This window comes from Brevundimonas sp. AJA228-03, from assembly GCF_017795885.1.
Taxonomy (GTDB): Bacteria; Pseudomonadota; Alphaproteobacteria; order Caulobacterales; family Caulobacteraceae; genus Brevundimonas.
This window is the reverse complement of record NZ_CP059297.1, coordinates 1,355,335-1,412,828: the sequence shown is the minus strand read 5'-3', so window position 1 is coordinate 1,412,828 and position 57,494 is coordinate 1,355,335. Positions and strand designations below refer to the sequence as shown.

At 67.6% G+C, this 57,494-nt stretch carries 45 protein-coding genes, 3 tRNA genes and 3 pseudogenes (2 of these 51 only partly in view); 22 read left to right on the top strand and 29 right to left on the bottom strand.

Annotated elements, in window-relative coordinates; translation table 11 throughout:
• From rnr to HZ989_RS06950, 6 genes are all read left to right on the top strand, one after another.
• Window positions 1-2,323, top strand: the 3' portion of a protein-coding gene (rnr, locus tag HZ989_RS06975) for a ribonuclease R (RefSeq protein ID WP_209322875.1). 20 nt of this gene lie to the left of the window's left edge; only the last 2,323 of its 2,343 coding nucleotides appear in the window; its start codon lies beyond the left edge, outside the window; the stop codon is at window positions 2,321-2,323.
• A gap of 85 nt (window positions 2,324-2,408) precedes the next feature.
• Window positions 2,409-2,825 (top strand): hypothetical protein, encoded by a 417-nt coding sequence (locus HZ989_RS06970; protein ID WP_209322874.1) that lies wholly within the window; start codon window positions 2,409-2,411, stop codon window positions 2,823-2,825.
• 114 nt (window positions 2,826-2,939) lie between these two features.
• Window positions 2,940-3,926, top strand: a complete 987-nt coding sequence (locus HZ989_RS06965) for a DUF4424 family protein (protein WP_209322873.1) — start codon at window positions 2,940-2,942, stop codon at window positions 3,924-3,926.
• The gene (locus tag HZ989_RS06960; protein ID WP_209322872.1) at window positions 3,910-4,650 is read left to right on the top strand and encodes an NUDIX hydrolase; all 741 of its coding nucleotides are present in this window, start codon (window positions 3,910-3,912) and stop codon (window positions 4,648-4,650) included. Before HZ989_RS06965 ends, HZ989_RS06960 begins: the two co-directional genes overlap by 17 nt.
• Entirely contained in the window at window positions 4,643-5,044 is a 402-nt protein-coding gene (locus HZ989_RS06955) for a DUF5990 family protein (RefSeq protein ID WP_209322871.1), read from the top strand. The genes HZ989_RS06960 and HZ989_RS06955 overlap by 8 nt, the downstream gene beginning before the upstream one ends.
• Before the next feature lie 60 nt (window positions 5,045-5,104).
• Window positions 5,105-5,899 (top strand): hypothetical protein, encoded by a 795-nt coding sequence (locus tag HZ989_RS06950; protein ID WP_209322870.1) that lies wholly within the window; start codon window positions 5,105-5,107, stop codon window positions 5,897-5,899.
• 32 nt (window positions 5,900-5,931) lie between these two features.
• Here HZ989_RS06950 and HZ989_RS06945 read toward each other — a convergent pair whose 3' ends face one another.
• The 8 genes and pseudogenes from HZ989_RS06945 to HZ989_RS06910 form a co-directional block, all read right to left on the bottom strand.
• The gene (locus tag HZ989_RS06945) at window positions 5,932-6,096 is read right to left on the bottom strand and encodes a hypothetical protein (RefSeq protein WP_209322869.1); all 165 of its coding nucleotides are present in this window, start codon (window positions 6,094-6,096) and stop codon (window positions 5,932-5,934) included.
• A 179-nt stretch (window positions 6,097-6,275) separates the two neighbouring features.
• A pseudogene (rpoC, locus tag HZ989_RS06940) lies at window positions 6,276-10,464 on the bottom strand (DNA-directed RNA polymerase subunit beta').
• 134 nt (window positions 10,465-10,598) lie between these two features.
• Window positions 10,599-14,715, bottom strand: a pseudogene (gene rpoB, locus HZ989_RS06935) (DNA-directed RNA polymerase subunit beta).
• Between the two features lie 324 nt (window positions 14,716-15,039).
• A complete protein-coding gene (locus HZ989_RS06930) occupies window positions 15,040-15,969 on the bottom strand; it encodes a cupin-like domain-containing protein (RefSeq protein ID WP_209322868.1) in 930 nt (309 codons plus the stop codon).
• 11 nt (window positions 15,970-15,980) lie between these two features.
• Window positions 15,981-17,135, bottom strand: a complete 1,155-nt coding sequence (locus HZ989_RS06925; protein ID WP_209322867.1) for a GNAT family N-acetyltransferase — start codon at window positions 17,133-17,135, stop codon at window positions 15,981-15,983.
• 224 nt (window positions 17,136-17,359) lie between these two features.
• On the bottom strand, window positions 17,360-18,550 hold the full coding sequence (tuf, locus tag HZ989_RS06920) for an elongation factor Tu (RefSeq protein WP_209320532.1): 1,191 nt from the start codon (window positions 18,548-18,550) through the stop codon (window positions 17,360-17,362).
• A gap of 64 nt (window positions 18,551-18,614) precedes the next feature.
• Window positions 18,615-18,688: transfer RNA gene (locus HZ989_RS06915), tRNA-Gly, on the bottom strand.
• 88 nt (window positions 18,689-18,776) lie between these two features.
• Window positions 18,777-18,860 (bottom strand) — tRNA-Tyr (locus HZ989_RS06910).
• Window positions 18,861-19,007: 147 nt separating this feature from the next.
• Between HZ989_RS06910 and rlmB the strand changes: the two genes are divergently transcribed.
• Genes rlmB through HZ989_RS06895 form a run of 3 tightly spaced genes read left to right on the top strand, consistent with a single transcriptional unit; the run spans window position 19,008 to window position 21,251 of the window.
• Window positions 19,008-19,910, top strand: coding sequence for a 23S rRNA (guanosine(2251)-2'-O)-methyltransferase RlmB (gene rlmB, locus HZ989_RS06905; RefSeq protein WP_209322866.1), 903 nt, complete (start codon window positions 19,008-19,010; stop codon window positions 19,908-19,910).
• A 28-nt stretch (window positions 19,911-19,938) separates the two neighbouring features.
• Window positions 19,939-20,745 carry a TerC family protein gene (locus tag HZ989_RS06900; protein WP_209322865.1) on the top strand — a complete coding sequence of 269 codons (807 nt, stop codon included), beginning with the start codon at window positions 19,939-19,941 and terminating at the stop codon, window positions 20,743-20,745.
• A gap of 56 nt (window positions 20,746-20,801) precedes the next feature.
• Entirely contained in the window at window positions 20,802-21,251 is a 450-nt protein-coding gene (locus HZ989_RS06895; RefSeq protein WP_209322864.1) for a hypothetical protein, read from the top strand.
• Window position 21,252: 1 nt separating this feature from the next.
• Here the strand turns inward: HZ989_RS06895 and metG are convergent, their stop codons facing one another.
• A complete protein-coding gene (metG, locus tag HZ989_RS06890; RefSeq protein WP_209322863.1) occupies window positions 21,253-22,956 on the bottom strand; it encodes a methionine--tRNA ligase in 1,704 nt (567 codons plus the stop codon).
• A gap of 91 nt (window positions 22,957-23,047) precedes the next feature.
• On the opposite strand from metG, the gene HZ989_RS06885 reads away from it, so the two are divergent.
• Window positions 23,048-23,416, top strand: a complete 369-nt coding sequence (locus tag HZ989_RS06885; protein ID WP_209322862.1) for a VOC family protein — start codon at window positions 23,048-23,050, stop codon at window positions 23,414-23,416.
• 215 nt (window positions 23,417-23,631) lie between these two features.
• On the opposite strand, the gene HZ989_RS06880 is transcribed toward HZ989_RS06885, so the two are convergent.
• From HZ989_RS06880 to HZ989_RS06860, 5 genes are all read right to left on the bottom strand, one after another.
• The gene (locus HZ989_RS06880) at window positions 23,632-24,972 is read right to left on the bottom strand and encodes an MATE family efflux transporter (RefSeq protein ID WP_209322861.1); all 1,341 of its coding nucleotides are present in this window, start codon (window positions 24,970-24,972) and stop codon (window positions 23,632-23,634) included.
• Window positions 24,973-25,309: 337 nt separating this feature from the next.
• Window positions 25,310-25,708 (bottom strand): DUF1489 family protein, encoded by a 399-nt coding sequence (locus HZ989_RS06875; protein WP_209322860.1) that lies wholly within the window; start codon window positions 25,706-25,708, stop codon window positions 25,310-25,312.
• 973 nt (window positions 25,709-26,681) lie between these two features.
• Window positions 26,682-28,574, bottom strand: coding sequence for a biotin carboxylase N-terminal domain-containing protein (locus HZ989_RS06870; RefSeq protein WP_209322859.1), 1,893 nt, complete (start codon window positions 28,572-28,574; stop codon window positions 26,682-26,684).
• 37 nt (window positions 28,575-28,611) lie between these two features.
• Entirely contained in the window at window positions 28,612-28,974 is a 363-nt protein-coding gene (locus HZ989_RS06865; RefSeq protein WP_209322858.1) for a hypothetical protein, read from the bottom strand.
• A 31-nt stretch (window positions 28,975-29,005) separates the two neighbouring features.
• Window positions 29,006-29,902, bottom strand: a complete 897-nt coding sequence (locus HZ989_RS06860) for an enoyl-CoA hydratase-related protein (RefSeq protein ID WP_209322857.1) — start codon at window positions 29,900-29,902, stop codon at window positions 29,006-29,008.
• Between the two features lie 43 nt (window positions 29,903-29,945).
• On the opposite strand from HZ989_RS06860, the gene HZ989_RS06855 reads away from it, so the two are divergent.
• A complete protein-coding gene (locus HZ989_RS06855) occupies window positions 29,946-30,743 on the top strand; it encodes a Fic family protein (protein ID WP_209322856.1) in 798 nt (265 codons plus the stop codon).
• A gap of 6 nt (window positions 30,744-30,749) precedes the next feature.
• On the opposite strand, the gene HZ989_RS06850 is transcribed toward HZ989_RS06855, so the two are convergent.
• The 4 genes from HZ989_RS06850 to HZ989_RS06835 form a co-directional block, all read right to left on the bottom strand.
• The gene (locus HZ989_RS06850; RefSeq protein WP_209322855.1) at window positions 30,750-32,342 is read right to left on the bottom strand and encodes a carboxyl transferase domain-containing protein; all 1,593 of its coding nucleotides are present in this window, start codon (window positions 32,340-32,342) and stop codon (window positions 30,750-30,752) included.
• Window positions 32,343-32,529: 187 nt separating this feature from the next.
• Complete coding sequence (locus tag HZ989_RS06845) at window positions 32,530-32,949, bottom strand: molecular chaperone DnaJ (RefSeq protein WP_209322854.1); 420 nt, start codon at window positions 32,947-32,949, stop codon at window positions 32,530-32,532.
• A 16-nt stretch (window positions 32,950-32,965) separates the two neighbouring features.
• A complete protein-coding gene (locus HZ989_RS06840) occupies window positions 32,966-33,811 on the bottom strand; it encodes a division plane positioning ATPase MipZ (RefSeq protein WP_209322853.1) in 846 nt (281 codons plus the stop codon).
• Window positions 33,812-33,945: 134 nt separating this feature from the next.
• Window positions 33,946-34,587 carry an SPOR domain-containing protein gene (locus HZ989_RS06835; RefSeq protein ID WP_209322852.1) on the bottom strand — a complete coding sequence of 214 codons (642 nt, stop codon included), beginning with the start codon at window positions 34,585-34,587 and terminating at the stop codon, window positions 33,946-33,948.
• A 102-nt stretch (window positions 34,588-34,689) separates the two neighbouring features.
• On the opposite strand from HZ989_RS06835, the gene panC reads away from it, so the two are divergent.
• On the top strand, window positions 34,690-35,553 hold the full coding sequence (gene panC, locus HZ989_RS06830) for a pantoate--beta-alanine ligase (RefSeq protein WP_209322851.1): 864 nt from the start codon (window positions 34,690-34,692) through the stop codon (window positions 35,551-35,553).
• 137 nt (window positions 35,554-35,690) lie between these two features.
• On the opposite strand, the gene HZ989_RS06825 is transcribed toward panC, so the two are convergent.
• The 6 genes from HZ989_RS06825 to glmU all read right to left on the bottom strand — a co-directional run bounded on the left by HZ989_RS06825 (window position 35,691) and on the right by glmU (window position 42,483).
• Complete coding sequence (locus tag HZ989_RS06825; RefSeq protein ID WP_209322850.1) at window positions 35,691-36,461, bottom strand: chorismate mutase; 771 nt, start codon at window positions 36,459-36,461, stop codon at window positions 35,691-35,693.
• A 282-nt stretch (window positions 36,462-36,743) separates the two neighbouring features.
• Window positions 36,744-37,331: a prephenate dehydratase domain-containing protein gene (locus HZ989_RS06820; RefSeq protein ID WP_209322849.1), complete on the bottom strand. Its 588-nt coding sequence runs from the start codon at window positions 37,329-37,331 to the stop codon at window positions 36,744-36,746.
• A complete protein-coding gene (locus HZ989_RS06815) occupies window positions 37,328-38,698 on the bottom strand; it encodes a class II 3-deoxy-7-phosphoheptulonate synthase (protein WP_209322848.1) in 1,371 nt (456 codons plus the stop codon). The genes HZ989_RS06820 and HZ989_RS06815 overlap by 4 nt, the downstream gene beginning before the upstream one ends.
• Window positions 38,699-38,737: 39 nt before the next feature.
• On the bottom strand, window positions 38,738-40,129 hold the full coding sequence (gene gor / locus HZ989_RS06810) for a glutathione-disulfide reductase (protein WP_209322847.1): 1,392 nt from the start codon (window positions 40,127-40,129) through the stop codon (window positions 38,738-38,740).
• 145 nt (window positions 40,130-40,274) lie between these two features.
• Window positions 40,275-40,898 (bottom strand): ribose 5-phosphate isomerase A, encoded by a 624-nt coding sequence (gene rpiA / locus HZ989_RS06805; protein WP_245162514.1) that lies wholly within the window; start codon window positions 40,896-40,898, stop codon window positions 40,275-40,277.
• Between the two features lie 235 nt (window positions 40,899-41,133).
• Window positions 41,134-42,483 (bottom strand): bifunctional UDP-N-acetylglucosamine diphosphorylase/glucosamine-1-phosphate N-acetyltransferase GlmU, encoded by a 1,350-nt coding sequence (gene glmU, locus HZ989_RS06800; RefSeq protein ID WP_209322845.1) that lies wholly within the window; start codon window positions 42,481-42,483, stop codon window positions 41,134-41,136.
• Window positions 42,484-42,565: 82 nt separating this feature from the next.
• Between glmU and HZ989_RS06795 the strand changes: the two genes are divergently transcribed.
• The 7 genes and pseudogenes from HZ989_RS06795 to HZ989_RS06765 all read left to right on the top strand — a co-directional run bounded on the left by HZ989_RS06795 (window position 42,566) and on the right by HZ989_RS06765 (window position 48,312).
• On the top strand, window positions 42,566-43,282 hold the full coding sequence (locus HZ989_RS06795; RefSeq protein WP_209322844.1) for an HAD-IA family hydrolase: 717 nt from the start codon (window positions 42,566-42,568) through the stop codon (window positions 43,280-43,282).
• 507 nt (window positions 43,283-43,789) lie between these two features.
• Window positions 43,790-45,079 carry a dicarboxylate/amino acid:cation symporter gene (locus HZ989_RS06790; protein WP_209322843.1) on the top strand — a complete coding sequence of 430 codons (1,290 nt, stop codon included), beginning with the start codon at window positions 43,790-43,792 and terminating at the stop codon, window positions 45,077-45,079.
• Between the two features lie 64 nt (window positions 45,080-45,143).
• Window positions 45,144-45,218: transfer RNA gene (locus HZ989_RS06785), tRNA-Val, on the top strand.
• A 558-nt stretch (window positions 45,219-45,776) separates the two neighbouring features.
• Window positions 45,777-46,159 (top strand): annotated as a pseudogene (locus HZ989_RS06780) (IS5 family transposase); the annotation flags it as partial.
• A 169-nt stretch (window positions 46,160-46,328) separates the two neighbouring features.
• Entirely contained in the window at window positions 46,329-46,745 is a 417-nt protein-coding gene (locus tag HZ989_RS06775) for a hypothetical protein (RefSeq protein WP_209322841.1), read from the top strand.
• A 746-nt stretch (window positions 46,746-47,491) separates the two neighbouring features.
• Complete coding sequence (locus tag HZ989_RS06770) at window positions 47,492-47,818, top strand: hypothetical protein (RefSeq protein WP_209322840.1); 327 nt, start codon at window positions 47,492-47,494, stop codon at window positions 47,816-47,818.
• A 134-nt stretch (window positions 47,819-47,952) separates the two neighbouring features.
• The gene (locus tag HZ989_RS06765; RefSeq protein ID WP_209322839.1) at window positions 47,953-48,312 is read left to right on the top strand and encodes a hypothetical protein; all 360 of its coding nucleotides are present in this window, start codon (window positions 47,953-47,955) and stop codon (window positions 48,310-48,312) included.
• A gap of 255 nt (window positions 48,313-48,567) precedes the next feature.
• On the opposite strand, the gene HZ989_RS06760 is transcribed toward HZ989_RS06765, so the two are convergent.
• Window positions 48,568-50,934: a pre-peptidase C-terminal domain-containing protein gene (locus HZ989_RS06760; RefSeq protein WP_209322838.1), complete on the bottom strand. Its 2,367-nt coding sequence runs from the start codon at window positions 50,932-50,934 to the stop codon at window positions 48,568-48,570.
• Window positions 50,935-51,129: 195 nt separating this feature from the next.
• Here HZ989_RS06760 and HZ989_RS06755 point away from each other — a divergent pair, with 195 nt between their 5' ends.
• The gene (locus HZ989_RS06755) at window positions 51,130-53,247 is read left to right on the top strand and encodes a DEAD/DEAH box helicase (protein ID WP_209322837.1); all 2,118 of its coding nucleotides are present in this window, start codon (window positions 51,130-51,132) and stop codon (window positions 53,245-53,247) included.
• A gap of 3 nt (window positions 53,248-53,250) precedes the next feature.
• On the opposite strand, the gene HZ989_RS06750 is transcribed toward HZ989_RS06755, so the two are convergent.
• From HZ989_RS06750 to crcB, 4 genes are all read right to left on the bottom strand, one after another.
• The gene (locus tag HZ989_RS06750) at window positions 53,251-54,009 is read right to left on the bottom strand and encodes an ATP12 family chaperone protein (protein ID WP_209322836.1); all 759 of its coding nucleotides are present in this window, start codon (window positions 54,007-54,009) and stop codon (window positions 53,251-53,253) included.
• A complete protein-coding gene (locus HZ989_RS06745) occupies window positions 54,006-54,680 on the bottom strand; it encodes an HAD-IA family hydrolase (protein WP_209322835.1) in 675 nt (224 codons plus the stop codon). The genes HZ989_RS06750 and HZ989_RS06745 overlap by 4 nt, the downstream gene beginning before the upstream one ends.
• A 139-nt stretch (window positions 54,681-54,819) precedes the next feature.
• Window positions 54,820-55,839, bottom strand: a complete 1,020-nt coding sequence (locus tag HZ989_RS06740; protein ID WP_209323065.1) for an RluA family pseudouridine synthase — start codon at window positions 55,837-55,839, stop codon at window positions 54,820-54,822.
• Window positions 55,840-55,868: 29 nt separating this feature from the next.
• Complete coding sequence (gene crcB / locus HZ989_RS06735) at window positions 55,869-56,264, bottom strand: fluoride efflux transporter CrcB (protein ID WP_209322834.1); 396 nt, start codon at window positions 56,262-56,264, stop codon at window positions 55,869-55,871.
• A 48-nt stretch (window positions 56,265-56,312) separates the two neighbouring features.
• Here crcB and HZ989_RS06730 point away from each other — a divergent pair, with 48 nt between their 5' ends.
• Together HZ989_RS06730 and HZ989_RS06725 are read left to right on the top strand one after the other, a co-directional pair.
• A complete protein-coding gene (locus HZ989_RS06730) occupies window positions 56,313-56,747 on the top strand; it encodes a DUF2214 family protein (RefSeq protein ID WP_209322833.1) in 435 nt (144 codons plus the stop codon).
• A 161-nt stretch (window positions 56,748-56,908) separates the two neighbouring features.
• Window positions 56,909-57,494 carry the 5' portion of a hypothetical protein gene (locus tag HZ989_RS06725; RefSeq protein WP_209322832.1) on the top strand. Its footprint extends 578 nt past the window's final position, so 586 of the gene's 1,164 nt are visible here — the first part of the coding sequence; the start codon lies at window positions 56,909-56,911; its stop codon lies off the right edge, out of view.

Here is a 57,494-nt window from a genome sequence, read left to right as displayed (position 1 = left end):
ACCCGCCGCCGGATTGCCGGACGAGGCCACCCTGCTGGCCTTCCTGCGCGAGGCCGGATCGGCGGAAAAGGGCGATATCGCCCGCCACTTCGGCCTCAAGGGCGAGGATCGTCGGCGTTTGCGCGAAATGATCCGCGGCCTCGAAGCCTCCGGCAAGCTCGGCAAACGCGGCAGGAAGGGCTTTTCCGAAGCCGGCGCCCTGCCCCCCGTCGGCGTCGCCGATGTGGTCGAGAAGGATAATGACGGAGAGCTCTACGTCCGCATGGTCGAGGCCTCGGCCGATGCACCGCGCGCCTTGCTCATCCCTGATAAAGGCAAACCTGGCCCGGCCCCCGGCCTGGGTGATCGCGTGCTGGCCAAGTTCCAGCACGGCCCCAACGGCTGGGAAGCCCGGCTGATCAAGACCCTCGACACCCACAACAACCGCGTCCTCGGTGTGATCCGAAAGTCCAACAAGGAGACCCGGGTCGAGCCGGTCGACCGGCGCTCGAAGGACGTGCTGATCGTGTCGGCGCTTCAGGCCGCCGATCTGCGCGACGGCGATCTGGTCCTGGCCGCCATCGAGAAGTCGGACCAGCGCTATGGCCACAAGCGCGGCAAGATCCTGGAGACCGTGGGCCGCGAGGACGATCCCCGCGCCGCCTCCCTGATCGCCATCCACACCCACGGCGTGCCGATGGGCTTCTCGGAGGCCGTCGAGCAGGAGGCCGAGAACCAGGACCTGCCGACGCTGAAGGGCCGCGACGACCTGCGTGACATCCCCTTCATCACCATCGACCCGGCCGACGCCCGCGACCACGACGACGCCGTCTATGCGCAGCGCGACGAGGACCCGAAGAACGAGGGCGGCTGGATCGTCTGGGTCGCCATCGCCGACGTCGCCGCCTACGTCCGGCCCAACACCAGTCTGGACCGCGAGGCGCGCGCCAAGGGCAATTCGACCTATTTCCCCGACCGCGTCGAGCCGATGCTGCCCGAGCGGCTGTCGAACGGCCTGTGCAGTCTCAAGGAAGGCGAGAACCGCGCGACCTTGGCCGTGCGCATGGTCTTCGACAAGGACGGCCGCAAACTGGGCCACAAATTCCATCGCGGCCTGATGCGCAGCCACGCCAAGCTTTCCTACGAACAGGCCCAGGCGGCCATCGACGGCGTCGAGAACGGCGGCGGGATCGACGACCCGACCGGCCCGATCATGGACGCGATCCTGTATCCGCTGTGGAACGCTTGGCACACCATGCTGAAGGGCCGACTGAAGCGCGCGCCCCTGCAGATCGACAGTGCCGAACGCCGCATCCGCATGTCACCCGACGGCGGCATCGCCTCCATCGAAAAGCGCGTCAGTCTGGAGGCCCACCGCCTGATCGAGGAAATGATGGTCCAGGCCAATGTCTGCGCCGCCGAGACGCTGGAGGGCAGGAAGACGCCCCTGATCTTCCGCGTCCACGATACGCCCAGCCAGGAAAAGGTCTTCAACCTGGCCGACTTCCTGTCGACGCTGGGCAAACCCTGGAACAAGGGCGAGGCCCCGACCACCAAACGCTTCAACAGGCTGCTGGACGAGACCCGCGACGGCCCCCATGCCGAGGTGGTCAATGAGGTCGTCCTGCGCTCCCAGATGCAGGCGATCTACAGCCCGGACAACGTCGGCCATTTCGGCCTGAACCTGGATCGCTACGCCCACTTCACCTCGCCGATCCGGCGCTACTCCGATCTGATCGTGCACCGGGGGTTGATCCGCGCACTGAACCTCGGCCCTGACGGCCTGACCGATCGCGAGATCGCCGAACTGCCCGCCATCGCCGATCAGGTGACCCTGACCGAGCGCCGCTCCATGGCCGCCGAGCGCGACGCCATGGACCGCTACATCGCCGCCTTTCTGGAGGATCGCGTCGGCGCGACCTTCACCGGCCGCATCACCGGCGTGACCCGCTTTGGCCTGTTCATTCGTCTGGACGAGACGGGCGCCGACGGCCTCGTGCCCGTCAGCTCGCTGGGCAACGAATACTTCACCCACGACGACCGCGCCCATGCCCTGGTCGGCGAACGGTCGGGCCAGCGCTACACCCTGGGCCGCAGCGTCGAGGTCAGGCTGAAGGAGGCCACCCCGATCACCGGCGGCCTGGTGTTCGAGATGCTCAGTGACCCCGAACCCCGCGACCCCAACGCCCCCGCCCCGCGTCTGGGCCTGCGCGGCCGGGGTCCGGGTACAGGCGGCAACGGCCCGCCCAAGCGGGGCACGGGTCGTCCCGGCGGTCCCAAACCCCCGCGCGGAGGCCGCCCGTCCGGCGGCCTCAAGGGCGTGAGAAAGGGCAAGCGGCGGTAGGGCCGCGCCCCACCGGCCAATCGGCCGCCTTTCGGGATCCGCCCGGTCTGCTATGACCCGCCGGGTCTTCAAAGGAGTGATCGGCATGCCTCGTCTGGTTCTGGCTCTATCTGCGGTCTCGGCCTTCACCCTTTCCGCCTGTGGCGAGGTGGATGTCGGGAAGGCCGGTCGCAACGCCGCCATGGCCGCGCTGGAGGCGAGCCATCCCGAGATCGTGCAGGGCGTTCAGGCGGCCCGGACGCTGAAGCTGGCGGCCGCCACCTGCGGCTGGGAGGACGTCGATGCGGCGGGTCTGGCGCAGGCGGCCGTGGCCGGGATCGAGGAGGCCCCCCTCCGCGCCGCCGCCGAAAGTCTGGTCGAGGATCTGATCGTCGCGCCCGGCGCGGCCACAGCCGGGGCCCCAAACCCTGCCGCCAGCAACTGCTCGCCCGAAGCCCGACAGGCCCTCGAAGCCCAGATCGCCGCCATTGCCCAGGGCGAGACCGAAGCGGAAGGCGGCTGAGCAACGCCGCTGTGGCGGTCTGAACGCGGTCCGCAAGGACGAGCAGCGTTGACGTCCTGTCCCGTTGAGCCTCCTCGATGCCTCGGATAACATGTTCGCGCAGGAGGAACCGGGATGATCCGAAAAATTGCTCTGTCGACCTTCGTCGTCCTGTGTCTCGCCGGGCCGGCCGCCGCCAATGACAGCGTCGCCTCGATGGGGACCGGCGGCCTCGTCCTGCAACGCACCGACGGCATCGTCATGCAGTCCGAGGATCTGTTCGTCTCGTCCCGGGAGATCCGGGTGAAATACCGGTTCTTCAACCGCACGGACCAGGACATCACCACAATCGTCGCCTTTCCCCTGCCCGACCTCGTCGGCGGCAGTGAGGCCCCCATCGCCCTGTCCGACCCGGGCACCCTGGCCTTCACCACCACTGTGGCGGGACAGCGGGTGGCCACCGAAATCGAGCAGAAGGCCATGCTGGGCGAAGCCGATCGCACCGGCCTGCTGCGAGAGCTGTCCCTGCCCCTGTCGCCCTACGACCGGGACATCCGCGACGCCATCGCCGCCCTGCCCGGACCCCGGATCGAGCAGCTGGTCCAGATGGGCATAATCGAGGACCGGAGCTATGACGACGGCACCGGCCGGGTCGCGGACTACGTGCCGCTATGGACGTTGAAGACCACCCACTATCGGACCCAGGTCTTTCCGGCCGGTCAAGCGGTCGACGTGGACCACCGCTACGCCCCCGCCGTCGGCGGATCGGCATTCAGCCTCTTTGGCGATCCCGAGACGGCGGACAGCGACTACGCCGCCGAGCACGCCACGCACTATTGCGCCGACGCCGCCTTCCAGGCCGGCGCAGCACGCCTGCGCCGCCAGGGCCAGTACCTGACCGAGACCTGGATCGACTATGTCCTGACCACGGGGGCCAACTGGGCCGAGCCGATCGGGGAGTTTCGCCTGGTCGTCGACAAGGGCGAAGCCGGCAATCTCGTCAGCTTCTGCGGCGAGAACGTGCGCCGCATCAGCGAGACGCAGTTCGAGATGCGCCGGACCAACTTCATCCCCACGCGGGACCTGTCGGTGGTAATCGTGTCCGGTGTCTCCCCCGAGTAACCCCTTTGACGCCCGTCAGGACCTTGCCGACGCGCCGCGCCCGGCCGGTCCGCGGCAGCGGCCGAAGGACGCCGCGACCCTGATCCTGGTCCGCTCCGGCACCCGCCCCCAGGTGCTGATGGGGCGTCGCGCGCCGGGGCATGTGTTCATGGCCTCCAAATGGGTGTTTCCCGGCGGCCGGATCGACCGGTCGGACTTCGCCGCCGCCTCGGCCACCGAGCCCTCGGCCGCCACCCGCGCCCGTCTGGAGACCGAACTGGCCCCGCACCGCGCCCGCGCCCTGTGCCTGACCGCCGTGCGCGAGACGTTCGAGGAGACCGGCCTGATCCTCGGCCGCCCGGCCCCGTCCGCCTCCGTCGCGGGACCGTGGCGCGCGTTCCGGGCCGTCGGGGCCCTGCCCGACCTCGCCGCCCTGAACTATGTCGCGCGCGCCATCACCCCGCCGGGTCGCACGCGCCGGTTCGACGCCCGGTTCTTCATGGCGGACGCCTCGGCCCTTCTGGCCCCCGAACCAACGGCCGGCTCCGGCGAGCTGGACGAGATCGCCTGGCTCCCGCTGGAAGAAGCCCGCGCCCTCGACCTGCCCGCCATCACCCGCTTCGTCCTGGCCGAGGTGGCCGGGCGGTTCATCATCCCGGACGGCGCAGAACGACGAGCCGGGAAGGACCGCCCCATCCCGTTCGTGCGAATGGTGCGCGGCAGCCATCTGGTGACCCATGACTGAGACCCTGACCCTGCGCCTGACGATCGCCGATCCCTTGCCCGGTCTGCATTACTGGCGACAGGATGCGAAGAACGCGCCCCACGACATCCGTCTGTCGACCGAGGCCCCCCTGACCTTCGACATGCCGGTCGATCTGCGCCCCGACGGCCGGCTGGGCGGAACCTTCGTGCGACGCGAGGGCAAGGACCGCCGCTTCGTCTACATCGCCATCGGCGGCGCCATGCCCGGCCTGCCCGTCGTCAGCCGCCGCGCCAAGATCGATGTCCACGATATTCCCGCCGACCTGCTGAAACCCGGCGCGGTGATCGGGACCACCCTGCCCGGACGCGCCAGGGACGGCACGCCTGCCTGCGCCACCGTGCGGCCGCTGACGCCCTGGCGGGTGGTCGGCTGACCCTGCCCTGATCCCGCCACGGTCGCCCTTCAGCCTCGGGGCGATCGGCAGGGAGGATGCGTGGTCGACGCCAGTCTGAGCTTCGCCCGACGGCGACCGACCTTCGGGCCCGTGATGCGCCGCCGAATAGGGGCGCTCGCGGCGTCGGTCCTGTTCCACATCGCGATCCTGACGCCCCTGGCGCTGCGGCTCTTCGAGACGCCCCTGGCTCCGCCCGACCTCGCCGACGACATCCCGATCTTCCTCGAGATGGAACCGCGCCCGCTCCTGCCGGGTGAGGTGGCCCGTGTTCCCGCCCCGGGGTCGGCGCGAACGGAGCCCACACCGACCCTGGGCGACATCATGGCCGAGCGGTCGACCGCACCGGCCGCCCCCGGCCCGTCCGAGGCACGGCCCTCGCCCCTCTCGCCCCGGATCGCCGCACAGGCCCCGGCCGACGCCCCCGCAACCGTGGACCCCTGGCAGGTGACGCCCGAGACCATGCGGGCGGCTGTCGCCCGCTCGCTGCGTCTCGGCGCAGCGGGCTGTCGCACCATGGACGGACGGCTGAGCCCGGCGGAACAGCAGCTCTGCGACGAGCGCTTCAACGCGGCCGCCGGTCGGGCCGGGCCGCTCGGGCCACGCACACTGACGGCTTCCGAAGCCCGCCGCGAGGCCCAATTCGCCCGCGACGGGGCGGCCGCCCTGGCCCAGTACGAGGCGCGGCGGGGAGGCCGGCCGGGCGTGGGCATCGTCGGTGCCTCGCCCGAGTGCGTCGGCGGCAACCTGCGCGGGACCTGTGCCGGAGCCTTGCTGCGCCCCGAGTTCCAGCATGAGGAGGAGGCACCATTCGGCGGCACCGCCGGGCCGAAATAGCCCTGGGCTGATCGTCGCCGAGCGACCCCGGCTCACACCGCCCAGCCGTGCTCCGGGCAGAAGGCGTCGTGGGCCGCGGCTCCCAGCTCGATCATCGCAGTCGCGGCCATAAAGTAGATCATCACACACAGGGCAAGGATGGTGACGATCCAGAGGACCGTATCGATGCTGCCGGGCGTTGCTTTGGCTCTGGTCATCTTCGCCTCCTGACGGGGCAAGGATGCCGACAGTATCCGACGACGTCAACGATCGCCTGCAACCTCAAAGTGCAGACCCTGACAGTCGCGGGCCGAAGAAAAGGGGCGGCCCCGTCGCCGGAACCGCCCTTAATCATCTCTGCCTTGTCATCCCGGGCTCGACCCGGGACGGAGAGCGATCACTCGCTCTCGGCCAGCTCCAGTTGCAGTTCGGCCGGCAGGGGCTCGATCGCGGCTTCGCGGGTCGAGGTCAGCTCGGCGTCGCGGGCATTGGCGACCTTCTGCAAGGACCGGAGATAGGCCCCGGTGCCCGCCGGGATCAGGCGGCCGACGATGACGTTCTCCTTCAGCCCTTCCAGCGTGTCCTTCTTGCCGTTGACCGAGGCGTCGGTGAGGACGCGGGTGGTCTCCTGGAAGGACGCCGCCGAGATGAAGCTGCGGGTCTGCAGGCTGGCCTTGGTGATGCCGAGCAGGACGGGCTGGGTGGTGGCGATCCGGCCCCCACGCTTCTCGACCTTCTCGTTCTCCAGCACGGCTTCCGCCACCTCGACCGTGTCGCCACGGATCAGGGTGGTTTCACCCGAGTCGATGATCTCGACCTTCTGCAGCATCTGGCGAACGATCACCTCGATGTGCTTGTCGTTGATCGGCACGCCCTGCAGGCGATAGACCTCCTGCACCTCGTTCACCAGATACTCGGCCAGCGCCTCGACGCCCTGGATGCGCAGCAGATCGTGCGGATCGGGGTTGCCGTCGATGATGTAGTCGCCCTTCTGGATCAGATCGCCGTCGTGGACGGAGATGTGCTTGCCCTTGGGGATCAGGAACTCGACCGCTTCGGGCTGTTCGCCGTCCGCGTTCAGCTCCGGCGTGATCTTGATCCGGCGCTTGTTCTTGTAGTCGCGCCCGAACTCGACCCGGCCGTCCATCTCGGCGATGACCGCGCAATCCTTGGGACGACGGGCCTCGAACAGCTCGGCCACCCGCGGCAGACCGCCGGTGATGTCGCGCGTCTTGGCACCCTCGGTCGGGATACGGGCCAGGATTTCGCCGGGCTTGACCTCGTCGCCATTGGCGACCGACAGGATGGCCCCCACCGGCAGCAGGTACCGGGCGTCGGAGCCCGAGGCCAGTTTGGTGTAGGAGTCGCCCGCCGTGATGCCCATGGCCGGACGCAGGTCCGAACCCCTCGGGCTGGCACGCCAGTCGATGACGACGCGCTGGGCGATGCCCGTCGCCTCGTCGGTCTCCTCGCGGAACGACAGACCCTCGGTCAGATCCTCGAAGCGGACGGTGCCGCCCACTTCGGTGATGATCGGGGTGGTGTAGGGGTCCCACTCGGCCAGACGCTGGTTCTTCTTGACCTCGGTGCCTTCCTTGACGCGCAGACGGCCGCCGTAGGGGATCTTGTAGCTTTCGCGATCCTTGCCATCGACCATGACGGTGACGACGACGTTGCGGCTCATCGACACCAGGTCGCCCTGGGTGCCGGTGACGGTCGGGCCGACGATCTTGATCGTCCCGGCATTGGTCGCCTCGTAGAAGGAGGTTTCCGCCACCTGGGCCGTGCCGCCGATGTGGAAGGTCCGCATCGTCAGCTGCGTGCCCGGCTCGCCGATCGACTGCGCCGCGATGACGCCGACCGCCTCGCCGATGTTGACATTGGTGCCGCGCGCCAGGTCACGGCCGTAGCACATGCCGCAGATGCCGGCTTCGGCCTCGCAGGTCAGGGCCGAACGGACCTTGACCGACTGGACGCCCTCGCGATCGATGACCTCGACCACGTCCTCCACCAGATAGGTGTCGGCCGGGAACAGCACGGTGTCGGTGCCGGGGGCCTTGATGTCCTCGGCGTTGTAGCGGCCCAGGACGCGCTGCCCCAGCGAGACCAGCACGTCGCCGCCCTCGACCACGGCGCGCAGGGTGATGCCCCGCGTGGACCCGCAGTCTTCCTCGGTGACGATCGAATCCTGCGCCACGTCCACCAGACGGCGGGTCAGGTAACCCGAGTTGGCGGTCTTCAGCGCGGTGTCGGCCAGACCCTTGCGGGCGCCGTGGGTCGAGTTGAAGTATTCGAGGACGGTCAGGCCTTCCTTGAAGTTCGACACGATCGGGGTCTCGATGATCTCGCCCGAAGGCTTGGCCATCAGGCCGCGCATCCCGCCGAGCTGCTTCATCTGGGCCTGCGAACCGCGGGCACCGGAGTTGGCCATCATATAGACCGAGTTGATCTCGGCCGTACGACCCGAGGCCAGCACGCGCGGTTGCGCGATCTCACCCATCATCTCGTCGGCGACCCGGTCCGTGGCCTTGGCCCAGGCGTCGACGACCTTGTTGTACTTCTCGCCCTTGGTGATCAGGCCGTCGGCATACTGCTGCTCGTATTCCTCGACCAGGGTGCGGGTGGCGGCGACGATCTCGCCCTTCCTGGCCGGGATCACGATGTCGTCCTTGCCGAACGAGATGCCGGCGCGCGCGGCGGAAGCCCAGGCCCATCATCTGGTCGGCGAAGATCACCGTCGCCTTCTGACCGCAGTGGCGATAGACCACGTCGATCAGATTGCCGATTTCCTTCTTGGTCAGGTTCTTCTCGAGCAGGCGGTAACCGACGTTCGGGTTCTTGGGTAGCAGCGCGCCCAGCTTCATCCGGCCCGGCGTCGTGTCGATCACGCGCGTGATCGCATTGCCGTCCTTGTCTTCCTCGGTCCAGCGCGCCTTGATGCGGGTGTGCAGGGTCACGACACCGGCGTCCAGCGCCGCGTCGATCTCGCCGATGTTGGCGAACAGCTTGCCCTCACCCGGCTCACCGTCCTTGACCAGCGACAGATAGTACAGGCCGAGGACGATATCCTGCGACGGCACGATGATCGGCTTGCCGTTGGCGGGCGACAGGATGTTGTTGGTCGACATCATCAGGACGCGCGCTTCCAGCTGGGCCTCGAGGCTCAGCGGGACGTGCACGGCCATCTGGTCGCCGTCGAAGTCGGCGTTGAACGCGGCGCAGACCAGCGGGTGCAGCTGGATGGCCTTGCCCTCGATCAGCTTGGGCTCGAACGCCTGGATGCCCAGACGGTGCAGCGTCGGCGCGCGGTTCAGCATGACCGGGTGCTCGCGGATCACCTCTTCGAGGATGTCCCACACCTGGGGCTGTTCGCGCTCGACCATGCGCTTGGACTGTTTGACGGTGCCCGACAGGCCCTTGGCGTCCAGGCGCGCATAGATGAACGGCTTGAACAGCTCGAGCGCCATCTTCTTGGGCAGGCCGCACTCGTGCAGCTTCAGATCGGGACCGACCACGATGACCGAACGGCCCGAATAGTCGACGCGCTTGCCCAGAAGGTTCTGGCGGAAGCGGCCCTGCTTGCCCTTCAGCATGTCGGCCAGCGACTTCAGCGGACGCTTGTTGGCCCCCGTGATGACGCGACCGCGACGGCCGTTGTCGAACAGGGCGTCGACGGATTCCTGCAGCATCCGCTTTTCGTTGCGGATGATGATGTCGGGCGCGCGCAGTTCCATCAGCCGCTTCAGGCGGTTGTTGCGGTTGATCACGCGGCGGTACAGGTCGTTCAGGTCGGAGGTCGCGAAACGACCGCCGTCCAGCGGCACCAGCGGACGCAGTTCCGGCGGAATGACCGGCACGACCGTCAGGATCATCCATTCCGGCTTGTTGCCGGATTCCAGGAAGGCCTCGATCAGCTTCAGGCGCTTGGACGCCTTCTTGGCCTTCACTTCCGACGGGCTGTCGGCCAGTTCGCCACGGTGGCGCTCGGCCTCCGCGTGCAGGTCGATGCCCATCAGCAGGTTGCGCACGGCCTCGGCGCCGATCTCGGCGGTGAAGCCGTCATCGCCGAACTCGTCCTGGTAGCGATAGAATTCGTCTTCCGTCAGCAGCTGGTTCTGCTTGAGCGGGGTCAGGCCCGGCTCGGTGACGATGTAGTTCTCGAAATAGAGCACCCGCTCCACGTCCTTAAGCGCCATGTCCAGCATCAGCGAGATGCGCGACGGCAGGGACTTCAGGAACCAGATGTGGGCGACGGGGGACGCCAGTTCGATATGGCCCATCCGCTCGCGCCGGACGCGGGCCAGGGTGACCTCCACGCCGCATTTCTCGCAGATGATGCCCTTGTATTTCATGCGCTTGTACTTGCCGCACAGGCATTCGTAATCCTTGGTCGGGCCAAAGATGCGCGCGCAGAACAGGCCGTCACGCTCGGGCTTGAACGTGCGGTAGTTGATGGTCTCGGGCTTCTTGATCTCGCCGAACGACCACGAGCGGATCTTTTCGGGAGACGCGAGAGCGATCTTGATCTGGTCGAAGGTCGGGGTGACCGGGACCGCGTTGAAGATGTTCAGGACTTCCTGGTTCATCTTGGATTCCTTGCTGCGGACAGAGCCGCGATAAATCTAGTGGCGAGTGGCGAGTGGCTGGTGGCGAGAAGGTCGGCGGTGGCGAGTGACGCGGCGAAATCTCGCCACTCGTCACTCGCCACTCGCCACTCGCGTCAGCTGTTCTCCAGCTCCACATTCAGACCCAGCGAGCGCATTTCCTTGATGAGAACGTTGAAGCTCTCGGGAATGCCCGCCTCGAAGCTGTCGTCGCCCCTGACGATGGCCTCGTAGACCTTCGTCCGTCCGGCCACGTCGTCGGACTTCACCGTCAGCATCTCCTGCAGGGTGTAGGCGGCGCCGTAGGCTTCCAGAGCCCAGACCTCCATCTCCCCGAAGCGCTGACCGCCGAACTGCGCCTTGCCGCCCAGCGGTTGCTGGGTGACGAGCGAATACGGTCCGATCGAACGGGCGTGGATCTTGTCGTCGACCAGGTGGTGCAGCTTCAGCATGTAGATGTAGCCGACCGTGACCGGACGCTTGAACTGCTCGCCGGTCGTGCCGTCATAGACGATCGACTGACCCGAACGCTCAAGCCCGGCCTTCTCCAGCAGATCCTCGATGTCCGAGATATGGGCGCCGTCGAACACCGGGGTGGCGAACGGAACGCCCTTGGACAGGTTCTGCGCCAGCTCGACCAGCTCGTGCTCCTCCTGCGGCAGGGGGGTGTCCTCGCCGTAGATGCCGGTCAGGTGATCGATCAGCGCCTGCTTTTGGCCACCGCCCTGCCAGGCTTCCAGCAGACCCTGGATCTGCTTGCCCAGACCGGCCGAGGCCCAGCCCAGATGGGTTTCGAAGATCTGGCCGATGTTCATGCGCGAGGGCACGCCCAGCGGGTTCAGAACGACGTCGACCGAGGTCCCGTCTTCCAGGTGCGGCATGTCCTCGATCGGCAGGATCTTGGAGATGACGCCCTTGTTGCCGTGGCGACCGGCCATCTTGTCCCCGGGCTGAAGCTTGCGCTTCACGGCCACGAACACCTTGACCATCTTCATCACGCCGGGGGGCAGTTCGTCGCCGCGCTGCAGCTTCTCGACCTTGTCCTCGAAGCGACGGTCGAGCGCCTTGCGGGCGTCCTCGAACGACTTCTTCATCGCCTCCAGCTCGCCCATCGCCTTTTCGTCGTCGAGGGCGATCTGCCACCACAGGCCGCGCGACAGCTCGCCCAGCTTGACATCCGTCACCTCGCCGCGGCCCAGGCCCTTGGGACCCGAGACGGCGATCTTGCCGAGCAGCAGGGGCTTCAGACGGCCATAGGTGTTGCGCTCCAGGATCGCCAGTTCGTCGTCGCGGTCCTTGCCCAGGCGTTCGATCTCGTCGCGCTCGATCGACATGGCGCGTTCGTCCTTGTCGACGCCGTGGCGGTTGAACACGCGCACGTCGACGATCGTGCCGGCCACGCCGGGCGGCAGGCGCAGCGAGGTGTCGCGGACGTCCGAGGCCTTCTCGCCGAAGATGGCGCGCAGCAGCTTCTCTTCCGGGGTCATCGGGCTCTCGCCCTTGGGCGTGACCTTGCCGCACAGGATGTCGCCCGGCTGGACCTCGGCGCCGATGGCCACGATGCCCGCCTCGTCGAGGTTGCGCAGGGCCTCCTCGCCGACATTGGGGATGTCGCGGGTGATTTCCTCGGGGCCCAGCTTCGTATCGCGGGCCATGACCTCGAACTCCTCGAGGTGGATCGAGGTGAAGACGTCGTCGCGCACGATGCGCTCGGAGATCAGGATCGAGTCCTCGAAATTATAGCCGTTCCACGGCATGAAGGCGACCAACGCGTTCCGGCCCAGGGCCAGTTCGCCCAGGTCCGTCGACGGGCCGTCGGCGATCACGTCGCCGGCCTCGATCACGTCGCCCACCTTCACCAGCGGACGCTGGTTGATGCAGGTGTTCTGGTTCGAACGCTGGAACTTCTGGAGCGTATAGATGTCGACGCCCGACGGCCGGGTTCGAGGTCGCCGGTCGCGCGGATCACGATGCGCGTCGCGTCGACCTGGTCGACGACGCCGCCGCGGGCGCCGCGACGGCGCCCGAGTCGCGCGCCACGGTTTCTTCCATGCCCGTGCCGACCAGAGGCGCATCGGACTGGACCAGAGGCACGGCCTGACGCTGCATGTTCGCGCCCATCAGGGCCCGGTTGGCGTCGTCGTTTTCAAGGAAGGGGATCAGGGCCGCGGCGACCGAGACGACCTGTTTCGGCGACACGTCCATCAGCGTGATATGCTCGGCGCGGCCATCAGCAGTTGGAATCGCCGTTGACGGCCGAGACCAGTTCTTCCACGAACGAGCCATCGGCGTTCAGCGCGGCCGTTCGCCTGGGCGATCGTGTATTTCGACTCCTCCATGGCCGAGATGTAGACCACCTCGTCCAGGGCCTTGCCGTCCTTCACGCGCCGGTACGGGCTCTCGATGAAGCCGTATTTGTTGACCCGGGCGTGGGTCGCCAGCGAGTTGATCAGGCCGATGTTCGGGCCTTCCGGCGTCTCGATCGGGCAGATGCGGCCATAGTGGGTCGGGTGCACGTCGCGGACCTCGAAGCCCGCACGCTCGCGCGTCAGACCGCCCGGTCCCAGGGCCGACAGGCGACGCTTGTGGGTGATTTCCGACAGCGGGTTCGTCTGGTCCATGAACTGCGACAGCTGCGACGAGCCGAAGAACTCCCGCACCGAGGCGGCGGCCGGCTTGGCGTTGATCAGGTCGTGCGGCATCACCGTGTCGATATCGACCGACGACATGCGCTCCTTGATCGCGCGCTCCATGCGCAGCAGGCCGACGCGGTACTGGTTTTCCAGCAGTTCGCCGACCGAACGGACCCGGCGGTTGCCCAGGTTGTCGATGTCGTCGATCTCGCCGCGGCCGTCCTTCAGCCCGACCAGGATCTGCAGCACCTTCAGCACATCGTCCTTCTGCAGGACGCGGATTTCGTCGGACACTTCCGGCGTTTCCAGACGCATGTTCATCTTGACCCGGCCGACGGCCGACAGGTCGTAGCGTTCGCCGTCGAAGAACAGCGAGTTGAACATGGCCTCGGCGGCTTCCGGGGTCGGGGGCTCGCCGGGGCGCATCACGCGATAGATGTCGAACAGCGCGTCCTCGCGGCCCGTCGACTTGTCGACCCGCAGGGTGTTGCGCATATAGGCGCCGACCGTGACGTGGTCGATGTCCAGCACGTCGATGGTGGTGAAGCCCTTGCCTTCCAGCAGTTCGATCGTGGGAGCGTCCAGCTCGTCACCGGCCTCGGCATAGATCTCGCCGGTCTCGTAGTTGACGGCGTCGGCGGCCAGGTAGCGGGTCACCAGGGCGTCGGCGGCCAGCGACAGCGACTTGGTCGTGTCCCCCAGCTTCTTGGCGGCGCGGGCGCTGATCTTCTGACCGGCCTGGGCGACGATCTCGCCGGTGTCGGCGTCGACCAGGTCGAACTCGGGCTTCACGCCCCTCCAGCGTTCGGCCTTGTAGGGCGTGACCCAGCCATCGCCGCGCTTCTCATAGGGCACGGTCTCGTAGAAGGTGCGCAGGATCTCCTCGCCGTCCATGCCCAGCGCCATCAGGAAGGTGGTGGCGGGCAGCTTGCGGCGACGGTCGATGCGGACGAACACGATGTCCTTGGCGTCGAACTCGAAGTCCAGCCACGACCCGCGGTACGGGATCACCCGCGCGGCGAACAGCAGCTTGCCCGAAGAATGGGTCTTGCCCTTGTCGTGGTCGAAGAAGACGCCCGGCGAACGGTGCATCTGCGAGACGATCACCCGCTCGGTGCCGTTGACGATGAAGGTGCCGTTCTCGGTCATGAGCGGCATGTCGCCCATGTAGACGTCCTGCTCCTTGATATCGAGGACCGAGCGGGTTTCGGTTTCGCTGTCCACCTCGAACACGATCAGGCGCAGCGTGACCTTCATCGGCGCCGCATAGGTGATGCCGCGCTGACGGCATTCCTCGACGTCGAACTTGGGCATCTTCGAACTCGTAGGACACGAAATCGAGCTCGGCGGTGCCGGCGAAGTCGCGGATCGGGAAGACCGACTTGAACACGGCCTCGATGCCCTGTTCCTTGCGCGCGCCGGGGCGGACCTCGCGCTGCAGGAACTGCTCGTAGGATTCGCGCTGAACCTCGATCAGGTTCGGCATCTGCACCGCCTCGGGGATGCGGCCGAACGATTTGCGGATGCGCTTCTTGCCGGTGAAGGTCGTGGCCGATGCGATCTGACCGTTGATGGTGAGACCGTTCAGGACGTCAGTCATTCTGTTTTCCCATATCGCGCGCCCGGGGGAGACACGCGTGAAATGCAGCAGCCCCGGCAGCGCGATCGCGTGCCGTGACAATCGGTTTCGGCCTCCACCCTCGACACGTTTTCACGGTCAGGAGGCCTGAAATCTGGTAAGCTCCCTGGGGAAGGAGCCACGCCTTCGCTCGGTCGGAGGGCGACGGACCGGGCCTCGGCGCTTTCGCGCGGAATCATGGAGTGATTGCGGAACGCGCACATATACGCGCTTCGCGGGCGAAATAAAGGCCCGTCGCGCGATTTCGTCAGTCCCCGGCGTGTCGACGCCGAAGCCGCCCTCGGATCAGGCGGGCAAGGCCCCTGCCCCGTCGGCGGCGGCGGCGTCCGGGGTGAAGTCCCGCTCGAAATGCTCGATCCGGCTCTTCAGTCCGCCGACGCGGCGCAGCACCAGCGAGGCCGCCCAGCGCGCGGCCAGTTCCGGCGTCGACATGGCGTCGGTGAAACGCGGACGCCCGCCCCGGCTGCGGATCACGGCATTGGTATAGATCGCCCCGTTCCGGAACCGCGTCGGCCAGGTCTGGAAGTCCATCGACAGGCTGACGCAGAATCTGTCCAGGTTCTCGACCCGGTGCGGCGCATAGAGCGGCCAGGTCAGGGCCTCGCCCGGCTCCAGGTCCATGACCTGGGCATCGGCCTCGAAGGCCAGGGTATAGGGCAGGTCCTCGGCCGTCTGGCGGGCCACGACCTGCTCCATCGCCTGCTCCGGCAGATGCGCCTCGTCGCCCGGATAGATGAACAGCCGCTTGCGACCGCGCAGGTGGAACAGCACCACCCCCGACGCGTCGAAATGATAGGGCACCCGGGTGACCGGCGACGAGATGATCAGCTGACCGGCGTTGGTCACCGCCTTCATGCCGGGATAGGTCGCCTGGATTTTCGCGAACTCGCCCATCGCCGCCTGCCACAGGTCGGGACAGCCGGCTTGCGCCTGCCGCAGATTGACCCACAGCCGCCCGGCCTGGATCGCCGCCAGCATCTGGTCGCCCGACAGATGGCCCCGCGTGCCGGTGCGCAGGCTGGCCTGACCTTCATCGTCGTAGTCGTACAGATTGATGTCGAACAGATGCGCCGGATAGCGGTGCAGGATCTCCGCCAGCGCCTCGTCGGTAGCGAACCCCTGCCCGACCAGGGCGTGCGGATGCTTCCTGGCCTCGGCGATCGGTCCGGGATAGCGGGTGCGGCGGGCGGCGCTGGCCACCTGGGTCTGCGTCATCGTCATGTCTTTCAGGCTGTGGCCTGCCGTCCGGTCGCCTTGCGCACCGCGACCCCGGCTGCGGCCACGGCGCCCATGAAGCGGTTGGCGGGCGTGGTCTCGCAGGCCTCGATGGCGGCCCAGCGCCGCCGCACGCTCGTCCTCAGCCGCTCTCCATGCCCGCCCGAGGCGCTGTCCAGCAGGCCCACGGCGACATCCGACAGGCTGGCCCCCAGGCCGGGCTTCAGCACCACGGCCTCGCGTACGCTCTGCGTCGCATTGCAGAAATACTTCTTGTAGCCCTCGCCCCCGAACCCGAAGTCGAACACCCGGAAGCCCCCCGCGCAGGCCAGCTGCATCGTGTCCATGGTCAGCAGGATGCCCGGCGAACACCGCGCCAGGGCGGGCTCATAGGCCGGGAACCAGAAATGATACCGGTCGCCCGCATGCAGCGAGTATTCGACGGCCGTCAGCCGGTCTCCCGCCCACAGCGCCGCCATCGAGGCCCCGAAGTCGGTCCGCGTCTCCGCCATCAGGGCGTGCAGCAGCTCGACCGTCCAGCCGCAGGCGAAGATGTCGTGCCGCCCGGTGCGCGCATACTGGTCCCGCTTCAACCCGATCAGCCGATCCAGCAATGCGGCATTGCGCAGCCCATACTCGACCCGGATCGGACCCAGCTCGGTCTCCAGGCTGCGGCGGGCCCGCTCCTTGTCCTTGAAATACTTGCCCCAGGTCTGGCGCCGCTCGGCGTACCAGCCGTCGTAGGAGGCCTCATCCGCCTCGGGCACGACGGTCATCAGGGTCTCGCGCAGACTTCCGACGCCCGACGGCCCCACCCAGGCCGAGACGTTCAGGCGCGCCGCGCCCAGCAGTTCGGCCACCGCCGCCAGGGTCGGGGCCTCGCCCGGCATGGCGATCACGCCGTGATAGTCGTTCATCGGCGCGCCCAGGGGCTGGATCGCCGATCCGCGCCGCTGGTGCGGGAAATAGCCGACGGTCCGTCCGTCGCGGGTCAGGATCGCCACCGCCGCATCGGGGCTGATCCGCGCGGCGATCTCGGTGAACTCCCAGCGGAAATAGGGGCTGGCCAGGTCGGGATTGGCGTCGGTCATCTGACGCCACAGGGCCACGTCGGCGACGGTCAGCTGGTCCGTCCTGACCACCTCGATCTGTAGCGTTCCGGCCATGCGCGTCTCCTGGACGCCCGCTGCCGCAAGCGCCGTTCCAGCGCAAACCCTAGCGGTTGCGCCGTTTCGGGACGGTTGAGCGGCATGGTGAACGAACCCTTCGCGCCCGGAATGACGATAACAGAAAAAGGCCCCCGGCTTTCGCCGGAGGCCTCTTCAGTTCAGTCGCTCACGCGCTCAAGCAGCGAGCCGCCGCGCGGCGAGCGATAGCGCCACCAACCGGCTCAGGCGATGATCTTGGCCACGACGCCTGCTCCAACCGTGCGGCCGCCTTCGCGGATGGCGAAGCGGAGCTTCTCTTCCATCGCGATCGGGGTGATCAGTTCGACGTTCAGCTCGGCATTGTCGCCGGGCATGATCATCTCCACGCCTTCCTTCAGCTGCACGATGCCGGTCACGTCGGTCGTGCGGAAGTAGAACTGCGGGCGGTAGTTGGTGAAGAACGGCGTGTGACGGCCACCCTCTTCCTTGGTCAGGATATAGGCCTCGGCCAGGAATTTGGTGTGCGGGGTGATCGAGCCCGGCTTGCACAGGACCTGACCGCGCTCGACGTCCTCGCGCTTGGTGCCGCGCAGCAGCACGCCGACGTTGTCGCCCGCCTGACCCTGGTCCAGCAGCTTGCGGAACATTTCCACGCCCGTGCAGGTCGTCTTCTGGACCGGGCGGATGCCGACGATCTCGACTTCCTCACCGACCTTGACGATGCCGCGCTCGACGCGACCCGTGACCACGGTGCCGCGGCCCGAGATCGAGAACACGTCTTCCACCGGCATCAGGAACGGCAGGTCCACCGGACGCTCCGGCTGCGGGATATAGTCGTCGACCGTCTGCATCAGGGCCAGAACCTGCTGCTCGCCGATCTCCGGGTTCACGCCGTCGGTCGCGGCCTTGGCCGAGCCCATGGTGATCGGAATGTCGTCGCCCGGGAACTGGTAGGACGAAAGCAGCTCGCGCACTTCCATCTCGACGAGCTCCAGCAGCTCCTTGTCGTCGACCAGATCGACCTTGTTCATGAACACCACCAGGGCCGGCACGCCGACCTGACGGGCCAGCAGGATGTGCTCGCGGGTCTGCGGCATCGGGCCGTCGGCCGCCGACACCACCAGGATCGCGCCGTCCATCTGGGCGGCACCGGTGATCATGTTCTTCACATAGTCGGCGTGGCCGGGGCAGTCGACGTGGGCATAGTGACGGTTGGCCGTCTCATATTCCACGTGCGCCGTGTTGATCGTGATGCCGCGCGCCTTCTCTTCCGGCGCCGCGTCAATGTCGGCATAGGCCATCGCCTTGGCCCCACCGGCCTTGGCCAGCGTCATCGTGATCGCCGCCGTCAGCGTCGTCTTGCCGTGGTCCACGTGACCGATCGTGCCGATGTTGCAATGCGGCTTGTTACGTTCGAACTTTTCCTTGGCCATGGCCAAACTCCTGATGGCCCTGGCCCGGATGCGGGAATTGGGGCGCTGTGTGCGATCAAAAACCTGGAGCGGGTAGACGGAATCGAACCGACATATTCAGCTTGGAAGGCTGCTGTATTACCATTATACTATACCCGCACGGAAACCACGGCACGTCCTTGTTTTTGCAAGGAAATGTCCGCAGTCGATCCTCCCTGTCGCGCTCGTTCGCCGCCTCGAAACCGCGTGGTGGGGGAAGCAGGACTCGAACCTGCGAAGCTTACGCAGGGGATTTACAGTCCCCCCCCTTTGCCGCTCGGGACATTCCCCCGCGCGCGTTTCGAACCGTCGAACCCTGACCCGAAACCCGTCTTTCGACCGGTGTCGGAACAAAAGGCTTCAAGGTCGCGACACGCCTAGGATAGAGGGAGCGCCAGACCCGAAAGCCCTAGGGCTCCAAATCGGAGGGCGTCTTATAGTGTCGAGAAATCCAGAACGCAACGACCGGAAATCGGGCAAGAAAGGGCCGGTGAAACCGGTCTTCGGTCCCCGCTCCGGCGACGCTTCAGCGGGTCCGAAGCCCGGCGGCTGGAACCCCAACCCGCCCGCCAAAGCCTTCTCGACGGCCGCTCCCCGCACCGGTCGGGGCAAGGTCGACGCCGACGGCTTCCTGTGGGGTCGCCACCCCGTGCTGGCCGCCCTGGCCAACCCGGCGCGCAAGGGCATGGGCCGTCTGCTGGCCACCCCCGACCGCGCCGCCGAGATCGAGCGCGAGGGCACCGCCAACGGCCACAGGATCGAGGTCATGGACGCCCAGACCCTCGAACGCCTGCTGCCCCCCGGCGCGGTGCACCAGGGCATGGCCTTCAAGGTCCAGCCGCTGGACGGCGTCGCCCTGGAAGACCTCGCCGAGCCCGCAGAGGGGATCATCGTCATGCTGGACCAGCTGACCGATCCCCAGAACGTCGGGGCCATCTTCCGCTCGGCCCTCGCGTTCGGCGCGCGCGGCATCGTGGTCCAGGACCGCCACTCGCCCGTGCTGGCGGGTGCGCTCGCCAAGGCCGCCGCCGGCGCCACAGAGCGCCTGCCCTGCGCGCGCGTCACCAACCTGTCCCGCGCCCTCGAACGCCTCGCCGACCTGGGCTGGCGTGCCGTCGGTCTGGACGGCACCTCCGACGAACGGCTCGAGAACGCCCTGGACCACCGCCCGACCGTCCTCGTCATGGGGTCCGAAGGCGACGGCATCCGCCGTCTGGTCGCCGAACACTGCGATGTGCTGGCCCGGATCCCCATGCCCGGCGGGTTCGAGAGCCTGAACGTCTCCAATGCGGCGGCCATCGCGCTTTACGAGGCCACGCGCAAGCAACGCCCGCTTGATTAAGGCCCACGCCCTGCCCTAACAGCGCCCCATGGAATTCCTCAGCTCCCCCGAACTCGCCAGCCAGCTTTCCGCCCTGGGCAAGGTCCTGGCCATCGACCTGGTGCTCGCGGGCGACAATGCCGTGGCCGTCGGTCTGGCCGCCGCCGCCCTGCCGCAGGAGCTGCGTCGCAAGGCGATCCTGATCGGTCTGGCCGCCGCCGTCGTGCTGCGGATCGTCTTCGCCCTGGTCACCGTCCAGCTTCTGGCCATCGTCGGCCTGCTGATCGCGGGCGGCGTGCTGCTGCTGTGGGTCTGCTGGAAGATGTGGCGCGAGCTGCAGGAGGCCGCCACCCACGACCAGGCCGAGGCCCAGGCCGAACTGGAACTCGCCCTCGCCATCGAGCACGGCAAGGGCCCCAGCCCCGAGGAAATGGGCCTGAAGCGCAAGAGCTTCGGCGCCGCCCTGGTCCAGATCCTGATCGCCGACGTCACCATGTCGCTGGACAATGTGCTGGCCGTCGCCGGCGCCGCCCACGACCATCCCTGGATCATGGTCTTCGGCCTGGTGCTGTCGATCGGCCTGATGGGCGTGGCTGCGACCTGGATCGCCAAGCTGCTGAGCAAATACCGCTGGATCGGCTATGTCGGCCTGGTCATCGTGCTCTATGTCGCCATCCACATGATCTGGGACGGCTATCGCTCGACCGTGGTGCGGGCCCTGGCCGTGGAACAGCACAATGCCTCGGCCCCGGCCTTCCTCGATGTCACGGCCGAAGAGGTGCAGAAGTCCTGCCGTCCGGAGAAGGGCGAGAAGCTGACGATCTGTCTGGCCCAGAAGGCGATCGCCAAACCCTGACGCACCCTGACGTCGGGGACTGCCACTTACCCGACGATCCATCCGCGGAGTGACCGATGAGCCTGATGCTGCTGCCCCTCCTGATCGCCGGCCCGATGGCGACCCCGGCCGGGCCGGCTCCCTCGGCCGTTGTCCAGTCGGCCGTTCGCGACATAGGCGTCGGCGATCCGTTGCGCCGTCCGCTCCTCGACACCCTGCGCCCCGCCATCCAGCGCGACCTGGGGGGTCAGGCCGTGCAGTTCATGGTGGACCGGCTGCGGGTCCAGGGCGACTGGGCCTTCTATGCCGGATCGATCCGGCAGCCGAACGGCCGCCCGATCGACTTCGGCAAGACCCGTTATGCCAGCGAGATCGAGGACGGCATCTTCGACGGTCCGGGCACCTATGCCCTGCTGCGCCGCCAGGGCGGCCGCTGGCGCGTCGTGACCTTCGTCATCGGTCCCACCGACGTGGCCTATCTGGCCTGGCCGGACGAGTACCGCGCCCCGGCGGCCTTGTTCGAATAGGTCAGTCCGCCCCGCCGAACCGTTCGCTCCATTCGACGACCTGGACGTCCTCGATCTTGCGGAACAGTACCTCGGCCGAGGCCACCGCCTGACCGCGCGGCAGGCGGTCCAGCAGCCCCTCGCCCACGCCCGGCCACGACAGGTCGGTCTCCCCGACCGTGGCGGCGATCGTCGGGGCGGTGAACGGCATGACCGGCGCGGCCAGACGCGCGAACAGCGCCACCAGATTCAGACCGGTGCGAACCCCGACGGCCGAGCGTTCGACATCCGTCTTGTACGCGGTCCAGGGGGCGGCCTCCTGCAGATATTCGTTGCCCAGCACCCAGACGGCGCGCAGGGCCTGACAGGCCTTTCTGAACTCCATCGCCTCGAAGGCCGCCGTCGCCTCGGCGATGCCCGCCGCCACATCGGCCTCCAGCTTCGCCTCCAGCGGCCCCGGCTCACCGCCGTCCGGCACCACGCCGCCGAACTTCGACTCGGCGAATTTGACGATCCGGTTGACGAAATTGCCCAGCACATCGGCCAGATCCTTGTTCGTCGTCGACTGGAACTGCTCCCAGGTGAAGGCCGCATCCGACCCTTCCGGCCCATAGGCGGTCAGGTGCCAGCGCCAGTAGTCGGCCGGCAGGATCTCCAGCGCCTGGTCCATGAAGACGCCGCGCTTCTGCGAGGTCGAGAACTTGCCGCCGTACCAGTTCAGCCAGTTGAAGGCCTTCAACGTATCGACCGTCTTCCACGGCTCGCCCGATCCCAGGATGGTCGCGGGGAAGGACACCGTGTGGAAGGCGACATTGTCCTTGCCCATGAACTGGACGTAGCGGACGTCGTCCGCCCCCTCGTCCAGCCGCCACCAGTCTCGCCAGGTCCGGCCATTGGCCTGCGCCCACTCCTCGGTCGCGCCGATGTATTCGATGGGCGCGTCGAACCAGACATAGAAGACCTTGCCCTCCATGCCGGGACGCGGCCCCCCGTCGGGCCCCACCACCGGCACGCCCCACTTCAGGTCCCGGGTGATGCCCCGGTCGATCAGCCCTTCGTCCAGATGCTTCAGCGCGATGGATTTCGCCAGGGTCTGCCAGTCGGTCCTCGACTCGATCCAGCCCCGGATCCGGTCCTCGATCTTCGTCTGCAGCAGATACAGGTGGCGGGTGTCGCGCACTTCGAGATTCGTCGAACCCGACACCGCCGAATAGGGCGCGATCAGGTCGGTCGGGTCCAGCAGCCGCCCGCAGTTGTCGCATTGGTCGCCACGCGCCCCGACATGGCCGCAGTGGGGGCAGGTGCCCTCGACATAGCGGTCCGGCAGAAAGCGGGCGTCGTCGATCGAATAGACCATCCGGTCCACCCGCTCCTCGATCAGGCCGTTCGCCTCCAGCACCTGGGCGAAATGCTGCGTCAGCCGCCGGTTGGGTTCGCGCGACGACCGGCCGAACCAGTCGTAGCTCAGGCCGAACGCCTGACCCGCCGCCTTCTGGATCTCGTGCTGTTCGTCGCAATAGGTCTGGACGTCCTGGCCGGCGGCCGCAGCGGCCAGTTCGGCCGGCGTCCCGTGCTCGTCGGTCGCGCAGATGTAGAGGACTTCATGCCCCTGCCCCCGCTTGAACCGCGCGAACACATCGGCCGGCAGCATCGACCCCGCCAGATTCCCCAGGTGCTTGATGCCGTTGATATAGGGCAGCGCCGAGGTGATCAGGATACGGGGCATGGGATTCCGGTCGTTCGAGGAAGCTGCGGGATATAGAGTGACCACGGGGCGGCGTCACCCCGCCGCCACGCCCCCTGAACGGAGGACCATCATGCCGATCATCCCCGTGGTCCGATGCAGCGCCATCCAGCGCTCCCTCGCCTTCTATACCGGCGTGCTGGACTTCCATTGCGTCGGCGTCTGGCCCGGGCCGGCCGACCCGGCCTTTTCCATCCTGACGCGCGACGGGGCCGAGCTGCATCTGTCGAGCCATGCGGGCGACGGCGTCTGTGGCCAGTCGATCACCGTGCTGGTCGAGGATGTGGACACCCTGTTCGCCACCTTCAGGACACGCGGCCTCGACCCCTCGGCCAGGCCGGACTCGCCGATCCATCAGGGGCCGACCGACCAGACCTGGGGCACGCGCGAGTTCTGCGCCGACGATCCCGACGGCAACAGGATCTGCTTCACCCGTCGATAGCGCTGTCCAGGACGCGCTACATTTCGCGACTCCTGATGTACAGGGTGCTTTACACCTTGAACCCCCGCCCAGAGGATCGGGATGCGGGGCAGGGTTCCGAGGGGTCAGGGATTAGGGATTAGTCAGGGTTGGCGGCGAGTGGTGACGCACAGCGCAACCCCACTCCCTAATCCCTGATCCCTGATCCCTGATCCCTAATCCCTAATCCCTAATCCCTAATCTCTAATCCCCAGCCGCCCCGCCACCCGCGCGAACCGCCCGGTCAGCAGGCTGGCCGACACCAGGCTGGCGATGATGACCGCCCAGACCAGGCCGTCGACCCCGATCCGGTGCGCCAGCAACCAGCCCAGCGGCATCATCACGGCCCCGTACGAGAAGAAATGCATAATCGTCGGCCACCAGACGTCGCCCGCCGCGCGATTGGCCTGCGACGCCACCACCTGGATACCGTCGGCGACGAAGAACAGGCTGGCCAGCACCAGAGCCGGCACGGCGATCGCTGCCAGCACCGGATCGCGGTTGTAGGCGGCGATCAGCAGGGGCGCGGTCGGCCACGCCACCAGCGCCACGACCAGGGTCAGCACGGCGATCGTCCCGATCCCCACAAGCCCGTTCCGCAGCACGCCCGGCGCGTCCTTCGCCCCATAGGCCCGCCCGACCAGGACCGCCGTGGCCGCCGACAGCCCCATCGGCACCATGAAGACGATGGCCGAGATGTTCAGCACGATGGCCCAGGCCGCCGTCTCTTCGGTGCCCAGTTGCCCGGCGATGAAGGTCATCAACGCAAAGGCCCCGACCTCGATGAAATAGGACGCGCCCGACCCGGCCCCGATCCTGACCTGTTCGCGCTCGGCCGGCGGGTCCTTCGGGGGCCTGTTGAACACCCCCAGCGCCCGCGCCTCGGGCAGGCGCGCGATATAGATCAGGAGGAACACGGCCAGGGACCCTCGCGCGAAGAACGTCGCCCACGCCGAGGCCTCGGCCCCGAACAGGCCGATCCCGAGCAGGTCGGGCACCAGCAGCAGGTTCAGCGCCAGATTGACGCCATTGGCCACCCACATGGCGATCATCCCGGGCTTGGGCTTGCCCAGGGCCTCCAGAAAGAACTGCGCCGCCACCGAGATCAGATAGGCGGGCATCGACAGGGCGAAGACGATCAGCGCCGGTCGCGCCCCCTCCCCCAGCCCGTCTTCCAGATTGAGCTGGGTCAGCGCCCAGGGACCGAACACGATCAGGGCCAGCATGGAGGCGACGCCGATCTGGGTCGCATAGACCATGCCCCGCCGCAGCACCGCCCCGACCTCATCTCGCCGCCCCTCGCCGAGCAGCCGGGCCGTCATGACCTGGACGCCCAGCAACAGGCCCACGGCCGTCGTGACGATCACCGATGTGGGGGCCCAGGCGAGGGAGTGGTGGGCGAGCTCCGTCGCCGAATACCGGCCGACCACGATCGCATCGGTCAGCCCCATGGTCATGATGCCGATCCGCGCCAGCACCACCGGCCAGGCCAGCGTCAGCAGCTCGCGCGTGGCGGCCCGGGTGGAGGGGGAGAGCATGAGATTAGGGTTTAGGGAGTAGGGAGTAGGGATTAGGGAGTAGGGATTAGGGAGTAGGGATTAGGGAGTAGGGATTAGGGAGTAGGGATTAGGGAGTAGGGATTAGGGAGTAGGGATTAGGGATTAGGGATTAGGGATTAGGGATTAGGGAGTAGGGATTGGGGATTGGGGATTGGGGCGTGCAACCCCGGCCGGAGGGGAGCGCCTCATCTCACATTAGGCCCCGTTCGCTAACCCCAGTCCTCCTAATCCCTAATCCCTAATCCCTACTCCCTAATCCCTAATCCCTAATCCCTACTCCCTAATCCCTACTCCCTAATCCCTACTCCCTATTCCCCTACCACGCCCCCATCTCCCGCAACTGCTTCGCCAAAGCCTCCGGCATATCCCCCGCGTCCAGCGACGACAGGTCCGGCGGTGCGTCCTTCGGTTCCAGATAGCGCCAGCCCTGGAACGGCCGCCGCGCCTGCGGGGCCGTGCGGACCACCTCGGGCGCCAGTCTGATCAGGCACATCGACGCCTTGCCCTCGCCGCGCGTCGAGATGTCCACGATCGGCATCCGGCACGTCACCGAGCCCTTCATCACCCAGTAGATCGACCCCCCGTCCTCGATCTCGGCCGCCCGCTTGGGCGTCATCCGCGTATTGACCGTCAGCCAGTCGCCCTTGCTCGCCCGCCGTTCCAGCGTCTCCACCTTGGCGACACCGACGCAGAGCTTGATCATATGAAGAGGCATGGGTGCGCACTATCATCTCCCTCCCCCGCGGGGGAGGGTGGTCGATGCGAAGCAGCGACCGGGTGGGGCGGGCAAGGTGACGCGGACACCACCTCTCCCTCCCCCTCGGGGGAGGGTGGCTGAGCGGAGCGAAGCCGGGTGGGAAGGGCCAGGCGAAGCGAAGAGCCTCCCTTGTCATCCCGGCCGGAGCGAAGCGATGAGCCTCCCTTGTCATCCCGGCCGGAGCGAAGCGAAGAGCCTCCCTTGTCATCCCGGCCGGAGCGAAGCGAAGAGCCTCCCTTGTCATCCCGGCCGGAGCGGAGCGAAGAGCCTCCCTTGTCATCCCGGCCGGAGCGGAGCGAAGAGCCTCCCTTGTCATCCCGGCCGGAGCGGAGCGAAGAGCCTCCCTTGTCATCCCGGCCGGAGCGGAGCGAAGAGCCTCCCTTGTCATCCCGGCCGGAGCGAAGCGATGAGCCTCCCTTGTCATCCCGGCCGGAGCGAAGCGAAGAGCCTCCCTTGTCATCCCGGCCGGAGCGGAGCGAAGAGCCTCCCTTGTCATCCCGGCCGGAGCGAAGCGATGAGCCTCCCTTGTCATCCCGGCCGGAGCGAAGCGAAGAGCCGGGACGCCAGACCCCGCCACCATCCCTCCCGGAAATCGCGCCAGCGATTGTCCGGGAGACAGTCTGACCGCCCTCCACCGTCTCCCGGACAGCCGCTGCGCGCCTTCCGGGAGGTCGAAGGAGGGCATCTTCCGTCCCGGATAATCGCTGGCGCGATTTCCGGGATGACAAGGTTGAGCGTTGGCTGAATCTAGCGCGCGCCCCCCAAATCTATCGGACTCCATGAGTCCAAAAAAGTGCAAATCAAAACCCGAAAAATCAGTGACTTGCACCCGTTGGACTCGGTTTTTTCGAGTCCAATCGCCTCAGCCTCTGCTCATCACAACGTCCGACAAACATCGCCTTCAAACCACTGTATTTAAACGTTTTCCTTCCTAGGCGCCAGCCTCCACCACCGCCAGCACCGCATCCGCCCCCACCTGGTCCCCGACGGCGAAGGCCACCTCGCCCACCACCCCGTCGAACGGGGCGTTCAGCGCATGCTCCATCTTCATGGCCTCCAGCACGATCACCGGCTGCCCCTTGGTCACCACATCCCCCGCCTTCGCCGGCGTCGCCACGATCTTGCCCGGCATGGGCGCGCGCAGGGACCCGTCGGAGGCGGTGCCGCCTGCTGCGCCCAGCTTTGCAAAACTCGACACTTCGAAGGGCCAGCCATCCTCGAAATAGACAGTCACGCCATGAGCTGGTTCGAGGTGACCGTAGTGCGCAGACACCGCGTCATCGATCTCAAGAACCGTGCGTTCGCCATCGACGAAGACGGTCTGGCGCAAGACGGGCTCTGCGTTCATGCGCAACCCGATTGGCATCTGCCAGCCATCCCAGGGGCTGAAGGAATCGTCGCCGCCCACGTTCTCAAATCGGAGAACACGAGCCGCGCCTTGCAGCGCCTTCTCCGACATTCGCCGGGCCGTCAGCGCCCCCTCCTCCGCCCCGATGAACCCCGTATCCACATCCCCCGCCACGAAGCGCGGATGCTCCAGGCACCGCACCAGGAATCCGGCATTGGTCTTCACCGGCCAGACCTCCACATCGGCGCAAGCATCGGCAAGGGCCTCGGCCGCTTCTTCCCGCGTCTCCGCATGGACGATCAGCTTGGCGATCATGGGGTCGTAGAACTGGCTGACCTCGCCGCCCTGCTCCACGCCCGTGTCGATCCGCACCCCGTCCGGCAGGACGAAATGCTCCAGCTTCCCGATGCTGGGCAGGAAGCCGTTCGCCGGGTCCTCGGCATACAGCCGCGCCTCCATGGCCCAGCCGTGGATCGACAGCTGGTCCTGCCTCAGCGGTACGGGCTCGCCCGCCGCCGCGCGGAACTGCCATTCCACCAGGTCGACGCCGGTGATGGCCTCGGTGACCGGGTGTTCGACCTGCAGCCGGGTGTTCATCTCCATGAACCAGATGCGGTCGGCCCGCAGACCCTCGGTCCCGTCGGCGATGAACTCGATGGTGCCCGCTCCGACATAGTTCACGGCCTTCGCCGCCTTGACCGCCGCCGCCGTCACCGCCGCCCGCGTCGCCGCGTCCATGCCGGGGGCCGGAGCCTCCTCGATCACCTTCTGGTGGCGGCGCTGCAGCGAGCAGTCGCGTTCGAACAGGTGCACGACCTCGCCGTGGCTGTCGCCGAACACCTGAACCTCGATATGCCGCGGCGACAGGATGTATTTCTCGATCAGGACCCGGTCGTCGCCAAAGCTGGAGGCCGCCTCGCGCCGGCACGACCCCAGGGCGTCGAGGAAGGCCTCGCCCGCATCGACCCGCCGCATCCCCTTGCCGCCGCCGCCCGCGACCGCCTTGATCAGCACCGGATAGCCGATGGCGTCGGCCTCGGCCTTCAGCCGCTCGGGCGACTGGTCCTCGCCCATATAGCCGGGCGTCACGGGCACCCCCGCCTCGACCATCAGCGTCTTGGCCGCGTCCTTCAGCCCCATGGCCCGTATGGCCGCCGGTGGCGCCCCGATCCAGACGATCCCCGCCGCCATCACCGCCTCGGCGAAGGCAGCGTTCTCGCTCAGGAAGCCGTAACCGGGATGGATCGCCTCCGCCCCCGTCGCCTTCGCCGCCGCCAGCACCCTGTCGGCATCCAGATAGCTCTCGCGCGCCGCCGCCGGGCCGATCAGCACCGCCTCATCGGCCTCGCGCACATGCAGGGCCTTCGCATCGGCCTCGGAATAGACGGCGATGGTGCGGATCCCCATCCGCTTGGCGGTGCGGAAGACGCGACAGGCGATCTCGCCACGATTGGCGACCAGGACGGAGGTGAACATGGCTCCGGTTTAGAGCGACCCGGGGCAAGGGTCGAGGTCAGAGATCGACGAGGCGCTGCATCAGTTTGCGAGTTCCGATCTCTCCGTCCCAGTATGCGATCAGCGCATCCCGGTTCTTGCTGATCCATTCTGTGACCAGACGCTCGTCGCTGGCGATCAATGCGCCATGGACAAGCCTGGGCTCCGGGCGAATCGCCACGACTGCGAGTTGATCGAGCGTCATCCGGTTGCCGTGGACCGTGCTGACCTTCACCCGCGCGTCGTGCCGCGCATTGCCCTTGGGGCTGACCCAGATGGTCATGGGCAGCCCCGTGTCTTCCGGATACAGGTTCGCTATCTCGAAAAGTTCGTTCTCCTCTTCGAGGGTCCATTCCGGTTCGACGGGCTGGTGCACGTTCATGGCCGCAGCCTAGCGCAAATCCGACCCGAGGTCACTCCGCCCAGCTCGGGCTGCGCTTCTCGAGGAAGGCCCGCACGCCCTCCTGGCCCTCTTTGGACACTCGCGCCCGGGCGATGCGGCGGGCGGTGTCCTCCATCAGGCCGCGATCGACCCTGTGGCCGACCAGGTCGTTGACCAGTCGCTTGGCCTCGCCCATGGCACCCGGCGCATTCTGGCTCAGGCTGTCGGTCAGCATGGACACGAACTCGTCCATCGACCCTTCAGGCAGGACCATGTCGATGATCCCGGCATGGGCCGCATAGTCGGCGTCGAAGATGTTGGCCGTCAGGAACAGCTGCCTCGCCCGTCGCGCCCCGACCGCCTCGATCACATAGGGGGCGATGGTCGCCGGGATCAGGCCCAGCTTGACCTCGGAAAAGGCGAACCGCGTCCCCTCGACCGCCACGGCCATGTCGCAGGCGCAGACGATCCCCGCCCCGCCCCCCATGGCCGCGCCCTCGACCAGGGCGACCGTCAGGGCCGGAATGTCGTGCAGCGCCTTCAGCATCTTCGCCAGCATCAGGGCGTCGTCGCGGTTGTCGCTCTCGGACCAGCCGACAGCGTCCCGCATCCAGCCCAGGTCCGCGCCCGCGCTGAACGTCCCGCCCGCGCCCCGGATGAACACCGCCCGCACCCTGTCGGCCCCGTGCAGGGTCTCGAACGCCTCGTGCAGGGCGGCGATGGTGGCGGCGTCAAAGGCGTTCTTCTTCGCCGGGCGATTGATGGTGATGAAGACCACCCCGTCGGTCGTGGAATCGATCTGCACCAGGTCGTCGTTCGCATCCGGCGCCGGATCGGGCACCAGCGGCTGGGCGATGGCGTTGATCTCCGCCGCCTCGGCATCGGTGATGTCCAGGGCGTTCAGGTCGGATTCGGTGGGGTCGGTCATGCTTGCTTTCCGGGGCTCGGCGGGCGTGATAGCCAAAGCGCCAATGGAGGATCTGGTCGCACGCGTCGAACGGTTGAAACGGGCGCTGGATGCCCTGCGTCCGGTCCCCCTGCCATCTTTGTGGCGCTTGCGTCGCTGGTTCGACGTCGATCTGACCTACACCTCAAACGCCATCGAGGGAAACACGCTGACGGCGGTCGAGACCGAACTGGTCATCGACAAGGGCATCACCATCGCGGGCAAGCCTCTGAAAGACCATCTAGAAGCGTTGGATCACTACGATGCCATAGGCCTCGCCCGGGATCTGGCGCGCGCGGGGCGGTCGCCGATCGAAGCCGACATCCGGGCGCTGCACGCCCTGGTCCTGAGGCGATCACGGCCCGCGGCGGCGGGTCGATATGCCGACCAGGGACGCTTCGTGCGCACCGATGAGCGGCGGCACGCCTTCCCGTCCCCGGCCGAGGTGCCGGCCTTGATGCAGCCCTTCGGTCTCTGGCTCTCCGAAAGCGCCGACAGCCACGACACCGCATTCGAGGCTCATCGGCGGCTGGTTGCGATCCATCCGTTCAACGACGGCAACGGTCGCACGGCGCGTCTGTTGATGAACCTGCTTCTGATCCGCGCGGGTTATCCGCCGATCTCCATCCGACCGGAGGATCGGCTGGCCTACATCGGCTCGCTCGCGGAGGATCAGGCGGGCCGGGGCGACGCCGCCTTCCGCCGCCTCATGCTTGAACGGCTGGAAGCGACGCTGGAAGAGTATCTCGAACTGTTCCGAGAGGCTGCGGATCAGGCCACGGGCGGCGTCACGGAGGATGGCGGGCGGTGGAGCGACGCCTGATCGCCATCACATCCTGAACACGCCGAACGTCGTCTCCTCGATCGGCGCGTTCAGACTGGCCGAGATCGCCAGCCCCAGCACATCCCGCGTCTGGGCCGGATCGATGATGCCGTCGTCCCACAGGCGGGCGGTGGCATGGTACGGATTGCCCTCGTCTTCGTACTTCTGACGCACCGGGGCCTTGAAGGCCTCGGCCTGTTCGGGGGTCCAGGTGTCGGCGTCGCGGTGCACGGTGGCCAGCACGGCGGCCGCCTGCTCGCCGCCCATGACGCTGATCCGGCTGTTGGGCCAGGTGAACAGGAAGCGCGGCGAATAGGCCCGGCCGCACATGCCGTAGTTCCCGGCTCCGAAACTGCCGCCGATCAGGACCGTGAACTTGGGCACATTGGCCGAGGCGACGGCGGTCACCAGCTTGGCCCCGTCCTTGGCGATGCCGCCCGCCTCGTATTTGCCGCCGACCATGAAGCCACTGATGTTCTGCAGGAAGACCAGCGGGATCTTCCGCTTGCAGGCCAGTTCGATGAAGTGGGCCCCCTTCAGCGCGCTCTCACTGAACAGCACGCCGTTGTTGGCCAGGATGGCGACCGGATAGCCCCAGATGCGGGCGAAGCCGCAGACCAGGGTGGAGCCGTACAGGGCCTTGAACTCCTCGAACTCCGAGCCGTCGACCACCCGCGCGATCACCTCACGCACGTCGTAGGGCGCGCGGACGTCGTCGGGGATCAGGCCGTACAGCTCCCCGGCATCGAAGGCCGGGGCGCGCGGCTCGCGCACATCCAGATCGACGCGTTTGACGCTGTTCAGATGGCCGACGATGCCGCGGACGATCTCCAGCGCGTGTTCGTCGTTCTCGGCGACATAGTCGACGACGCCGGACCTGCGCCCATGGGTCTCGGCCCCGCCCAGTTCCTCGGCCGAGATGACCTCGCCGGTCGCGGCCTTCACCAGCGGCGGGCCGGCCAGGAAGATGGTGCCCTGGTTCCGGACGATCACCGTCTCGTCCGACATGGCGGGCACATAGGCCCCGCCCGCCGTGCACGACCCCATCACGCAGGCGATCTGGGGGATGCCCTGCGCGCTCATCCGCGCCTGGTTGAAGAAGATGCGGCCGAAATGGTCGCGGTCCGGAAACACCTCGGCCTGGTGCGGCAGGTTCGCCCCGCCCGAGTCGACCAGATAGACGCAAGGCAGCATGTTCTGCTCGGCGATCTCCTGGGCCCGCAGGTGCTTCTTCACCGTCATGGGGAAATAGGCGCCGCCCTTCACCGTCGGGTCGTTGGCGACGATCATCACCTCGCGGCCCGAGACCCGGCCGATGCCGCAGATCATCCCCGCGCCCGGCGCCTCGTCGCCGTACATGCCGTTGGCGGCCAGCTGGCCGACCTCCAGAAAGGGCGAACCGGGGTCCAGCAGCCGCTCGACCCGGTCCCGCGGCAACAGCTTGCCCCGCGCCACATGCCGCTCGCGACTGGCCTCCGACCCGCCCCGCGCCGCGAGCGCCACCCGCTCGCGCAGCTCGGCGTTCAGGGCCGTGTTATGGGCGTGCAGCGCCTTGAACGACGCGCTGTTCGGATCGATGGCGGAGGTCAGCTTCGGCATGGAGGTGGTTTAGGGGGGAAAGGCGCAGGCGTGAACCCTCTCCCTCCCCCTCGGGGGAGGGTGGTCGGAGCGGAGCGGAGACCGGGTGGGGACGGCAAGGCAATACAAGGCAAATCGGATTCTGGCTCGCCTGCCGCTCCCACCCGGCCGCTTCGCGGCCCCCCTCCCCCGAGGGGGAGGGAGAGGGCTATTTCCGCAACAGCCGATCCCGCGCGGCGTTCAGCTTCGCCGCCAGCCCTTCCGTCCCGCCCTGATCGGGATGCGCCCGCCCCATCAGGCGACGCCAGGCGGCATGGATGACCTCGGGCTCGGCGCCGATGGGTACGCCGAGGATCGCCCGGGCCTCGGCATCGCCGATCGCCTCGGGCCTCGCCGCCACCGTCCGCATCCGGGAGGCGACCACCAGCCACAGCGCCGCTCCGACCAGCCCTGCGCCGCTGACCCACGCCCCCCTGGACAGCGCCAGAGCCCCGCCGAGCAGCAGGGCGGCCGAGACCAGGGTCGCCGCCACCCGCCAGTGCCCTCGCCGCGGGCCCTCGGTCTGGCGACCCAGTCGCACCAGCGCCCACACCACGATGCCCGCCAGCACGAGCCAGATCAGGCCCATGCGAACGATCCGGTGATCAAGCGGCCACGAGCGCCGGCAGTCGGACGTCGTCCAGACCCAGGGCCTGCATCAGGTTGCGCATCTCCTGCCTTGCCGCGACATGGGCCAGCGACACCGCCACCGGCCGCACGGAATTGGACAGGTCGGCCACCGTCAGGCCGAAGGGGAACAGTTCGCGATAGATGACCCGGTCGCGCAGCCCCGGCCCGACCCGGAAACCCACGCGCTTGGACAGTTTCAGCATCCGCTCTTCCAGACGGCGGCGATTGCGCGCCTCGGCCACGGCCATGCGGTTGACGACCACGATCCAGTCGATGGCGACGTGGCGGCCTTCCTGGATCGCGCGATACTTCCGGGCCTCCCACACGCTTTCGGAATAGGTCGAGGGCTTCAGCAGCTCCAGCGTCACCGGATCGACCGTGCCCAGCATGTCGAAGTCGACGAAGCTGTCGTTCATCGGCGTCACGATCTGGTCGGCCCGGGCATGGGCCGCGCGCGACAGGACGGTATCGCCCCCCGGCGTGTCGATCAGGATGACCTCGGCCCCCGAGGCCACCGCCTCGTCGAACACGGTCTCGAATCGGGCCATCTGCTCCGCCTCATCCGCCCTGGCCAGGGCCTTGCCGTCGCCCAGATCCGGCTCGACCGGCATGGGCAGGGTGACGCCGTTGGCGGCCGTCCAGGCCGTGCGGTGAGAAAAGAAATGGGACATCGACCGCTGGCGCAGATCCAGGTCCAGGATCGCCACCTTGCGACCCGCGTGCATCAGGCCGCAGACGATGTGGATGGCCAGGGTGGACTTGCCCGCCCCGCCCTTTTCATTGCCGACCACGATGACCTGAGCCCGAGCTGTCTGCGTCATGACCTGATGATCCGGATACTGGCGACCACCGACTCACAGAGCCGGTCGTCATGGCGCGCCAGAGTCGGGTGCGCGGCCGCATCCGTCAACGAAAGGTTGGCCGACAGCTGTGGGAAGATCGCGCGGGCGGTGGCTCAGCCCCGGCGCAGGCACCCCAGATCGGCAGCATCCGCAGCGCGACAGACGGCGCGAACCGTGTTGCCCGCAGCCGTCACCTTCAGCCGCGTCAGGGTGCGTCCATCGACCTCGACAGCCTCGAACGCGGGCGTCAGGTCCGCCAGGCCATGGCCCGCCGCACGAATGCGCGACCAGGCCGCCCGCGCTGCCGCGGGGCTGGAGAAGGCCCCGAGCTGCAAGGTCTCGCGCGGACCGGTCGCACCGGCCGCGCGAACGGGCTCGACGACGACGGCCCGAGTCGGTCGGATCGTCGGCGCGGGATCGGAGACCTGCTGCCGGACCGCCCGGGTCACGACCGGCGCGGCCGCCTCGATCATCGCCGGAGCCGCCTGTTCGACAGCGCCCCGAAGACCGGCATCGCGCGCATCCCACAGGGCATAGGGGTCCATGACCTCGACCCTCAGCGCGCCGGGGTTCGCGACGGCGGCAGCGTCGACCCTGGCGGGACGAAGCCCCAGCTCCGACGCTGTCCGCAAGGGTTGGTCCGACCCGTCGAGGGGCACGCTGGCCACGGCCTGGGCCATGGACTCGAAACGGTGCGGGTCACTCTCGACCATGCCGCACGACGTGGTCGAGAGGCTTGCGAGACCGAGGAGCACTGGACGAAGCATTCTGCCGGGCGTCATAAGCCGACCCTAGCCCGGCACCTTTTGCCGTCCGGTGCACGATCACGCTTAAGTCAAGGGGTTAATCTGGTAAGCATGAGCGACAACCCTACTCCCCTGCCGATCGCGCGAACGGTCGAAGCGTTGCGCGCCGTGGTCCGCGACTGGCGTCGTCAGGGGTTCACCGTGGCCTTCGTGCCGACCATGGGGGCCCTGCACGAGGGCCACCTGACCCTGGTGCGGGCGGCGGGCCAACACGCCGACAGGGTCGTCGCCAGCATCTTCGTCAACCCGGCCCAGTTCGCCGCGCACGAGGACCTGGGCACCTATCCGCGCCGCGAGGCCGGGGACGCGGCCCTGCTCGCCGGCGTCGGATGCGACCTGCTGTTCGCACCGACGGTGGCCGAAATGTACCCGGACGGCTTCGTCACCGCCGTCTCCGTCGGCGGGCCGTCGCAAGGGCTGGAGACCGACTTCCGGCCCCACTTCTTCGGCGGCGTGGCCGTGGTCGTCGCCAAGCTGCTGAACCAGGTCCAGGCCGATGTCGCCGTGTTCGGAGAGAAGGACTACCAGCAGCTGATGGTCGTCCGCCGCATGGCCCGGGACCTCGACATCCCGACCCGGATCATCGGCGCGCAGACGATGCGGGACAGCCATGGCCTCGCCCTGTCATCCCGGAACGCCTATCTGTCGGAGGCCGAACTCGACATCGCCCGCCGTCTCAACGGCGTCCTGGCCGAAGCCGCGCTCAAGGCCGCCGACCGGCGTCCGCTGGCCGCCGTCGAGCGCGACGCCTATTCCGATCTGCTGAAGGCCGGGTTCGAGCGGGTCGACTATGTCGCCGTGCGCCGCGCCGACGATCTGGCCCCGTTCCCGAACGGCGTCGTCGATGCCCCTGCCCGCATCCTCGCCGCCGCCTGGCTCGGCAAGACCCGCCTGATCGACAACCTGGCCGTCTGATCCGGAGCCTGATCGGCTGAGGTGGAATCGCTTCGCGATTCCGCCGATGCCGTGAATCAGGCTCCAGATATGAGCGAGGGCATGATTCACGCTTTCGGCTGGACCCACGACGTGGGTCCACCTCAAACGATCATGCCCTAGCCGATCGCGCCCACACAGCCCTCGGCGTCTCCCGGCGTCAGGGCGGCGTCGGTCAGGGCCAGGGTCCAGCCGTGATGGGTGTTCAGACCCCAGCGGCGCGCCCCGCCGCCGTCGCCGGCGTCGCCTCCCGCCGTGACGATCACGCTGCGGCCCCGGGGCAGGGCGGCAGGATCAATCTTGCCGACCGCCAGCGACGTCGGCTGCCCGCCCGTCTGGCCGAACCCGTCGAACACGCTCAACGACGACCAGTCGCGGCGCAGCCCCAGCCACCAGGGATCGTCGGTGTTGATCGCCAGCACGGCCACCCCCCGGCCCTCCGCCGCGAAGGCCAGGGCCGCCTGCGGGTCCCGCACCATGCGGATCGCCGCCGCCGCTCCGAAGCGATGACGGGCCCCGTCGAAGGCCCGCGTCGGATCGGTCGGGGCCCAGACCTGGACCTGCAGCTGGCCCTGGCGCGCCAGGCCCCAGCCGACGATCTCGCGCCACAGCCCCTCGACCGCATCGGCATAGCCGGGCTCGGCCTTTGCCAGCATCCGGCTCAGGACCGTCTGTTCGCGGTCGGGCCGCAGCTTGGTGTGGGGGCCGTGCGGCGCATCCTTGGCCAGACCCACCCTGGCGGCGATGTCCAGACGGCGCTGGAACAGGGCCAGAAGCTGGTCGTCGACGCTGTCGATCTCGGCGCGCAGGGCGGCCAGGGCCATCTGCTCGGGAGACAGGTCTTGCGGGTTCATGTCGGGCCAGACGGTCTTGAGGTTGGATTTCGGCATGGGATCAGGGCTTTCACGGTGTGCATTTCGATGAGGGGTGCGTGGGTGCGCCGCCGCCCCGGGTCAGGGCGGTCGCCGGCGAGGCTGTCAGGAGCGGGTGCCGCTCGAGGCCTCAGCCGGCGTATCGAAAGCCGTAAAAGCGATAGCCAAAATAGAGATCCGCCGCGCGCGAACGGAGGACGAGGGACTGGGTCGAGGCGCGCAGCGAGGACATGGGTCGGTCCGGTGTTCCGGATCGTCAGCGATCCGTGGTCCCTAAAGACACGCAAGGATCGTGCGCCGTCAACCCGCCTCGCGACACAGGAGAACAAAGCGCGTGCTGTTCGTGTCTGAATCCTGAAGATCGTTGCGCAGAATCGACAGGCCATAGACCTCTGCCGCCGCGACCGGGGCCAGGGCCGCCCGGGTCGGGTCATTGCCTTCGGACACCGATCGCGCGGCCCCGGCGGTGTCGAAGGCCTCGACGGTCTCGAGCCCCATCGCGGCCAGGTTGCCTGCGCACTGGCGCAGCGCGATGGGGTGGCTGGAGACCGTGCGGATCTGGTCGATCTCGACGCCGTCCAGCGCCATCAGGGCGATATGGATCGGCCGCCAGACGTCGGCGACCTGTTTCAGCCCGGCCGATGCCACCAGGGTTGCGGCCGGTTCCACCGGGCCGATCGTGGAGTTCTCGACGGGGATCAGGGCGCAGTCGCAATCGCCGGTCTTTACCGCCTCGATCGCCTCGGCAAAGGTCTCGAACGGCACATGGACGTCCCAGGGGCGCAGCTCGACGCAGGCCTCGTGGCTGAAGGCACCGGGCGCGCCCTGGAAGGCGGTGCGCCCGCCCCGGTCGTCGCCCGCCGGTCGCCCGATCCCAGACCCGGTCACGCCGCGCGCGACTGGTTCAGTCGTCCGCTCTTGAGCCGCTCGGCCACCAGGAAGGCCAGTTCCAGCGCCTGGTCGGCGTTCAGGCGAGGGTCGCAGTGGGTGTGATAGCGGCTGGACAGGTCGTCCTCGGACACCGCCTGCGCCCCGCCGATGCATTCGGTGACATTCTGGCCGGTCATCTCCAGATGGACGCCGCCGGGGTGGACCCCCTCGGATTCGGCCACATCGATGAAGCCCTTCACCTCGCCCAGGATCCGGTCGAACGGCCGGGTCTTGTAGCCGCTCGTGGCCATCAGGGTGTTGCCGTGCATCGGGTCGATCGACCAGATCACCTTCTTGCCCGCCGCCTTCACCGCCTGCATCAGGGCGGGCAGGCGCTTGCCGACCTTGTCGTGACCGAAGCGGCCGATCAGGGTCAGGCGGCCCGAGATATTGTCCGGGTTCAGCGCGTCGATCAGGGGCAGCAGGTCGTCCGGCTCCATCGTCGGGCCGCATTTCACCCCGATCGGATTCCGGATGCCGCGCATGAACTCGACATGGGCCCCGTCCAGCTGACGCGTACGCTCGCCGATCCACAGCATATGGGCCGAGGTGTCGAACCATTCGCCCGTTCCGCCATCCAGCCGGGTCAGGGCGCTTTCGACGTTCAGCAGCAGGGCTTCGTGCGAGGTGAAGACCTCGACGCGGCTGAGATCCGGATGGGTCTCGGGCGTGACGCCGACGGCCTCCATGAAGGCCAGGGCCTCGGCGATCTTGTCGGCCAGCTCGCGGTACTGGGCCCCTATGCCGTGATCGGCGAACCCCTGGGTCCAGCGATGGATGTTGTACAGATCCGCATAGCCGCCGCCGGCGAAGGCGCGCAGCAGGTTCAGCGTCGAGGCCGACTGGTTGTAGGCCTTCAGCAAGCGCTGCGGATCGGGGGCGCGTTCCTCGGCGGTGAAGGCCGAGCCGTTGATGTTGTCGCCGCGATAGGACGGCAGGGTCACGCCGTCGATCGTTTCGACCGCAGAGCTGCGCGGCTTGGCGAACTGGCCGGCGATCCGGCCGACCTTCACCACCGGCTTGCGACCCGCAAACGTCAGCACCACCGCCATCTGCAGCAGCAGGCGGAAGGTGTCGCGGATGTTGTCGGTCGAGAATTCCTTGAAGCTCTCGGCGCAGTCCCCGCCTTGCAGCAGGAAGGCCTTGCCCGCCTCGACCTCCGCCAGCTTGGCGGTCAGCGTCCGCGCCTCGCCTGCGAACACCAGAGGCGGCATGGCGCGCAGTTCGTCCTCGACCCGCTGAAGCTCCCGCGCGTCCGGATAATCCGTCGGCATGTGCACCGCGGGTTTGTTTCTCCAGGAGTCAGGGGTCCAGCGCTGGGTCATGGCCGTAGAATAGGCCTCTCGCGGTTGCGAAACAACAAACTAGCCCGCCGAAGTTTCCTGGCTCTGCTTGACCTTCAGCGTGACCAGCTCTTCGGCCATGGTCGGGTGGACGGCGCAGGTGGCGTCCCACTGGGCCTTGGTCAGGCCCGCCTTCACGGCGATGGCGGCCAGCTGGATCATCTCGGGGGCGTCCGGTCCGACGATGTGGACGCCGACCACGCGGTCGTTCGACGCATCCACCACCAGCTTCATCAGCACCCGCTCGTCCGAACCGGTGAAGGCGTATTTCATCGGCCGGAACCGGGTCGAATAGACATCCACCGCGCCCGAACACGTCCGCCGGGCCTCGGCTTCCGACAGGCCCACCGTCCCCACCGGCGGCTGGCTGAACACCGCCGTGGCGACGGCCTCGTAGTCGAAATGCTGCGGATTGTCCTTGTAGACGGTCTCGTGGAAGGCGACCGCCTCGCGGATCGCGACGGGGGTCAGGTTCATCCGGTCGGTCACGTCGCCGATGGCCCAGATGCTTTCAGAGGTTGTTCTCGACAGGGCATCGACCCGGATCGCGCCCTTGTCGTTCAGCGCCACGCCCGCCGTCTCCAGCCCCAGCGACTTGACGTGCGGCACCCGGCCGGTGGCGAACATGACGACGTCGGTCTCCAGCTCCATGCCGTTCTCCAGCACATTCACCAGACCGCTGCCGGTCTTGCGGATCTCCCTGTGCTGGCAGCCCAGGATGACCTTGATGCCGCGCTTCTCGATCTCTCCGGCCAGATGCGCGCGCACGTCGTCGTCGAAGCCGCGCAGGATGTTCGGCCCGCGATAGATCAGGGTCGTCTCGACCCCAAGCCCGGCGAAAATCCCCGCGAACTCCACGGCGATATAGCCGCCGCCCGCGATCAGGATGCGTTTGGGCAGCTCCGGCAGATGGAAGGCCCCTTCCGACGTGATCGCATGCTCGATGCCGGGCAGACCCTCGGGCATCCAGGGACGCCCGCCCGTGGCGATCAGGATGCGCTCGGCCGTGACGGTCAGGTCGCCGCCGCCCTCGCCCTTGCCGGCGATCACCACCGTGTGGGCGTCGGTCAGCACCGCGCGGCCGTGGATCAACTCGACCCCCGCCTTGCCCAGGTTGGCGGCATAGATGCCCGACAGCCGGGCGATCTCGACGTCCTTGGTCTCGATGAATTTCGGCCAGTCGAAACTGGCCTCCACCGTCCAGCCATAGCCTTCGGCGGTATGGAACTGGTGGGCGAAGTCACTGGCCATGACCATGAATTTCTTGGGCACGCAGCCCCGGATCACGCAGGTCCCGCCGACGCGGTGTTCCTCCGCGATCGCCACCGTCTTGCCGCCCAGGGCCGTCAGCCGCGCCGCCCGGACGCCCCCGGACCCGGCACCGATGACGAAGAGGTCGTAGTCGTAGGTCATTCTGTATCCCGCTCATCCCGGCGAAAGCCGGGATCCAGTCCTTTGGGCGCTCCGACGGTAGTCGGTTTCGCAGTTGATGATCCCGCGCACCGTGCCCTGCGAAAGCACTGGGTCCCGGCTTTCGCCGGGATGAGCGGATTGGGTGTCAGGGAAGTAGGATGTCCACCCCGTCATCGCCACCGATGATCGCCTCGTCCGCCAGATCCAGGAACAGGCCGTGCTCGACCACCCCGGTGATCAGCTTCAGATCGTCGGCCAGGCGCACAGGGTCATGGATCGCCACGCATTTCGCATCATAGATGACATTGCCGCCATCCGTGCGGACGACGCCCCGGTCGGCCTGGCGCAAACGGGCGGGCATGGCGATGTCGTGGTCGGTCAGCACGTCCATGATCCGGTTCGCCGTCGCCTTGTGGCCAAAGGCGACGACCTCGATCGGCAAAGGGAAGGCCCCCAGCACCGGCACCACCTTGGCCGCGTCGGCGATGACGATGCAGCGGCTTGACGCCTCCCACACCAGCTTTTCCCTCAGCAGCGCCGCACCGCCGCCCTTGATCAGGGCCAGCCCCGGCCCGACCTCGTCGGCCCCGTCGACGGTCAGGTCGATGCGCGACACGTCCTCCAGCGTCGTCAGCGGCAATCCCAGCTCGCGCGCCAGGTCGGCGGTCCTTTCCGAGGTCGGCACGCAGCGCAGGCCGCCCAGCCCCCGCGCCGCCAGCGCCTTCACGAACCAGGCCGCGGTCGACCCGGTGCCCAGCCCCACGACCATCCCCGCCTCGACCCGCAGGGCCGCCGCCTCTCCGGCACGTTGTTTCTGGAGGTCGCTCACTGGCTCCCTCTCCCGTCGGGAGAGGGCTTGAGGCTCGCAGAGCGAAGCGATGCGCTCAGCCGAAAGGGTGAGGGGCTACGGTGCCAACCGGCGAGGGCATAAGCCCTCACCCTTTCGCGCCAGGCCGATCGCTGGCGCTCCCGGGCGCTCAAGCCCTCTCCCTCCGGGAGAGGGATCACGACCCGCGCTCCTTTTTCGCCTTCGCCCGTTCGCGGAAAGCAGCCCCCGCCCCGTCCTTGTTCACCTGACGCCCGCGCCCCAGGGCCATGGCATCCGCAGGCACATCCTCGGTGATCACCGAACCCGACCCCACGATGGCCCCCGCGCCAATGCTCACCGGCGCCACCAGCGCCGAGTTGGACCCCACGAAGGCCCCCTCGCCCACCACGGTCCGGGCCTTGTTGAAGCCGTCGTAGTTGCAGAAGATCGTGCCCGCGCCGATGTTCGCGCCCGCCCCGACCGCGCCGTCGCCCAGATAGGACAGGTGGTTGGCCTTGGCCCCCGCCTCCATCCGCACATTCTTGACCTCGACGAAATTGCCGACCTTCGTCCCCTCGCCGAGGTCCGCGCCGGGCCGCAGCCGCGCATAGGGACCGACCTCGGCCCCCGTCGCCACCGTGGCCCCCTCGATATGCGAAAAGCTGCGGATGCGGGCGCGTTCGGCGACCGTCACGCCCGGGCCGAAGACCACGAACGGCTCGATCACCGTGCCCGCGCCCACCCGGGTGTCCCAGGCGAAATGCACCGTCTCCGGCGCGCTCATCGTCACCCCGGCCGCCAGGAAGGTCTCGCGCCGGACCTTCTGGAACAGGGCCTCGGCGGTCGCCAGTTCGCCCTGCGCATTCACCCCCATGACGGCCTCCTCGGACGCCATCACCGCCCGCGTCGGCGCCCCGCGCTTGCGGGCCAGTTCGACCACGTCGGTCAGATAGAATTCGCCTTTGGCGTTCTCGTTCGTCACCTCGGCCAGCAGGTCGAACAGCAGCCCGACCGGTGCGGCCATCACGCCCGAGTTGCAGGTGGTCAGGGCCAGAACCTGTTCGGACGCCTCCTTCGCCTCGGTGATGGCGGTCAGGGTGTCGCCGTCCATGACCAGTCGGCCATAGGCCCCCGGATCGGCCGCCTCGAAGCCGATCACCGTCACCCCGTCATGCGCCTCGAACACCGCCTCGATGTCGGAGGCCCGCAGCAGGGGCACGTCGCCATAGGTGACGACCACCTGGCCGACGAAGTCGCCGAGCACGGCCTCGGCGGCGCGGACCGCATGGCCGGTGCCCAGCGGCGGGTCCTGGACCGCGATGGCATCCTCGCCCAGCCGTTTCATCACATGGGCCCGCACCTCGGGTGAATGGGCCCCCACCACGACCACGATCCGCTCGCAGCCCAAAGCCTCGGCCGCGTCGATGGCGTGGTCCAGCATGGCGCGGTGTCCGACCGGATGCAGCACCTTGGGCACCGGCGACTTCATCCGCGTGCCCTGACCGGCGGCGAGGATGATGGCGGCGCGTGGATGGGGAGTGGTCATGAATCGGTCCGGCGGCTAGTCAACGCGCGAGGTCTAGCCCATCCCGGGGTCGGACGGGAGGCTCCGGGCCGGAGATGTGGGCATGATCGAACGCGACCTGGAAGGCTGGACCCTGGCCTTCGACCTGGACGGCACCCTGGTCGAGACGCACCAGGACCTGGTGGGCACCCTGAACCGCATGCTGGTGCTCAAGGGTCTGCCGCCCGTGCCGATGGAGGGCGCGCGGGCGCTGATCGGCGGCGGGGCGCGGGCCTTGCTGGAACACGGCTTCACCCTGGCCGGCGCGCCGCTGGACCAGGCCCGCGACCCGGACCTGTTCGACGCCTTCATCGCCGACTACATCGCCCACATCGCCGACGAGTCCACGCCGTTCGAGGGCGTGGTCGAGACGCTGGAGACCCTGTCGGCGCGCGGGGCGACCCTCGTCGTCGTCACCAACAAGCGCAGCGACCTGTCCGAATTGCTTCTGGGCAAGATCGACCTGACCCGCCACTTCGCCGCCATCGTCGGACCCGACCGCGTCAGCGAAAGAAAGCCCTCGGGCGCCCACCTGATCGAGGCGGTCACCTCGGTCGGCGGCGACCCGGCCCGCGCCATCATGGTCGGCGACGCCGCCCCCGACGCCGGCACGGCGAAGGACGCCGGCATCCCCTGCGTGCTCGTCAGCTTCGGCTACACGCCCATTCCGGTCGAGGATCTGGGCGGCGACATCATCGTCGATGCCTTCGAGGACGTGGAAGAGGCCGTCGATATGATCGTGGTCGACCACTATGTGGTACGGGCAATGACGGGGGTCTGAGGGGCCAGACCAGGCCACAGCGCAAGCTGGGCATCGGACAGGGCTTACTCCAGCCAGCCCATGTGTCGCGCCAGCATAAGAACCAGGAGGGCGATCGACGCCGCCGACGCAATGAGGCTGCCCAGGCGATTTAGCGCCGACCTCGGCGCTTGATCTTCAGAGGACTCAGTCATGCGCAGGCCTGACCTAGCGGTTAATCCAAGGGAAATGTGACCGGGGGAATGCCTCCGATCAAGTGCGACGCGTCGCCGCCCTCGCCGCGTCGAAGTCCGACCGCGCCGTCTCGATCCGCGGGTGACCGAGGATGGCGGGATGGGCGGCGACGGGCGGGGCCGCGACAAGGGATGATGATGTCCCTTTCCTCTCGGTGCGTATCGAACCTTCCGCCTGCCTGAACCCCGGCGCGAGATTTTCTAAACCTTGGCGTTTGAAACCCTCGTCACCGAGGCCGTTGCGGTTTGGGTCGTGGACGCCGATGCTGCGGTGCCCCTCCGGAAAGACCGCCTCATGCTCGCACGCTTCTTCGCCATTCCCCTGTGGCAGCGCACCGCTTTCGGATTCGCGCTCGGCATCGTCGCCGGGCTGATCCTGCGCGAGCGGGCGGAGGTCTGGCTCCAGCCGATCGGCGACGTCTATCTGAACCTGATCCGGATGGTGGTCGCGCCCCTGGTGCTGTTCACCATCGCCTCCTCGATCGCGAAACTGGGTGCGGGGGCGGGCGCGATCCGGCTGGGGGCGCGGACCATCCTGTGGTTCGCCATCACCTCCCTGCTGGCCGTGCTGGTCGGCTTCGCCTTCGGCCACCTGATCAATCCCGGCCTCGGCCTGTCGAACCTGCCGCTGGGCGAGGTGCGCGAGCGCGACATCCCCACCCCGCTGGAGGTGCTGATCGGCATCGTCCCGACCAATCCCTTCGCCGCCCTGGCCGAGGGCAAGGTGCTGCAGATCATCTTCTTCTCGGCCCTGGTCGGGGCGGCCCTGGTGGCGCTCGGCGACCGGGCCCAGACGGCGCGGCGGCTGGTCGACGAGGGCGCCGCCATCGTCTTCCGCATCACCCGCTGGGTGATCCAGCTGACCCCGTTCGGCGTCTTCGGCCTGATCGGCTCGGTCGTCGGCGGCTATGGCTGGGAGGCGCTGCTGCCGCTGGGCAAGTTCATCCTGGCCATCTATGCGGCCTGCCTGTTCCACATCCTGATCGTCTATTCCGGCCTGCTGAAGCTGCACGGGCTGAAGGCCGCCAGCTTCTTCCGGGGGGCCTTCGCCGCGCAACAGACGGCCTTCGCCACCTCCTCCTCGCTCGGCACCCTGCCGATCACCCTGCGCCAGACGGTCGAGCGGCTCGGCGTGCCCCAGGCCTATGCCGCCTTCGCCGCGCCCCTGGGCGCCAATGTGAAGATGGACGGCTGCGGAGCCATCTATCCGGCCATCGCCTCCATCTTCATCGCCCAGTACTTCAGCATCGACCTGACGATCACCCAGTATGTCCTGATCGGCCTGACCGCGATCCTGGGCTCGCTGGGGACGGCGGGGGTGCCGGGCACCTCCATCGTCATGTTGACCCTGACCCTGTCCACGGCCGGCCTGCCGCTGGAGGGCATCGGCTATATCGTCGCCATCGACCGGATCATCGATATGATGCGCACGGCCACCAACGTCACCGGCCAGATGCTGGTCCCCGTTCTGGTGGCGAAGGAAGAGAGCATCCTGAACCAGGGCATCTATGACGGCCACGTCGCCTGGCTGCCCGGCGACCCGGACGCCGCGACGCCCGACACGGTGGTCGCAGCGGGGATCTGATCCCCTTGCCACCTGTCGGGGAGCGGGCTATGTCCCCGCCTCCCCGGTGATCCGGGCCCGAGATGGATGCGTAGCTCAGCGGGAGAGCACCTCGTTCACACCGAGGGGGTCACAGGTTCAATCCCTGTCGCATCCACCATTCATTCCCTCCTGGACGGATGAAGCGCGCGTCACACCGACCCGTCAGGTTCGGAATGCTTGACCAGCGAAACCGCCTCGATAACACTGTTCACTGCCCGGTGCGCGATGTCGTGCGCCGTTCAGAAAACCGGATGATCGAAATCAGGGGGTAGATATGTTCGACGTGCTTCTGGCTGTCGTGGCCATCTCGGGTTCACAGTACAACTGGGGTTCACAGAGCCCATGGCTTGATCCGAACTATGGAAACGCTGTCACTTGCTTAGCCATTTTGCAAGATGCACAGCAGATGAATGATGTTCCGGAGGCCAGACGTAGGTTGTTGAGGGGAGCGCGCGTGTTCGCCGCTCAAAGCGGACTTAACAAGAGCGAATCCGACGTTGTTAATGACGTGGAAGCGCGAAGACGAGAGATAAATGCAAACGGAGATCACCGCGTTGTAGAAATTCCAAGTTGCGTGTACCTTGCCCTTTACTTTACATGAGAAGGATTTTTGTGTAATATACGCAATTGAGTTGATCTGACTATTGTGAGTCAAGCTTCTGAGGAGGCTTGGATCATGGCGGATCATTTCTGGTTGTCGGACGCGCAGTGGGCTGTGATCGAGCCGCACATCCCCAAGGTCTATACGGGCAAGCGGCGGGTGGATGATCGCCGGGTGATCTCGGGTATCGTTCATCGGCTGCGCGAGGGGTGTCGCTGGCGCGCTCTTCCGGACGTCTATGGGCCCTATACGACGGTGTTCAACCGTTACAATCGCTGGAGCAAGCGAGGTCTGTGGCAGCGGATCCTGGCGTCGCTCGGCGAGGCGGCCGACCCGCCGGTGACGGCCATGATCGACTCGACCTCGGTCAAGGCGCACCGCTCGGCGGCGGGCGCAAAAGGGGGGCCTCAGCTCACGCCATAGGCCGGTCGCGCGGCGGTCGGACGACCAAGGTCCACATGCGGGCAGGCGCGCGGTCGGCCACCGCTTGATCTGGCGCACGTCGCACCGACCCGTCAGGTTCGGACTGCTTGACCGGCAAACCCGTCTCGATGACATTATTGACTGCTCGGTGCGCGATGTCGTGCGCTGTTCGAAAAACCGGATGATCGAAATCAGGATGTAGATATGTTGGACGTGCTTCTGGCTGTCGTGGCCATCTCGGGTTCACCGAGCGATGAGCTTGAACCGACCTACGAAAACGCTGTCAATTGCGCAGCCGTTCTCTATTTGAGGAGTAGGTATGATGCCCTTGATGGTTACGTTGATTTGTTTACTGTTCACATAAATCGATTGAAGTACGCAGCGCGCTTGCTCGCACCCGAAATAGACTGGAGATCTGCCGCTAGCTCTGCCGCTGTTGATGAGGCAGTTGCAGCACGACAACTTGCCATGCGTGAACCCGTTGAACGCGCGATGAAGCCAGCCGTTGACTCTGCTCTCTCTAATCCAGAAATTGTGCCTTCTAATCCAGAAATTGTGACAAGGTGCCTGGAACTTTCCGATCATCTTTATGAATTTACACACGAATTGGGACTTCGATAAACTAGAGGGTTTGATATGTTGGACGTGCTTCTGGCTGTCGTGGCCATCTCGGGTTCACCGAGCAATGACCTTGAGCCGACCTACGAAAACGCTGTCAATTGCGCAGCCGTTCTCAGTGAGGCCATGAATCGGCCTGGCAATGCGTATCGGCAAGACACTTTATATAGCTTCTACAACATCCTGGCAACGTCAGCGATTAGTCTACCCCATGGCGTCCCAGTCACCGGGGGAGTTTTTGACGCAATTCACGCACGAAGAGATGCCCTGCGTGAAGCCGACCAACGCCTCGTAAGCCAAGGCATACAATCCGAAGTCTTTGGTTCAGAAAATGTGCAAACCTGCATGAGACTTGGCCGGGCTGTTCAACCTTATTGAAGAACGCGGCATGCGATACATCGATGGTCTGGACGAAATCGTTCGCCGCCGGGACGCAGAAGAGCGGACCAGCGGGTTCTCTCCTTTTCCGAGGCCGTATTGGGAGCAGTGCCTGAGATTGCCGGGCGTACGCGTGGACCGCCCCCGGTAACGCATGGCGGTCCGGCGGGCCGGCGCGCGGTCGGCCACCGCTTGATCGGACGCACGCCCCACGGACCCGTCAGGTTCGGACGGTTTGACCGGCGAACCCGTCTGGATACCCTTGGTCCTTAGATCAACTGCGGCCAGATGCCGATCGGGACAGGCGCTGAAATCGCCTCGTCCGGGGGTCGGGCCGTCCGTCATGAGGGAACAGGATGCCATCTCGACGCGTGCTTTTCGCCCTGTCCGCCATGCTGGCCCTGGCCGCACCGGCTGCGCCATCCATAGCCAGGGTTCAGGACCCGGGTCAGGACAGTATTCCCATCGACTGGAACGCAGTCTGCCGTCGCTGGTATGGTGACGCTGCCCAAGCAGAACAGATCGGCGATAACATGTATTGTCGGATCGATCGGGGATACCCTACATTTGAAAAACAAAGGCTCGAGATCCCGCGTTATGCGCTCGATGACGAATGCAGTCTCCAGAAAGGGCCGCGCTACACCGGCCAGCCTAATCCTGTCGATTTTCCCCACGCGCTCTGTGTCCTGAGACGATAGTCGGGCGCAGACGCACGTGGCCCGGGGGGGCCGTATGTCTTCAGTTCGATAAGCCCGGAGACACAATGCACCGCTTCCGCTGCGCGATGTCGCATGGAAGTCAGGAAACACGTGTCCACACTCAGGAGTTAGATATGCTTGACGTTCTTCTGGCCGTTATTGCCATTTCGGGTTCACAGTGGGACCGTCCTTCCCCACATCCCGACCTTGAAATGAACCTTGACCATGCCACGGACTGCGCAGCGGTGCTCAGTCTGGCTCACGAAGCCTTTGACGCGACGACTCTGGATGATCAAGGATTTCGTGGATCAGGTGAGGCGGCAGCATCTGATTTCAAGCGTAAGGCGATCGAAATTGGTCGAGAACTCGGCTATAGTGACCGCCAGGTGGAGGATTTATACCAAACGCTTCGAGGTCAAATACTTGATATAATCAACACTGGACAACACGTGGCTGAACCTGCTTTGTCGCAGTGCATGCCGCAAAGCCAGTGAGCTCAAGAACAGCGCATCTGAGCAATAACGTCCGAATAAACAAGGGACGCGGGCATGTTCGACGTTCTTCCGGCCATCGCTGCCATCGCGAATTCAACGGGAATGATGTCGGCGACTATGGAACATTCCATGGCGCACTGATGACCTGGCAACGCAAGGCGGGTGAACCGGGCGCGGAAATCGGGATTGCAGGGATCGCTTTCCACCGGCCCGGGCACCGTTCGATCCCCGGGCGCGACGCTGCAGCTGGCCGGCCTACAGACCGCCCGCCGATGAGCCGTACGACGCCAGGCGCAGCACGATGTCGTCGATCTGCACCCCGCCCCGGTCGATGACCAGGTTCTGGTAGTTGCGCTGGCCCTCCATGGTCTCGGACTCCACGCCCCGGACCTCGGCCACGAACTGGGCCCGCAGATAGGTGGCCAGCTCGCCCGCCGTCACCGCCCCGTCCCCGTCGCCGTCGCCGTCGCCGGCCAGACCCGCCCGCAGGAAGTGGGACAGATAGCCCCCCGCCTCGAACTTGTCCGCCACCGCGCTGGTCAGATCCTCTTCGGAGCTGAACAGCCCCATGACGCCCGGCCGGTCCACGACATTGCGCGCGAAGCCGCCCGAGAAACAGCTGTCCAGCACCAGCAGCGACAGCCGCGTGTCCAGGCTGTTGAACAGCCGGGCCATTTCCTGATCGGTGATCTCTCCGTCCCTCAGGACGATGGTTTCAGTGCGGCCGTCCGGCTCCTGGGCGCTGGTGACGGAGTCTTCCTGGCTGCCATGGCCCGAGAAGAAGAACAGGAACATGTCGTCCGGCCCGGCCTCGCGCGCCACGGCGGTAAAGGCGCGACGCACGCCGGCCACGGTGGCCTCGGCATTGGTCAGGACCACGCTGGAGGCGTTCAGCACGCCCTCGCGGTCCAGCGTCTCGGCCAGCTTCTCGGCGTCCTCGTCGGTATAGGGCAGGTTGTTGGCCTCATCGCCGTAGTCGGAAATGCCGACCATGATGGCGAACACGCGCGGACCGCCCGGCACGGCGGCCTGACGCTGCGACCCCTGGCTGGGCAGTACGCTGAAGCGATACGATCCGGTCTCGCCGGGCTGATAGCTGGTCACCGCGACCGTGTATTCGCCGTCTTCCGTCAGGACGGTGTCCAGGCGGCTGTCGGTGCTGTCCTCGCCGTCGTCGTTCTCCAGCTGCTCGCCCGAGGGCGTGGTCATCAGCACATAGGCGTCGAACGCCGAGGAGGTCAGCTCCGCCGCCACCCGCTGGCCGCGCTGGCCGCGGAAGGTGAAGGTGTCGACGTATTCGCCCGACTCCAGCTGGTCGTCGCCGGACTGGAGCGTGCCCCCCACGGTGTCGCCGATGCGGATCGTGCCGCCGGCCACCTCGCGGCGCCCGCGGTCGTTCTCGACATAGCTGTCCTGCTGCGGCCGACCGGCCTGCCCGCGCCCCGTGGCGGGAACGACGCTCAGCCGATAGTCCCCGGCCTCCCCGGCCTCATAGCTGGTGGCCGTGACGCGGTACTCGCCGTCGGCCGGCAGGGTCACGAACAGGCGGCTGTCCAGACCCCCGCCTTCGGAGTCGTCGTCGTTGAATTCCGACAACCCGCCCGGGCCCTGAATGGCCAGGTACGGATCGAAACCGTCGCCCGTCAGGCGCAGGTCGAGCTGCTGACCCCGGCGTCCCCGCACGGTGTAGGTGTCGATGTATTCGCCCGAATCCAGCTGGCGATCGCCGCGCCCCAGCGATCCGCTGACGGTCTGGCCGACGGTGATCGCGCCCTGCACGGGCCGCTCGGGCGGCTGATAGGCCCCCTGCTGGGACCGCCCCGGCCCACCCGAACCGCGACCGCCCTCCTCCAGCGCGATCTGATAACGCCCCGTCTCGCCGCTCGCGAAACTGGTGGCCGACACGCTCGCCGTCCCGTCGGCCGGGGCGGTGAAGCGGATACGGCTGTTGCGGGTACCGCGCTGGCCGGTGTCGTCGTCATTGTCCTCGGACAGGCCGCCCGGTCCGCGCAGGATCAGATAGGGGTCGAAGTCGCTGGCGTTCAGGCTGACGGAATAGGTCTGGCCGCGCCGCACCGGGAAGCTCCAGATATCGGCGAACTCTCCGGTCGACAGGGTCCGGTCGCCGGACGCCAGAACGCCGCTGGCCGGGCGATCGGGCGACAGGCCCCCCCCGCCTGCGTCTCCGCCCATATTGCCGCCGCGCGGACCATTGCCGCCTGCCCCCAGGCTGAGCGAATACCGTCCGCTTTCGCCGGGCTCGAAGCTGGTCGCCGTGATCCGGTAGGTTCCGTCGACCGGCAGCCGCACGTCCAGCATGGAGTTGGTGCCGTCGTCGCCGCCGTCGTCGTTGTCCTGCTCGAAATCGCCCGGCCCCCGCACCATCAGATAGGTGTCGAAGTCGTCCGAACGCATCGTCACCGACAGCGGCTGACCCGCCCGGCCCTGCACCTCATAGATGTCGACGTACTCGCCGGAATCCAGCTGGTCGTCCCCGCGTCCCAGCTCGCCCTGGGTCTGCCCGCCCGGCCGCAACTGTGTCTGGGCCCAGACCGGCCCGGTCAGCAAAGACCCGCCCGCCAGGGTGACCGAAAGGACCGTCGAAAACAGCAGTTTGCGCATTGAGATTCCCCCCCGAATAACGGCGGCACACTGCCCGTCCCGGGCTGCGCTGTCATCCCGTCGCGTAGCCGGGATCAGATTTCGACATCATTCGGCCACCACCACCATTCGGCCTTGATCGGGGAGCATAGGCCCCGCCCTCCCAAAACGACCTGCAGCCTCGCCAATCCGGGCGAAGCGCCCTACGGAAATCCCATGCCCTTCCCCGCCAGTCATCCCGCGCTCGACCGCGCTCTCTCCGAACGCGGCTATGCCGAGCCGACGCCGGTCCAGGCCGCCGTGCTGGAAGCCGCCCTGTCGGACGACGGCGGCGTCGAGGCCGGGGCTGGCCGCGACCTGCTCGTCTCCGCCCAGACGGGATCGGGCAAGACCGTCGCCTTCGGCCTGGCGCTGGCCCCCACCCTGCTGGGCGAGGCCGAGCGGTTCACCGACTTCGGCACCCCCCTGGCCCTGGTCATCGCCCCCACCCGCGAACTGGCGCAGCAGGTCGCCAGCGAACTGACCTGGCTCTATGCCCAGACCGGGGCCCGGATCGTCGCCTGCGTCGGCGGCATGGACCCCAAGGTCGAGCGTCGCGCGCTGGAGCGGGGGGCCCACATCGTCGTCGGCACGCCCGGCCGCCTGCGCGACCATCTGGAACGCGGCGCGCTCGACCTGTCCGAAGCCCGCGCCGTCGTGCTGGACGAGGCCGACGAGATGCTCGACATGGGCTTCCAGGAAGACCTGACCTTCATCCTCGAGGCGGCACCCGCCACCCGCCGCACCCTGATGTTCAGCGCCACCCTGGCCCGCGACATCGTCCAGCTGGCCCGGACCTATCAGCGCGACGCCGTCCGCATCGACACCGTGTCGGGCACCAAGTCCCACGCCGACATCGAGTACAAGGCCATCCGCTGCGCGCCCAACGAGATCGAACTCGCGGTCGTCAATGTGCTGCGCTATTTCGAGGCCCCCGGTGCCCTGGTGTTCGCCAACACCCGCGAGCGGGTGAAGCACCTGACGGCCAGCCTTCGCGAACGCGGCTTCTCCGTCGTCGGCCTGTCCGGCGAACTGACCCAGAGCGCGCGGTCCGAGGCGCTTCAGGCCCTGCGCGACGGCCACGCCCGCGTCTGCGTCGCCACCGACGTCGCCGCGCGCGGTCTGGACCTGCCCGACCTGGGTCTGGTCATCCATGCCGAAATCCCGGTCAACAAGGCGGGCCTGCTGCACCGCTCGGGCCGGACGGGTCGCGCCGGCAAGAAGGGCGTCTCCGTCCTGCTGGTCAGCTACACCCGCCGCCGCAAGGTCGAGCTGATGCTGCAGTCGGCGGCCATCGTCGCCGAATGGTCGGGTCCGCCGTCGGCCGAGATGATCCTGGAGAAGGACCGCGAACGCCTGCTCGCCGACCCCGCCCTGACCGCCCCGGTCGAGGATGCCGAGGCGCTGGAACTGGGCCGCCTGCTGCTGGAGCGCACCACGCCCGAACAGGTCGCCGCCTCCCTGATCCGCCTGTACCGCCAGAAGCTGCCCGCGCCCGAGGACGTCTATGACGACGACCGCATGAAGCGTCAGCAGGAGACCGGCAAGAACGAGCGCGGCCAGACCGATGCGCCGTTCCAGGACTTCGCCCGGAGCGGCGAGATGACCTGGTTCCGCATCAACATCGGCCGCGACAAGAACGCCGATCCGAAATGGCTGCTGCCGACCCTCTGCCGCATTGGCCATGTCACCAAGCGCGACATCGGCTCGATCAAGATCTTCGACCGCGAGACCAAGTTCGAGATCACCAGGGAGGCCGAGGCCCGGTTCAGGGCCGCCGTCGCCGCCTCGACCGAGGACGGCGTGACCGTTCAGGACGCCGTCGCGCCGGGACCGAAGGAACGCCCCGCCAGCCGCTGGGACAAGACGCCGGTCGGCGGCGACCGCCCCGAACGTCCCGAGCGCAAGCCCTGGGCCAGCAAGACCGGGGATGATCGCGCGCCCCGAGACAGCGCCCCGCGTGCTGACAAGCCGCCCTTCGAGAAGAAGCCGTGGGTCAAGCGCGACAAGCCCGAGGCCGTCGAACGCACGCCCTGGGCCGGAAAGGTCGAGACCGGCGACGCCCCGGCGAAGAAACCCTGGGTGAAACGCACGGCCGACGCCCCGACGCCCGAAGGCAAGAAGCCCTGGGTCAACCGCGACGCCGCACCCTCGGCACCCGGCGAAAAACCGTGGAAGGGCAAACCCAAGGGCGGCGACCGCCCCTGGGCCACCCGGGACGCACGCGGCAAGCCCGCCGCAAAGCCCGCTGGCGACAAGAAACCGTTCAGGAACAAGAAGAAGCCGAACGGCTAGGGGTTAGAGCGCCCGGAACCACCGGTCCAGCAACGCCGCCTCCGCACGGCGGGTCTCGGTGCGTTCGGCATTGTCAGCGTCGACGCCCCACTGGCGTTCCTGAAACGCCTCGTCCAGGCGGCTCAGCTCGAACGCTGCCGCGCCGTCCAGCGCGCCGCGCTGCACCGCCAGCCCCAGGATCGCACTGCCGAACAGCGGCACGGCCGTGGCCAGCCCGGTCAGGGCGAAGTCGTCCAGCGCCAGCGCCAGCGCATGCACGCGGTCGAGGCTTTCCGGCGGCTGCGGCCGATGGATGATCCCCTGCGTCGCCTCGACATGGACGCCCAGGTCTGCCGCCGCCCAGTCGCGCCACGGGGCCCACCGTTGCGTCTGCTCGACGACCAGAGAAGTCGGGTGTTCGGCCAGGTAGCAGAGCAGGTCCGACCCCACATAGGACGCGATCTCGTCGGCCACCGGCTCGCGCGTCTGGCTGACCCGGTCGATGGCGGTGGCCGCCAGTCGGGTCGCGGGCATGGTGCCCGGTTCGATGAACTCGCCCTGGGCGGCCCATTCGTCGGCGACCAGCCACGCCGCCGCCTCGGTCGGCAGAACGAAGCGGGCGTGCGCGGGCGTCTTTGGCGCGCGGCCGTCCAGCAGCACGACATGGCCGCCCTCGTCCGGCTCGACCGAGGCATTCGTCCAGAACCGCTTCAGCCGTTCCTCGGATTCGCGAAACCCCTTCCTGGCGGCGACGCGGGGGTCCAGCGGCGGGATGTGGCTCATGCGAAGGCTCTCGAGGCGAAACGGTCCAGCGCGACCTCCAGGTCGGCGAAGTCGGTGGCGACGTGCGGCGCACCCGCCGCGATCTGTTCCTCCGGCGTGTGAAAGCCCCAGCCCACGCCCTGCGGCCGGACCCCGGCATTCAGCGCCATGGCGATATCGTGGGCCGTGTCGCCGATCATGATCGTCGAGGCCGCATCCGCCCCCGCCGCCGCCATCGCCGCCCGCAGCATCGCCGGGTCCGGCTTGCCCGGCCCGTCCTCGGCACAGTGCGACGACACGAACAGCTCGCCCCAGCCTTCCCGCATGAGGTTCCGTGCCACGCCCCGCCGGTTCTGGCCCGTCGCCAGCGACAGGCGCCAGACGTCGCGATGCAGGCAACGCAGGGTCTCCATCGCCCCCGGATACAGCGGCTCCTCATGGCCGGCGTCGAACATCCGCCCGAAACTGGCCCGGAAGGCCTCGGTGAACCGCTCCAGCTCGGCAGGGCCCAGGTCCGGCTCCAGCACCGCCAGCGCATGCGGCAGGCTCAGTCCCACGATCTGGCGCACGCGGTCATAGTGAGGATCGGGCAGGCCCAGGTGCCGCGCCGCCTCCGTCGCCGCCTGCAGGATCGACGCCCGGCTGTCGACCAGCGTCCCGTCGATGTCGAACACGGCGAGGGGTCGCTTCATCGAAATCCTCCCCCGTCGGGGGAGGTGGCGCGGCGCGCCTTCGCGCCGCGACGGAGGGGGCCTGATCCGAAGCCGGTGTCCGAGGCTGTCCCCCTCCACCGCTCCGCGGTCCCCCTCCCCCTACGGGTGAGGATCACGCTCATCGCTGCCGCCTCACCCCCGCGAACGGATCGTGGTCCGCCTCGCCCTCGTCGAAGCCGAAATGCTGGAAACCGGCCCGCAGCTCGGCGCTGATCGGGGCCTCGACCACCAGGGTGCCGCCCGACGGATGATCCAGCTCGATCCGTCGCGCATGCAGCTGCAGCTTCAGCGGCCCGCTCAGCTGACCCGAGGCCTCGTCCCCATATTTCGGATCACCCAGAATGGGATGGCCGATCGCCTTCATGTGGGCTCTCAACTGATGCGTCCGCCCGGTGAAGGGCCGCAGCGCCATCCACGAGGCCCGCTGCGCCGCGTGGCTGATGACGGCATAGGCGGTCTCGGCCGGCTCGGCCCCGTTCTCCTTGGGATCGGCCGGCCGCATGATCTCATAGTCGTTGATGCCCGACTTCTTCAGATGCACGCTGATCTGGCCGTCGGCGGGCTTCGGCAGGCCCATGACGATGGCCCAGTAGGTCTTCTTGGCCTGACGCCGCGCGAAGGCCCCCGCCAGCCGCTTGGCCGCCTCCGGTCCCTTGCCCAGCAGCAGGACGCCCGAGGTGTCCCGGTCCAGCCGGTGCACCAGCCGGGGCCGCTCCATCCCCTCGCCCCAGGCCGACAGCAGCCGGTCGACGTGGCGGGTCGTCTTGGTCCCCCCCTGCACGGCCAGGCCCCACGGCTTGTTCAGGGCGATGACCAGATCGTCCTCATAGAGGACCATGGACTTGGCAAAGGCGATGTCGGCGGGCGTCAGGGCCATGTGCTCGCCGGGCGCGCGGACGATCGGCTCGGGGATCGGCGGCACCCGCACGGCCGCCCCGGCGGTCAGCCGCCCCTCGGGCTTGATGCGGGCGCCGTCGACCCGGATCTGGCCGCCGCGCGCCATCTTCTGCACCTGGATATTCGACAGATGCGGCCAGCGCCTGCGGAACCAGCGGTCCAGACGGATGCCGTCCTCGGCCTCGGCGACATACAGGATCTGCGGCTCGCGCGCCCCGACCGGCCCCTTGGGCTGCGGCACCTCGGGCGCGGTCTCCTTGGGGTCGTAGCTCACGCCGCCACCCCGAAGGCCCGACGCGCCACCATCAGCCCGGCGAACACCGCCGCGATCGCCAGCACCACCGACAGGCCGACATAGGCCGCCGCCAGTCCATAGTCCCGCCGCTCGATCATCAGCACCGTCTCCAGCGAAAAGGCGCTGAAGGTCGTGAACCCGCCCAGAATGCCGACGGCGGCGAACACCCGGACCGTCTCCTGCGCCGCTCCGGCCCTCAGACCCATCCATCCGACCAGCAGCCCCATCGCCAGACCGCCGACGACATTCACCGCCAGCGTCCCCCACGGCCAGCCGCTGGCAGGGACCATCCGCCCGGCCAGAAGCCCCACGCCATAGCGCGCCATGGAGCCGACGGCCCCGCCGATGGCGACCAGCAGAAATCGTGTCATGATCCGGGGCTTATAACGCGCAATCGCCGAAAGCACAGGGAGGCTTGCATGCTCGATCTGGTCCTGGCCATCGTCCACCATCTGCTGGTGTTCGGACTGGCGATCATGCTGGCGATGGAGCTGGCATATCTGCGGGCCGATCCGGTCCCGATCGCCCGCCTGTCGCGGATCGACGCCGGCTATGGCGGGGTGGCCGCCCTGATCGTCGTCATCGGCGTCGCCCGCGTGATCTGGGGGGCCAAGGGCTGGGTCGCCTATCAGGACAATCCCTTCTTCTGGGCCAAGATCGCGACTTTCGTCGTCATCGGCCTGCTGTCCATCGCCCCCACGATCCAGTTCGTCAGATGGAGCCGCGCGCTCAGGGCCGAACCCGGCTTCCGCCCGCCGGCGACCGAGGTGTCCCGCGCCGCCCTGTGGGTCCGCATCGAGGTGCTGCTCCTGTTCCCGCTCGTCGCCTTCGCCGCGGCCATGGCACGCTACTGATCCTCCCCCTCCGGGGGAGGGGGACCTGACCAAAACGTCACTTGCCGCCCGGTACGGTTAACGGCGATACCGGCTTCGCGTGCCGAGAGAACGTCGTCCGCCCGGCGGCGACGTCTGTCATAGTGCCGGGTCAGAGTTCGCAAGGGTTTACGGCCTTCCCCATGTCACACGACGATCCCCACGCGCCGCAGCCATCGGTGGAACCGATCCCGCACACGCCGGAGGCTCCCGTCGCGCCGCCTGCCGACGCCATCCCGCGCACGCCGCCGCCCGCGACCCCGCCGCCCCGGCCGACCCCGGCGGTCTCGGACGAAGGCATTCTGCGCCCGATCCAGGAGAGCGACTATTTCACCATGGACCCGGAAGCGATCCGGGTGATCTCCGCCAATATCGATCAGTACTTCAACCAGGCGCTGGATATCTTTCCGTTCTGGGAGACCGAGAACAAGCCGGACCGTTTCCACGTCCTGTTCAGCCGCCAGATCGAGGATCGTTTCCCGGTCGAGGCGGACATTCGCGGCCGGATCTACGGCTATGGCCGTCGCGTCTTCAACGCCCTGCGCATTCACGTCCTCACCAAGCGGCTGACCCAGGGACTGGCCCTGGTCGCCTTCGCCGCCATGGCGATCCTTGGCCCCGGCCTGTTCGCCGAATGGACGGGGGGTCAGCCCCAGGGGCTGGGCCTCGCCATCCTGGGCATGCTGGTCGCCCTCGGTCTCTTCTTCGGCGTCTCGTCGATCCTGTTCG

Bases quoted from the DNA above. Each gene is read 5' to 3' on its own strand.
- HZ989_RS06970 (WP_209322874.1), top strand. From the start codon at position 2,409: ATGCCTCGTCTGGTTCTGGCTCTATCTGCGGTCTCGGCCTTCACCCTT.
- HZ989_RS06965 (WP_209322873.1), top strand. From the start codon at position 2,940: ATGATCCGAAAAATTGCTCTGTCGACCTTCGTCGTCCTGTGTCTCGCC.
- HZ989_RS06955 (WP_209322871.1), top strand. From the start codon at position 4,643: ATGACTGAGACCCTGACCCTGCGCCTGACGATCGCCGATCCCTTGCCC.
- HZ989_RS06945 (WP_209322869.1), bottom strand. From the start codon at position 6,096: ATGACCAGAGCCAAAGCAACGCCCGGCAGCATCGATACGGTCCTCTGG.
- HZ989_RS06930 (WP_209322868.1), bottom strand. From the start codon at position 15,969: ATGACGCAGACCCAGGTGGCCAGCGCCGCCCGCCGCACCCGCTATCCC.
- HZ989_RS06925 (WP_209322867.1), bottom strand. From the start codon at position 17,135: ATGGCCGGAACGCTACAGATCGAGGTGGTCAGGACGGACCAGCTGACC.
- tuf (WP_209320532.1), bottom strand. From the start codon at position 18,550: ATGGCCAAGGAAAAGTTCGAACGTAACAAGCCGCATTGCAACATCGGC.
- HZ989_RS06900 (WP_209322865.1), top strand. From the start codon at position 19,939: ATGGAATTCCTCAGCTCCCCCGAACTCGCCAGCCAGCTTTCCGCCCTG.
- HZ989_RS06895 (WP_209322864.1), top strand. From the start codon at position 20,802: ATGAGCCTGATGCTGCTGCCCCTCCTGATCGCCGGCCCGATGGCGACC.
- metG (WP_209322863.1), bottom strand. From the start codon at position 22,956: ATGCCCCGTATCCTGATCACCTCGGCGCTGCCCTATATCAACGGCATC.
- HZ989_RS06885 (WP_209322862.1), top strand. From the start codon at position 23,048: ATGCCGATCATCCCCGTGGTCCGATGCAGCGCCATCCAGCGCTCCCTC.
- HZ989_RS06880 (WP_209322861.1), bottom strand. From the start codon at position 24,972: ATGCTCTCCCCCTCCACCCGGGCCGCCACGCGCGAGCTGCTGACGCTG.
- HZ989_RS06875 (WP_209322860.1), bottom strand. From the start codon at position 25,708: ATGCCTCTTCATATGATCAAGCTCTGCGTCGGTGTCGCCAAGGTGGAG.
- HZ989_RS06870 (WP_209322859.1), bottom strand. From the start codon at position 28,574: ATGTTCACCTCCGTCCTGGTCGCCAATCGTGGCGAGATCGCCTGTCGC.
- HZ989_RS06865 (WP_209322858.1), bottom strand. From the start codon at position 28,974: ATGAACGTGCACCAGCCCGTCGAACCGGAATGGACCCTCGAAGAGGAG.
- HZ989_RS06860 (WP_209322857.1), bottom strand. From the start codon at position 29,902: ATGACCGACCCCACCGAATCCGACCTGAACGCCCTGGACATCACCGAT.
- HZ989_RS06855 (WP_209322856.1), top strand. From the start codon at position 29,946: ATGGAGGATCTGGTCGCACGCGTCGAACGGTTGAAACGGGCGCTGGAT.
- HZ989_RS06850 (WP_209322855.1), bottom strand. From the start codon at position 32,342: ATGCCGAAGCTGACCTCCGCCATCGATCCGAACAGCGCGTCGTTCAAG.
- HZ989_RS06845 (WP_209322854.1), bottom strand. From the start codon at position 32,949: ATGGGCCTGATCTGGCTCGTGCTGGCGGGCATCGTGGTGTGGGCGCTG.
- HZ989_RS06840 (WP_209322853.1), bottom strand. From the start codon at position 33,811: ATGACGCAGACAGCTCGGGCTCAGGTCATCGTGGTCGGCAATGAAAAG.
- panC (WP_209322851.1), top strand. From the start codon at position 34,690: ATGAGCGACAACCCTACTCCCCTGCCGATCGCGCGAACGGTCGAAGCG.
- HZ989_RS06825 (WP_209322850.1), bottom strand. From the start codon at position 36,461: ATGCCGAAATCCAACCTCAAGACCGTCTGGCCCGACATGAACCCGCAA.
- HZ989_RS06815 (WP_209322848.1), bottom strand. From the start codon at position 38,698: ATGACCCAGCGCTGGACCCCTGACTCCTGGAGAAACAAACCCGCGGTG.
- gor (WP_209322847.1), bottom strand. From the start codon at position 40,129: ATGACCTACGACTACGACCTCTTCGTCATCGGTGCCGGGTCCGGGGGC.
- rpiA (WP_245162514.1), bottom strand. From the start codon at position 40,898: ATGGTCGTGGGGCTGGGCACCGGGTCGACCGCGGCCTGGTTCGTGAAG.
- glmU (WP_209322845.1), bottom strand. From the start codon at position 42,483: ATGACCACTCCCCATCCACGCGCCGCCATCATCCTCGCCGCCGGTCAG.
- HZ989_RS06795 (WP_209322844.1), top strand. From the start codon at position 42,566: ATGATCGAACGCGACCTGGAAGGCTGGACCCTGGCCTTCGACCTGGAC.
- HZ989_RS06790 (WP_209322843.1), top strand. From the start codon at position 43,790: ATGCTCGCACGCTTCTTCGCCATTCCCCTGTGGCAGCGCACCGCTTTC.
- HZ989_RS06775 (WP_209322841.1), top strand. From the start codon at position 46,329: ATGTTGGACGTGCTTCTGGCTGTCGTGGCCATCTCGGGTTCACCGAGC.
- HZ989_RS06765 (WP_209322839.1), top strand. From the start codon at position 47,953: ATGCTTGACGTTCTTCTGGCCGTTATTGCCATTTCGGGTTCACAGTGG.
- HZ989_RS06760 (WP_209322838.1), bottom strand. From the start codon at position 50,934: ATGCGCAAACTGCTGTTTTCGACGGTCCTTTCGGTCACCCTGGCGGGC.
- HZ989_RS06755 (WP_209322837.1), top strand. From the start codon at position 51,130: ATGCCCTTCCCCGCCAGTCATCCCGCGCTCGACCGCGCTCTCTCCGAA.
- HZ989_RS06750 (WP_209322836.1), bottom strand. From the start codon at position 54,009: ATGAGCCACATCCCGCCGCTGGACCCCCGCGTCGCCGCCAGGAAGGGG.
- HZ989_RS06745 (WP_209322835.1), bottom strand. From the start codon at position 54,680: ATGAAGCGACCCCTCGCCGTGTTCGACATCGACGGGACGCTGGTCGAC.
- crcB (WP_209322834.1), bottom strand. From the start codon at position 56,264: ATGACACGATTTCTGCTGGTCGCCATCGGCGGGGCCGTCGGCTCCATG.
- HZ989_RS06730 (WP_209322833.1), top strand. From the start codon at position 56,313: ATGCTCGATCTGGTCCTGGCCATCGTCCACCATCTGCTGGTGTTCGGA.